58 protein-coding genes (2 of these 58 cut by a window edge) are annotated in these 54014 nt (G+C 67.5%); 27 read left to right on the top strand and 31 right to left on the bottom strand.

Annotated features, from left to right (window positions below):
• The 4 genes from ACZYRS_RS19745 to ACZYRS_RS19760 form a co-directional block, all read left to right on the top strand.
• Window positions 1–93, top strand: the 3' portion of a protein-coding gene (locus tag ACZYRS_RS19745) for a hypothetical protein (protein ID WP_463420605.1). 567 nt of this gene lie to the left of the window's left edge; the window shows 93 of its 660 coding nt (coding positions 568–660); its start codon lies beyond the left edge, outside the window; it ends in the stop codon at window positions 91–93.
• A 213-nt stretch (window positions 94–306) separates the two neighbouring features.
• Window positions 307–885, top strand: a complete 579-nt coding sequence (locus ACZYRS_RS19750; RefSeq protein ID WP_463420606.1) for a M23 family metallopeptidase — start codon at window positions 307–309, stop codon at window positions 883–885.
• 87 nt (window positions 886–972) lie between these two features.
• Window positions 973–1287 (top strand): polysaccharide deacetylase, encoded by a 315-nt coding sequence (locus ACZYRS_RS19755; RefSeq protein ID WP_463420607.1) that lies wholly within the window; start codon window positions 973–975, stop codon window positions 1285–1287.
• Window positions 1288–1544: 257 nt separating this feature from the next.
• Entirely contained in the window at window positions 1545–1946 is a 402-nt protein-coding gene (locus ACZYRS_RS19760) for a GreA/GreB family elongation factor (RefSeq protein ID WP_463420608.1), read from the top strand.
• Window positions 1947–1973: 27 nt separating this feature from the next.
• On the opposite strand, the gene ACZYRS_RS19765 is transcribed toward ACZYRS_RS19760, so the two are convergent.
• The gene (locus ACZYRS_RS19765) at window positions 1974–2192 is read right to left on the bottom strand and encodes a hypothetical protein (protein WP_463420609.1); all 219 of its coding nucleotides are present in this window, start codon (window positions 2190–2192) and stop codon (window positions 1974–1976) included.
• Between the two features lie 317 nt (window positions 2193–2509).
• Here ACZYRS_RS19765 and ACZYRS_RS19770 point away from each other — a divergent pair, with 317 nt between their 5' ends.
• On the top strand, window positions 2510–3397 hold the full coding sequence (locus ACZYRS_RS19770) for a CsgG/HfaB family protein (protein ID WP_463420610.1): 888 nt from the start codon (window positions 2510–2512) through the stop codon (window positions 3395–3397).
• A 95-nt stretch (window positions 3398–3492) separates the two neighbouring features.
• Window positions 3493–4563 carry an MBL fold metallo-hydrolase gene (locus tag ACZYRS_RS19775; RefSeq protein WP_463420611.1) on the top strand — a complete coding sequence of 357 codons (1071 nt, stop codon included), beginning with the start codon at window positions 3493–3495 and terminating at the stop codon, window positions 4561–4563.
• 4 nt (window positions 4564–4567) lie between these two features.
• Here ACZYRS_RS19775 and ACZYRS_RS19780 read toward each other — a convergent pair whose 3' ends face one another.
• Genes ACZYRS_RS19780 through ACZYRS_RS19805 form a run of 6 tightly spaced genes read right to left on the bottom strand, consistent with a single transcriptional unit; the run spans window position 4568 to window position 10031 of the window.
• Window positions 4568–5356 (bottom strand): SDR family oxidoreductase, encoded by a 789-nt coding sequence (locus tag ACZYRS_RS19780; protein ID WP_463420612.1) that lies wholly within the window; start codon window positions 5354–5356, stop codon window positions 4568–4570.
• Window positions 5353–5946, bottom strand: a complete 594-nt coding sequence (locus tag ACZYRS_RS19785; RefSeq protein ID WP_463420613.1) for a cysteine hydrolase family protein — start codon at window positions 5944–5946, stop codon at window positions 5353–5355. The genes ACZYRS_RS19780 and ACZYRS_RS19785 overlap by 4 nt, the downstream gene beginning before the upstream one ends.
• Window positions 5943–6440 (bottom strand): aromatic-ring-hydroxylating dioxygenase subunit beta, encoded by a 498-nt coding sequence (locus ACZYRS_RS19790; RefSeq protein WP_463420614.1) that lies wholly within the window; start codon window positions 6438–6440, stop codon window positions 5943–5945. Before ACZYRS_RS19790 ends, ACZYRS_RS19785 begins: the two co-directional genes overlap by 4 nt.
• Entirely contained in the window at window positions 6437–7789 is a 1353-nt protein-coding gene (locus ACZYRS_RS19795; RefSeq protein ID WP_463420615.1) for an aromatic ring-hydroxylating dioxygenase subunit alpha, read from the bottom strand. The genes ACZYRS_RS19790 and ACZYRS_RS19795 overlap by 4 nt, the downstream gene beginning before the upstream one ends.
• 23 nt (window positions 7790–7812) lie before the next feature.
• Window positions 7813–8775 carry a PDR/VanB family oxidoreductase gene (locus ACZYRS_RS19800; RefSeq protein WP_463420616.1) on the bottom strand — a complete coding sequence of 321 codons (963 nt, stop codon included), beginning with the start codon at window positions 8773–8775 and terminating at the stop codon, window positions 7813–7815.
• On the bottom strand, window positions 8772–10031 hold the full coding sequence (locus ACZYRS_RS19805; protein WP_463420617.1) for a dienelactone hydrolase family protein: 1260 nt from the start codon (window positions 10029–10031) through the stop codon (window positions 8772–8774). Before ACZYRS_RS19805 ends, ACZYRS_RS19800 begins: the two co-directional genes overlap by 4 nt.
• A 187-nt stretch (window positions 10032–10218) precedes the next feature.
• Between ACZYRS_RS19805 and ACZYRS_RS19810 the strand changes: the two genes are divergently transcribed.
• On the top strand, window positions 10219–11400 hold the full coding sequence (locus tag ACZYRS_RS19810) for an ABC transporter substrate-binding protein (protein ID WP_463420618.1): 1182 nt from the start codon (window positions 10219–10221) through the stop codon (window positions 11398–11400).
• Between the two features lie 12 nt (window positions 11401–11412).
• On the opposite strand, the gene ACZYRS_RS19815 is transcribed toward ACZYRS_RS19810, so the two are convergent.
• Complete coding sequence (locus ACZYRS_RS19815; RefSeq protein ID WP_463420619.1) at window positions 11413–12417, bottom strand: AraC family transcriptional regulator; 1005 nt, start codon at window positions 12415–12417, stop codon at window positions 11413–11415.
• 292 nt (window positions 12418–12709) lie between these two features.
• Entirely contained in the window at window positions 12710–13723 is a 1014-nt protein-coding gene (locus ACZYRS_RS19820; protein WP_463420620.1) for a zinc-dependent alcohol dehydrogenase family protein, read from the bottom strand.
• Between the two features lie 84 nt (window positions 13724–13807).
• On the opposite strand from ACZYRS_RS19820, the gene ACZYRS_RS19825 reads away from it, so the two are divergent.
• The 3 genes from ACZYRS_RS19825 to ACZYRS_RS19835 are packed head-to-tail and all read left to right on the top strand — an operon-like array spanning window position 13808 to window position 16411.
• Entirely contained in the window at window positions 13808–14740 is a 933-nt protein-coding gene (locus ACZYRS_RS19825; protein WP_463420621.1) for a LysR family transcriptional regulator, read from the top strand.
• 30 nt (window positions 14741–14770) lie between these two features.
• Window positions 14771–15646 (top strand): alpha/beta hydrolase, encoded by an 876-nt coding sequence (locus tag ACZYRS_RS19830; RefSeq protein ID WP_463420622.1) that lies wholly within the window; start codon window positions 14771–14773, stop codon window positions 15644–15646.
• 9 nt (window positions 15647–15655) lie between these two features.
• On the top strand, window positions 15656–16411 hold the full coding sequence (locus ACZYRS_RS19835) for a molybdate ABC transporter substrate-binding protein (protein WP_463420623.1): 756 nt from the start codon (window positions 15656–15658) through the stop codon (window positions 16409–16411).
• Window positions 16412–16444: 33 nt separating this feature from the next.
• On the opposite strand, the gene ACZYRS_RS19840 is transcribed toward ACZYRS_RS19835, so the two are convergent.
• Window positions 16445–16792, bottom strand: coding sequence for a GFA family protein (locus ACZYRS_RS19840; protein ID WP_198784250.1), 348 nt, complete (start codon window positions 16790–16792; stop codon window positions 16445–16447).
• A gap of 74 nt (window positions 16793–16866) precedes the next feature.
• Complete coding sequence (locus ACZYRS_RS19845) at window positions 16867–18144, bottom strand: LysR family transcriptional regulator (RefSeq protein ID WP_463420624.1); 1278 nt, start codon at window positions 18142–18144, stop codon at window positions 16867–16869.
• Between the two features lie 130 nt (window positions 18145–18274).
• Here ACZYRS_RS19845 and ACZYRS_RS19850 point away from each other — a divergent pair, with 130 nt between their 5' ends.
• The 5 genes from ACZYRS_RS19850 to ACZYRS_RS19870 are packed head-to-tail and all read left to right on the top strand — an operon-like array spanning window position 18275 to window position 23019.
• The gene (locus tag ACZYRS_RS19850) at window positions 18275–19303 is read left to right on the top strand and encodes an amidohydrolase family protein (RefSeq protein ID WP_463420625.1); all 1029 of its coding nucleotides are present in this window, start codon (window positions 18275–18277) and stop codon (window positions 19301–19303) included.
• 2 nt (window positions 19304–19305) lie between these two features.
• Complete coding sequence (gene ligK / locus ACZYRS_RS19855) at window positions 19306–20001, top strand: 4-carboxy-4-hydroxy-2-oxoadipate aldolase/oxaloacetate decarboxylase (RefSeq protein WP_198784253.1); 696 nt, start codon at window positions 19306–19308, stop codon at window positions 19999–20001.
• Between the two features lie 12 nt (window positions 20002–20013).
• Window positions 20014–21324 carry a gallate dioxygenase gene (locus ACZYRS_RS19860; protein ID WP_463420626.1) on the top strand — a complete coding sequence of 437 codons (1311 nt, stop codon included), beginning with the start codon at window positions 20014–20016 and terminating at the stop codon, window positions 21322–21324.
• Complete coding sequence (locus ACZYRS_RS19865) at window positions 21321–22316, top strand: Bug family tripartite tricarboxylate transporter substrate binding protein (RefSeq protein WP_463420627.1); 996 nt, start codon at window positions 21321–21323, stop codon at window positions 22314–22316. The genes ACZYRS_RS19860 and ACZYRS_RS19865 overlap by 4 nt, the downstream gene beginning before the upstream one ends.
• A 4-nt stretch (window positions 22317–22320) precedes the next feature.
• The gene (locus ACZYRS_RS19870) at window positions 22321–23019 is read left to right on the top strand and encodes a substrate-binding domain-containing protein (RefSeq protein ID WP_463420628.1); all 699 of its coding nucleotides are present in this window, start codon (window positions 22321–22323) and stop codon (window positions 23017–23019) included.
• Here the strand turns inward: ACZYRS_RS19870 and ACZYRS_RS19875 are convergent.
• Window positions 23010–23414 carry a GFA family protein gene (locus ACZYRS_RS19875; RefSeq protein WP_198784257.1) on the bottom strand — a complete coding sequence of 135 codons (405 nt, stop codon included), beginning with the start codon at window positions 23412–23414 and terminating at the stop codon, window positions 23010–23012. The genes ACZYRS_RS19870 and ACZYRS_RS19875 overlap by 10 nt on opposite strands.
• An 88-nt stretch (window positions 23415–23502) precedes the next feature.
• On the opposite strand from ACZYRS_RS19875, the gene ACZYRS_RS19880 reads away from it, so the two are divergent.
• Entirely contained in the window at window positions 23503–24495 is a 993-nt protein-coding gene (locus tag ACZYRS_RS19880) for a helix-turn-helix transcriptional regulator (RefSeq protein ID WP_463420629.1), read from the top strand.
• Here ACZYRS_RS19880 and ACZYRS_RS19885 read toward each other — a convergent pair.
• The 5 genes from ACZYRS_RS19885 to ACZYRS_RS19905 all read right to left on the bottom strand — a co-directional run bounded on the left by ACZYRS_RS19885 (window position 24470) and on the right by ACZYRS_RS19905 (window position 29348).
• Window positions 24470–24811, bottom strand: coding sequence for a hypothetical protein (locus ACZYRS_RS19885; RefSeq protein ID WP_463420630.1), 342 nt, complete (start codon window positions 24809–24811; stop codon window positions 24470–24472). The genes ACZYRS_RS19880 and ACZYRS_RS19885 overlap by 26 nt on opposite strands.
• Before the next feature lie 17 nt (window positions 24812–24828).
• Window positions 24829–26310 (bottom strand): DegQ family serine endoprotease, encoded by a 1482-nt coding sequence (locus ACZYRS_RS19890; RefSeq protein ID WP_463420631.1) that lies wholly within the window; start codon window positions 26308–26310, stop codon window positions 24829–24831.
• A 101-nt stretch (window positions 26311–26411) separates the two neighbouring features.
• Window positions 26412–27749 (bottom strand): ATP-binding protein, encoded by a 1338-nt coding sequence (locus ACZYRS_RS19895; protein WP_463420632.1) that lies wholly within the window; start codon window positions 27747–27749, stop codon window positions 26412–26414.
• Window positions 27750–27858: 109 nt separating this feature from the next.
• On the bottom strand, window positions 27859–28518 hold the full coding sequence (locus tag ACZYRS_RS19900) for a response regulator (protein ID WP_042579965.1): 660 nt from the start codon (window positions 28516–28518) through the stop codon (window positions 27859–27861).
• A gap of 59 nt (window positions 28519–28577) precedes the next feature.
• Window positions 28578–29348, bottom strand: coding sequence for an IclR family transcriptional regulator domain-containing protein (locus ACZYRS_RS19905; protein WP_463420633.1), 771 nt, complete (start codon window positions 29346–29348; stop codon window positions 28578–28580).
• Between the two features lie 132 nt (window positions 29349–29480).
• Here ACZYRS_RS19905 and pobA point away from each other — a divergent pair, with 132 nt between their 5' ends.
• Window positions 29481–30662 (top strand): 4-hydroxybenzoate 3-monooxygenase, encoded by a 1182-nt coding sequence (gene pobA / locus ACZYRS_RS19910; RefSeq protein WP_463420634.1) that lies wholly within the window; start codon window positions 29481–29483, stop codon window positions 30660–30662.
• On the opposite strand, the gene ACZYRS_RS19915 is transcribed toward pobA, so the two are convergent.
• Genes ACZYRS_RS19915 through ACZYRS_RS19930 form a run of 4 tightly spaced genes read right to left on the bottom strand, consistent with a single transcriptional unit; the run spans window position 30659 to window position 34700 of the window.
• On the bottom strand, window positions 30659–31063 hold the full coding sequence (locus tag ACZYRS_RS19915) for an SRPBCC family protein (protein WP_463420635.1): 405 nt from the start codon (window positions 31061–31063) through the stop codon (window positions 30659–30661). The two genes, pobA and ACZYRS_RS19915, sit on opposite strands and share 4 nt — an antisense overlap.
• Before the next feature lie 16 nt (window positions 31064–31079).
• The gene (locus tag ACZYRS_RS19920) at window positions 31080–31439 is read right to left on the bottom strand and encodes a VOC family protein (RefSeq protein ID WP_463420636.1); all 360 of its coding nucleotides are present in this window, start codon (window positions 31437–31439) and stop codon (window positions 31080–31082) included.
• Window positions 31418–32329 (bottom strand): helix-turn-helix domain-containing protein, encoded by a 912-nt coding sequence (locus ACZYRS_RS19925; protein WP_463420637.1) that lies wholly within the window; start codon window positions 32327–32329, stop codon window positions 31418–31420. Before ACZYRS_RS19925 ends, ACZYRS_RS19920 begins: the two co-directional genes overlap by 22 nt.
• Window positions 32330–32369: 40 nt before the next feature.
• Complete coding sequence (locus ACZYRS_RS19930) at window positions 32370–34700, bottom strand: xanthine dehydrogenase family protein molybdopterin-binding subunit (RefSeq protein ID WP_463420638.1); 2331 nt, start codon at window positions 34698–34700, stop codon at window positions 32370–32372.
• Window positions 34701–34921: 221 nt separating this feature from the next.
• Between ACZYRS_RS19930 and aat the strand changes: the two genes are divergently transcribed.
• The 3 genes from aat to ACZYRS_RS19945 are packed head-to-tail and all read left to right on the top strand — an operon-like array spanning window position 34922 to window position 37284.
• Entirely contained in the window at window positions 34922–35677 is a 756-nt protein-coding gene (aat, locus tag ACZYRS_RS19935; RefSeq protein WP_463420639.1) for a leucyl/phenylalanyl-tRNA--protein transferase, read from the top strand.
• Entirely contained in the window at window positions 35674–36423 is a 750-nt protein-coding gene (locus tag ACZYRS_RS19940; RefSeq protein WP_198784268.1) for an arginyltransferase, read from the top strand. The genes aat and ACZYRS_RS19940 overlap by 4 nt, the downstream gene beginning before the upstream one ends.
• 30 nt (window positions 36424–36453) lie before the next feature.
• Window positions 36454–37284 carry an IclR family transcriptional regulator gene (locus ACZYRS_RS19945; RefSeq protein WP_198784269.1) on the top strand — a complete coding sequence of 277 codons (831 nt, stop codon included), beginning with the start codon at window positions 36454–36456 and terminating at the stop codon, window positions 37282–37284.
• An 89-nt stretch (window positions 37285–37373) separates the two neighbouring features.
• Here ACZYRS_RS19945 and ACZYRS_RS19950 read toward each other — a convergent pair whose 3' ends face one another.
• The 8 genes from ACZYRS_RS19950 to ACZYRS_RS19985 form a co-directional block, all read right to left on the bottom strand.
• Window positions 37374–38588 carry a serine hydrolase gene (locus ACZYRS_RS19950; protein WP_463420640.1) on the bottom strand — a complete coding sequence of 405 codons (1215 nt, stop codon included), beginning with the start codon at window positions 38586–38588 and terminating at the stop codon, window positions 37374–37376.
• Window positions 38589–38705: 117 nt separating this feature from the next.
• Window positions 38706–40244, bottom strand: coding sequence for a 2-isopropylmalate synthase (locus tag ACZYRS_RS19955; RefSeq protein ID WP_463420641.1), 1539 nt, complete (start codon window positions 40242–40244; stop codon window positions 38706–38708).
• A gap of 123 nt (window positions 40245–40367) precedes the next feature.
• On the bottom strand, window positions 40368–42071 hold the full coding sequence (leuA, locus tag ACZYRS_RS19960; protein WP_463420642.1) for a 2-isopropylmalate synthase: 1704 nt from the start codon (window positions 42069–42071) through the stop codon (window positions 40368–40370).
• 198 nt (window positions 42072–42269) lie between these two features.
• Complete coding sequence (gene pssA / locus ACZYRS_RS19965; RefSeq protein ID WP_093432073.1) at window positions 42270–43094, bottom strand: CDP-diacylglycerol--serine O-phosphatidyltransferase; 825 nt, start codon at window positions 43092–43094, stop codon at window positions 42270–42272.
• 184 nt (window positions 43095–43278) lie between these two features.
• Window positions 43279–44295, bottom strand: a complete 1017-nt coding sequence (gene ilvC, locus ACZYRS_RS19970; protein ID WP_093122648.1) for a ketol-acid reductoisomerase — start codon at window positions 44293–44295, stop codon at window positions 43279–43281.
• A gap of 54 nt (window positions 44296–44349) precedes the next feature.
• Window positions 44350–44613 carry a DUF4282 domain-containing protein gene (locus tag ACZYRS_RS19975; protein WP_042579951.1) on the bottom strand — a complete coding sequence of 88 codons (264 nt, stop codon included), beginning with the start codon at window positions 44611–44613 and terminating at the stop codon, window positions 44350–44352.
• A 55-nt stretch (window positions 44614–44668) separates the two neighbouring features.
• Entirely contained in the window at window positions 44669–45160 is a 492-nt protein-coding gene (gene ilvN, locus ACZYRS_RS19980) for an acetolactate synthase small subunit (RefSeq protein ID WP_124458099.1), read from the bottom strand.
• A 105-nt stretch (window positions 45161–45265) separates the two neighbouring features.
• On the bottom strand, window positions 45266–47050 hold the full coding sequence (locus ACZYRS_RS19985) for an acetolactate synthase 3 catalytic subunit (protein WP_463420643.1): 1785 nt from the start codon (window positions 47048–47050) through the stop codon (window positions 45266–45268).
• A gap of 285 nt (window positions 47051–47335) precedes the next feature.
• Between ACZYRS_RS19985 and ACZYRS_RS19990 the strand changes: the two genes are divergently transcribed.
• The 6 genes from ACZYRS_RS19990 to ACZYRS_RS20015 are packed head-to-tail and all read left to right on the top strand — an operon-like array spanning window position 47336 to window position 50790.
• On the top strand, window positions 47336–47902 hold the full coding sequence (locus tag ACZYRS_RS19990) for an RNA polymerase sigma factor (protein ID WP_042579950.1): 567 nt from the start codon (window positions 47336–47338) through the stop codon (window positions 47900–47902).
• On the top strand, window positions 47899–48321 hold the full coding sequence (locus ACZYRS_RS19995) for a DUF3619 family protein (protein ID WP_463420644.1): 423 nt from the start codon (window positions 47899–47901) through the stop codon (window positions 48319–48321). Before ACZYRS_RS19990 ends, ACZYRS_RS19995 begins: the two co-directional genes overlap by 4 nt.
• A 56-nt stretch (window positions 48322–48377) precedes the next feature.
• Window positions 48378–49184: a DUF3106 domain-containing protein gene (locus ACZYRS_RS20000; protein WP_463420645.1), complete on the top strand. Its 807-nt coding sequence runs from the start codon at window positions 48378–48380 to the stop codon at window positions 49182–49184.
• Between the two features lie 13 nt (window positions 49185–49197).
• Window positions 49198–49764, top strand: a complete 567-nt coding sequence (locus ACZYRS_RS20005) for an RDD family protein (protein ID WP_463420646.1) — start codon at window positions 49198–49200, stop codon at window positions 49762–49764.
• The gene (locus tag ACZYRS_RS20010; RefSeq protein WP_463420647.1) at window positions 49761–50168 is read left to right on the top strand and encodes a diacylglycerol kinase; all 408 of its coding nucleotides are present in this window, start codon (window positions 49761–49763) and stop codon (window positions 50166–50168) included. The genes ACZYRS_RS20005 and ACZYRS_RS20010 overlap by 4 nt, the downstream gene beginning before the upstream one ends.
• Window positions 50169–50199: 31 nt before the next feature.
• Entirely contained in the window at window positions 50200–50790 is a 591-nt protein-coding gene (locus tag ACZYRS_RS20015) for an LOG family protein (protein WP_463420648.1), read from the top strand.
• Window positions 50791–50836: 46 nt separating this feature from the next.
• Here ACZYRS_RS20015 and ACZYRS_RS20020 read toward each other — a convergent pair whose 3' ends face one another.
• Together ACZYRS_RS20020 and ACZYRS_RS20025 are read right to left on the bottom strand one after the other, a co-directional pair.
• Complete coding sequence (locus ACZYRS_RS20020; RefSeq protein ID WP_013540975.1) at window positions 50837–51175, bottom strand: P-II family nitrogen regulator; 339 nt, start codon at window positions 51173–51175, stop codon at window positions 50837–50839.
• Window positions 51172–52869 (bottom strand): NAD+ synthase, encoded by a 1698-nt coding sequence (locus ACZYRS_RS20025; protein WP_463420649.1) that lies wholly within the window; start codon window positions 52867–52869, stop codon window positions 51172–51174. The genes ACZYRS_RS20020 and ACZYRS_RS20025 overlap by 4 nt, the downstream gene beginning before the upstream one ends.
• A 19-nt stretch (window positions 52870–52888) precedes the next feature.
• On the opposite strand from ACZYRS_RS20025, the gene ACZYRS_RS20030 reads away from it, so the two are divergent.
• Window positions 52889–54014 carry the 5' portion of a GNAT family N-acetyltransferase gene (locus ACZYRS_RS20030; RefSeq protein WP_463420650.1) on the top strand. It continues 74 nt past the right edge of the window, so 1126 of the gene's 1200 nt are visible here — the first part of the coding sequence; it begins with the start codon at window positions 52889–52891; the stop codon falls past the right edge of the window.

The raw sequence follows: 54014 nt of genomic DNA on the forward strand, positions 1-54014 counted from the left end.
GATGTGCAGGAGCAGCCGCTGAGCGACCTCGAATTCGAACACCTCAAGGCGATCGCGCAGGTCATCCGGCCGCTGCTGGACGACGCGCCGTAGGCCGATCGAGGAAGAACTCCTAGCCGCGCTTTCCGAATCGCGACCCGCGGCACCACTTCGCATCGGCAATCGAGGCACAACCGCACGCCCCGCAGACCGTGCGTCACCGGATGGTCGACGGATTCCCCTACAGTCCTGACCATGCATTTCAAGCCGCAAGTTGTCCCCGGATTTCCCGCCCCCTCGCCATCCCGATCGCTCATCCCTCCTCGGATGGCATTGGCTCTCGCTTCGGGCGCACTGAGCGTCCTGCTCATCGGTTGCGCCACCAAGCCGGCCCCGGCCCCCGCGCCGAAGAAAGCGGCAAGCGCCAAGCCGGCGCCCTCGGCCCGCAACGACGCCCGTCCCGCGCCCGAACGCCGCGCTCGGAGCAGTGAACCCGCAGCGTCGGCACCGGTCACCCCGTCCGCGCCCGTGGCCAAGGCGGAGCGCAATTTCCTTCGCCCGTCGAACGGCACCGTCATCCAGCGATTCGACGGCCGCAACAGCAAGGGCGTCGACTTCGCGGGATCGGAGGGCGACCCCGTCATTGCCGCGCGCGACGGCAAGGTCGTCTATGCGGCCGTGGGCCCGCGCGGCTACGGCCAGCTCGTGATGATCAAGCACGACGCGACCTTTGTGACTGCCTACGCGCACAACAGCAAGCTGCTGGTCAAGGAGGGGCAGTCCGTCAAGAAGGGCCAGGTGATCGCCCACATGGGCCGCACCGAAGCCGATCGCGTCAAGCTGCACTTCGAGCTGCGCCGCAACGGCAATGCGGTCGATCCCAATGCGTATTTCTCGGCTGACTAGCGCCTGATTTTCCGCGGCTTGCCGGCCGCTTCATCGTTCCGTGCAAATCAGTTGAATCCAGCGCGACGCCTCGTGCGTAGCTCCTGCATGGCAACAACGAACACCGAACTGAAGATGCCTCCGCGGCTGGGTTTCGAGGATATTTGCGCGCAATTCAATGTGCCGGCAAAAAAGGGCGCACGCGTCGTCTACCAGGGCCTGCCGGGAACGGTCACCACGGCCCGCGGCCTCATGGTGCGCGTGCGGCTCGACGGCATGACGTGGTCGCGCCCCTACATGCCCGACGAGCTCGAGTGGATCGACGAGGCTGGCGAGGTCGACGAGGCCGACGAGGCATCGAAGGCGAAAGACGACGACGCGCGCAACGACGACCGGTGCACGTCTTATCGGCAAGACGCGTGAGGCCTTTGCTTGACGGGCGTCCTCGCCTCCCTACACTCGAGCGGATGGTCCCCTCGCCCGCGTTCCGCCCACACCCTGCATGCGCAGCCCTGCCTTCGGCAGCCGGCGCGCGTCGCACGGATGTCGTTGCGGCGATCTCGGCGGTGTCCCGACGCACCTGCGCACTTTCCTGAGCCCGGTGGTCCGCTACTTTCCTTGATGCGCAAACCATAGACCGCCGGGCACCGCTCCCGCGCGTTCATTGGAGTGCTTCATTCATGCTTGCAACGATTCACGGAGAGCGCACGCTCACCGAACTGGACTTCGTCCGCCTTCAGAAACTGACGGGCAGTCACCCTCCCCCGGCGCTCGCCGATCTCCTGGACATGGCCGACGTTCTGCCGTCGCGCGAGGTGCCCGCGGACATCGTCACGATGTACGCGCAGGTCGAAATCGAAGACCTGCCCACGCGCGAGCGGCAGAAGCTGGTCGTCTGCTACCCGGACGATGCGGCGCCGAACGAAGGGTTCATCTCGGTGCTGTCACCTGTGGGCATCGGGCTGCTGGGCCTGAAGGCCGGCGCGACGGCGCGCTGGCGCACGCCGGGCGGCGAAGAGAGCGCCGCGCGCGTGCTCACGGTGCTCTTCCAGCCCGAGGCCAGCGGCGACTACACGACCTGACGGACCTGAGAGGTCTAACGGTCGAGGTCAGTGCTGGACGACGGGGGTGCGGCCCTTCGCGCTGTCGATGGTGGCGCTGACGGAGCTGGTGTTGATCGCCAAGGCCACCAAGATGGAACCAACGAAAGCTGGATCGGCGGGGCTGTTGAAATTCGACGCGCCGGCGATGGCCAGGGCCTGCGCGACTTGTTGACGGGTCAGTTCCGCTGCTGCTTCGCCAACGACATTCTTCTTGGTGGTTGCCATCTGAAAACTCCTCGTGTTGAAGGCCCGACTGTAACTGCGCCGCATCGGGCGCCGGGCCATCTCCCTGCGCCTTCCGGGGAGCCTTGCGGCCGCCTGCCCGCGAGTGCTCGCCGGGTCATAATCCCGCCCGCTTCGCCGCGCGCGGGACCATGACTTTCGGCACTGGCCTGCCGATGCGCCAGGTCGTATCGTCGCGCGGTCGCTGGCGGCGCGACGAATCGGGGAGGTCATACAGGCCATGCGGTCCCACTTCGGTACCCGATGAGTGGCGCTTCCCGGCGGGGGCGCTTCTTCATTCCTTACCTGTTGATCCGGACATGGCTTCTTCCAAACTTTCTTTCGCAAGCGCCAGCGTGCTTGCCGGCGCGCTGGTTCTCTCCGGCTGCGCAACCACCGACATGCAGATGGGCAGCCAGTCGGCCAAGACCGTGGCCACCGGCAGCGCCGCCGGCTCGGCGACCGCCGGCGAAAGCAGCGCGCTCGAGCGCTGCGATTCGCCGCTGGGTACCGTCTCCCTCATCGAGAACGTCAACGCCGGCTGGTACACCGTGCTCACCGGCGAATACAAGCTGCCGCCCACGGCCAACCTGCTGCGCCTCCTGGTGCAGCAATCGAACTGCTTCGTGGTGGTCGAGCGCGGCGCGGCCGGCATGAACGCCATGACGCGCGAGCGTGCGCTCATGCAGTCGGGCGAAATGCGCGGCGGCAGCAACTTCGGCCGCGGCCAGATGGTCGCGTCCGACTACGGCCTGTCGCCCGAAATCGTGTTCAGCAACAACGACGCCGGCGGTCTGGGTGGTGCGCTGGGCGGCCTCGTGGGCGGCGGCCGTGGCCGCGCCATCGCGAGCATCGGCGCAAGCCTGCAGACCAAGGAAGCCAGCGCGCTCCTGACCCTCATCGACAACCGCTCGGGCGTGCAGGTCGCAGCCGCCGAAGGCAGCGCCTCCAAGACCGATTTCGCGGGCTTCGCGGGCCTGGGCGGCCACTCGGGCGCGGGCGGCATCGGCGGCTACACGCGCACGCCGCAGGGCAAGGTGATTGCGGCGGCCTTCATGGACGCCTTCAATCAGATGGTCCGTTCGCTGCGCAACTACAAGGCGCAGACCGTGCGCGGCCAAGGGCTCGGCGGTGGCGGCCGACTGGGCGTGGATGGCGGCGCCGCGCCGTCGCAGACCTCGGCACCGGCCGCCCGTCGGCGCAAGTAGCCCCAAGTAGGCGAGCAAGTCCATCGCCTTTGCAGCCCGGACCCCGGCCTGAATTTCGCCCGGGTTCACAATTCACCCCTCTGGAGGTGAACACGATGGACGGTTTGGAAGAGACGGCGGAAGCGGCAAAAGGCAAGCTCGTCTACCCCTTTGCGGAGCTCCCGCCACGCGGCAAGTCGATCGAGGTCGCCGCGGGCGTGCACTGGATCCGCATGCCGCTGCCCTACTCGCTGGACCACATCAACCTGTGGGCGCTGGACGACGGCGCCGGCTGGGCCGTGGTGGACACGGGCGTGCGCACCGAGGAAACGGCGGCCGTCTGGCGCGAGCTCTTCGCCAATTCGCCCGACACGCGCGGCCTTACCCGCGTCTTCGTCACGCACATGCACCCCGACCACGTCGGCATGGCCGGCTGGCTCACGCGCAAGTTCGGCGTGCGGTTGTGGATGACACGCTCCGAATACCTCATGTGCCGCGTGATGGTGTCCGACACCGGCCGCGAGGCGCCCGACGACGCCATCGCCTTCTACCGCCGCGCCGGCTGGAGCGATGCGGCCATCGAGACTTACCGCACGCGGTTCGGCAACTTCGGCAAGCACATCCATCCGCTGCCCGACAGCTTCCGGCGGCTTCGCGACGGCGAGGTGCTGCGCATCGGCGCGCACGACTGGCGCATCGTCACGGGCAACGGCCATTCGCCCGAGCACGCGTGCCTGTACTGCCCCGACCTCAAGGTGCTGATCTCGGGCGACCAGATCCTGCCGCGCATCTCGTCCAACGTCTCGGTCTCGCCGATCGAGCCCGACGCCGACCCGATGGCCGACTGGCTCGCGTCGCTCGCCAAGCTCCGGCGCGAAGTGCCCGACGACGTGCTCGTGCTGCCCTCGCACAACGAATGTTTCCGCGGCCTGCATGCGCGCATCGACCGGCTCCGGCAGGGGCAGGAGCGTGCGCTCGACCGGTTGCGCAACACCTTGAAAACACCGAAGCGCGCGGTCGATGTGTTCGCGAGCCTGTTCGCGCGCAGCATCGCCGAGTCCGACGTGCAGCTGCTGGGCATGGCAACGGGCGAGAGCCTCGCGTGCCTGAACTACCTGCTGCACCGCGGCGAGGTCGCGTGCGACATCGCCGAGGACGGCATCGGCTGGTACCGGCTCGTCGGCTGATGCGCTAGGCGGCGAACCAGTCGCGCGCCGAGCGCCCCTGGTCAGGCCCCAGCATCGAGAAGCCGCCATCCACCGGAATGTCCGCGCCCGTCACGAAGCGTGCGGCGTCCGAGCACAGGAACAGCACCACCTGCGCCACGTCGTCGCCGTCACCCGCGCGGCCCAGCGGATGCAGCGGCGCCGCCATGCGGTCCGCGTGCGCGCGGTCGCCGCCCGCCATGCGCGAAAGCGCATCCGACCAGGTCCACCCGGGCGACACCGAGTTCACCCGCACGCGCCGCTGCGCGAGGCTCGCGGCCTGGTTGCGCGTGAGCTGCAGGATGGCCGCCTTGGCCGCCGGATAGAGCGCCCGCCCCGCCGTGCCGAACTTGCCGCCGACGCTCCCCATGTTCACCACCGCCCCGCCCTGCGCCGCCAGCGCATCGGCGGTCTTGTGCACCAGCAGCGCGCCGGAAACCAGGTTGACGTCGAGCGCCTGCAGCCATTCGCCGCGCGAAGACGCCATGCCGTTGTCGCCGTACACCACCGCGTTGTTGATGAGGAAGTCGATGCGACCCTCGCTCGCCAGCGCATCGGCCACCAGCGCATCGAGCGCCGCGTCCGAGGCGATGTCGCAGACGACGAAGCGGCAGCGCGGCCCCAGCTCGGCCGCCAGCGCCTCGCCGCGCGCGGCATCGATGTCCACCGCCAGCACCTGCGCGCCGGCCTGCACGAACGCGCGGACGATGGCCGCGCCGAGCATCGCGGCCGCGCCGGTGACGATGGCGACTTTTCCTTCGAAATTCCAGTTCATGGCAGGGCCTTCATCTGTGCAACCGCTTCGTCGACGAACACCACGTCCGCGAGCATCGCCAATGTTTCCAGGCTCGCCGCGTGCAGATGCGCCTGCGCAGTGTTGCAGGCATCGGCGACGACCGCCACCTCGTAGCCCAGGTCGCTCGCGTGGCGCGCGCCGTGCTCGACCACGTGATTGGTCGCAATGCCCGCCACGTAGAGCCGCGATGCGCCGGTGCGGCGCACCGCGTCTTCGAGCCCACTGGCCCAGAACGGGTTGTTGCGCTTGTGGGTGACGATGGCCTCGCCCGGCAGCGGCGCGAGCGCTTCGTAGAACTCCGCGCCCCATTCGCCGTCGAGCACCGCGCCGGTTTCGGCCACGCGCCGGAACAGCGCGCAGTTGCCGAGGCAATCGGTGTATCCCGGCGCGAAGGCGATGCGCACGAAGATCACCGGCACGCCGTTCGCCCGCGCACCGGCGATCAGGCGCGCGGCCGAGGCGATGAGCCGCGGGCGCGCCGGATCGTCGGCCGCCACGCCCACGCGCACCTTGCCATCGGCGTGCAGCACGTCGTTCTGGTAGTGCATGGCCAGCAGCGCGGCCTTCACATGAACACCTGCAGGGCTTCGTGCGGCGCGTCGCAATTGACGAGCTCGACGCGCTTCATGTGGATGCGGAATTCATCGCCCTCGCGCCGCAGCGTGTGCAGCACGCTGCCGCCGAAGGTGCGCTGCTCGGTCTTGCGCCATTCGAGGAGGAGGAAGGTCGAGCGCACCACGCAGCTTTCTCCACCTCGCTGCTCGTCGCGCGACTCGAGCCCGATGTTGCCCACCACATGCACCGTGCGCGTGGGCGGCTGCTGCGAATAGGCGCGCGCCTGCTCGAGCCGGCGCGCCCGCATCGAGCGCAGCAGCGCGTCTTCGCAAAAGAGCGAGGCGTGGTTGATGTGGTCCGTCTGCCCGTGCACCAGCGGCACCCAGTAGAGCCCGTCGGGCGTGAAGAGCCGCTGCCATTCGTCCCAGCGGTGCTCGTCCAGCAGGCGCGCCTCGTGGTGCAGGAACTGTGTGATCGCCTGCTGCTCGTGCCAGTCGTTGAAGTTCATTCGGCGCTCCCGGTCTGCGCGCCCATGTAGGAGGCCCACGCCGCGAACATGTTGCGGGACGGCATCTCGCTGTTGCCGTTGGAGGCGCGCCCGCCCGGCAGCGGCTGGTCGCGCCCGGCCGCGCGGTGCATGCTGACCCAGTCGCCGCCGTCGGAGGCCAGCCCCTCCTGCACGCGGTTGTAGGCCTCCAGGTCGTCGGGCATCACGTTCGACGAGGGCGAGTTGACGATGTTGGTGTACTTCAAGGTGCGCTGGAAGGTCGCCTCCGGCGCGCCCTTCAGCCGGAAGCTGAAGATCTCCACCAGCGTGCGATCGACCGACAGCGGCCGGATCACGCGGATCTGCTGGAACGAGGTGTGCGGCGAACAGCTCGGGTAGACGATGGTGTTGTGGCGGTTCACCCGCAGGATTTCGTCGGCGCGCTGCGCACCCTGGCTGGCTTCGAGCGCGGCCACATAGGCCAGGCTCACCGGGTCGGTGGGCGGCACGAAGATGCCCTCCATGAAGCCGTGGCCGTGGTCGTAGCCCTTGAGCTCCAGGTTTTCCCAGAACTCCAGCGGCTCGCCGTTGCCGTCGACGATCACCACCTCGAAGGGCTTGGGCGTGCCCGAGGGCATGGCCTCGAATTCTTCCTTGGCCGCGCGCCACGACGACTCGTGCGTGGCCACCGCGTGGATCGTGTCGTGCAGGTTCTCGAAGAAGATCTTCCAGTTGTTGCGCTGGATCACGCGCTGCACGCCGCCGGCCACTTCCACCTCACCGTCGGGGGCGCGGTCGCAGAAGTTGTCGAGCGACGTCGCCACGCCGCCGAGGAAGTCGGCCAGCTCGGGCCCCTCTTCCGACAGGCTCGCGAACACGAAGCCGCGGTGGCTCGCCACGCGCGCCACCTTGCGCACCGAATGCGAGCCGCTCTTGAGGTCGAGCGCGGTGTCCTCGTAGCCGCTGCGCAGCGGCACCGACAAGAGGCTGCCGTCGCACTTGAAGGTCCAGCCGTGGTACAGGCACCGCAAGAACTTGCCGGCGCTGCCGCTGCCGTCGGGAACGATCTTGGCGCCCTTGTGCGGGCAGCGGTTGTACAGCACGTTCACCGCGCCGTCGGTGTGGCGCACCATCACCACGGACTCGCGGCCCAGGCGCGTGGTGAAGTAGTCGCCGACGTTGGGCACCTGGCTCTCGTGGCCCACGTACAGCCAGGCCTGGCCGAAGACGCGGTCCATCTCCAGCTCGAAGATGGCGGGGTCGGTATAGACGCGCTTGTGCACGCGGTCGGGCTGCACGAGCGACTGGATGTCGATGGGAGCCTTGGCGGCCATGGGGATGATGGGGATGATGGGGATCACGGAATTCATCGTGTCGGTCTCCTGAAACTTCATCAGATGTCGAGCACCAGGTGCGGCGTCTTGGCGCGCGACACGCAGGTGCACAGGGTCTTGCCGCCCGCCTTCTCGCGCGGGCTCAGGTTGTGGTCGCGGTGGTCGGGCACGCCCTCCACCACGTCGACGGCGCACACGCCGCAGTCGCCCTGGCGGCAGTCGTACATCGGGTCGAGCCCGGCGGCGATCAGCACGTCGAGCAGGCTCTGGCCGGGCGCCACTGTCAGCGTCTTTCCCGAGCGCAACGTGCGCACCTCGAAGGCCGTGTCGCCGGCCTCTGCGAGCGCGCCGGCGAAGAGCTCGAAGTGCACATGGTCCTCGGGCCAGCCCTGTGCGCGGGCGGTGTCGACCACCGCCTGCACCATGCCGCGCGGGCCGCAAACATGCAAGTGGCGGCCGCTCTGCGGCGCCGCAAGCAGCGCGCGCAGGTCGAGGCCGCGCGCGGGGTCGCCGCCGTCGTGCACCACCGTGCCGCCGAGCGCGCGCACGTCGGCGAGGTACGCGGTCGCCTCCTCGCTGCGCGTCGCATAGAAGAAGTCGAAGGCCTGCCCCTCGGCGGCCAGCGTGCGTGCCATGCACAGCAGCGGCGTGATGCCGATGCCGCCCGCCACCAGCAGCGGCGGCAGCGCCCCCTCGTGCAAGGCGAAGTCGTTGCGCGGCGGGTGCGCGGCCAGCACCGCGCCGGGCGCGAGGCCGTGCATCCAGGCCGAGCCGCCCGAGCCCTCGGGCTCGTGCAGCACCGCGATCTCATAGCTGCCGGAGCCGTCGTGCGGGCGCACCAGCGAATACGCGCGCTGCCCGCTCGACGGCGCGACCTGCACGCTCACGCTCAGATGTGCGCCCGGTGCGAACGGCGGCAGGTCGCCGCCACTCGCCGCCCGCAGCACGAAGGCCTTGATGGCCGGCGTGAGCGGCGTGACCGAAGCCACCACCAGCGCCAGCATGTCAGCGCCCTGCGTCATCCGAGCGGCAGCGCGGGGTCGGCGATCGTGAGGCCGCTGGACTTCGACCAGCGCGGCATCAGCGTGTTCGACGGCAGCGTTTCATCGACCAGCTTGCGCGCGGTCTCCACGCCCGCCACGGGCAGGCCCTTGGCATCGAGCAGGCCGATCTGCACCAGCACGCTGGCCTGGTCCCAGTAGATGTGCTCGTGGTAGAGCTTGTCGCCGCGGAACTTGACGATGGCGACCAGCGGAATCTCCACCGGCTTGCCGGTTGGCGCGATGCCCGGCAGCATCCAGTCGACTTCCACCGTGTGGGTGAAAGAGAAGAGCATCTCGTCCACGATCTGCGTCGCGCCCACGGTGCGCGAGATCGGTGTGAGCCGCGTGTCCGGCGGCGTCGTCGGAATGAAGTGGTGCTTGTAGAAGCGCGAGAGCTCCCTGGCGCCCACGCCGCCGGTCATCGTCGGGATGTGGTTGACGTAGGGCTCGCTCACCATCGTGCCCATGGTCGCCACAACGTCGCGCGTGCCGAACTCGTATTCGCAGTGCTTGTCCCAGAGCGCCGACAGGTCGTAGACCGGCCCGATGGCCTCCTTGAACAGCGCCATCGAGCGCTGGTGCGCCATGAGCGTGGAAGGCTTGTCGAAATGGTCCCCGCCGGTGCGCGCGAACGCGTGGTCCACGCCGGGGTAGACGTACATCTGCGCGCCCGGCTTGCCGGCAAAGGCCTCGAGCACCTGGGCGCGCGCCTCGGGCGGGCAGAACTGGTCGAGCTCGGCGAAGTGCAGCGCGATCGGGCATTCGATCTTCGGCACGAGGTCGAGCGCGGCCTCGATGCCCACGCCGTAGTAACCCACCGCCGCATCCACACCCGAGTGCGCGGCCGCCAGATACGCCAGCTTGCCGCCGAGGCAATAGCCCAGCGCGCCGACCTTGCCGTTGCAGGCCGGGTGCGCGCGCAGCGCCTTCACGCTCGCGGTGACGTCGGCGATGCCGGCGTCGATGTCGAACTTCTGGAAGAAGCCGAATGCGCGTTGCCAGTCTTGCGGCGAATAGCCCAGGTCGACGTCGGGCTCCATGCGCCAGAAGAGATCGGGTGCGAGCACCACGTAGCCCTCTTCGGCATAGAGGTCGGCCACCTCGCGCACGTAGTCGTTGATGCCGAAGATCTCCTGGCACAGCACGATGCCGGGGCCGCTGCCCGAAGCCGGCAGTGCGAGGTAACCGCGAAAGCTGCGGCCGTCGCTGGCCGGGATGTCGATGTACTGACTCATCGTGGATGTCTCCAAAGTGGTGGGGCTTTTCGGAATTCTGGGCAGCGCCCTCTCCACTGTCTGTCCATTTTTTGCAAGCGATGCCGCTGCAAGAAACGGATAGCCCGCCGCGGCGGCGGCACGCAGACTGCGACGCGCATTGCATTCACCCCCCACGTCAACCGAATCCCTCAAGAGGAGATCTCTCATGTCGCAGACAAGCATCCGAACGGCCTTGTTGGCCCTCGCCGCCGTCACTGGCGCATCGCTGTCACAGGCCCAGCCCGTCAAGGTCGGCCTCGCGATGGACCTCTCGGGCCCCTTCGCCGTCGGCGGCGCCGAGTCCAAGGCCGGCTTCGCCGTGGCGATCAAGCAGCTCAACGGCAAGCTGGGCGGCGTGCCGGTCGAGTTCGTCGAGGCCGACACCGCGGGCAATCCCGACCTGGCCCGTCAGGTGGTCGAGCGCATGCTGCTGCGCGACAAGATCGACCTCTTCACCGGCCCCGTGGGCTCGTCGGTCGCGCTGGCCGTCGGCCCGCCGCTCTTCGCCGCCAAGGTGCCTTACCTCTCGAGCAACACCGGCCCGAGCGACTACTCGGGCGCCAAGTGCAACCCCTACTTCTTCGGCGCGTCGTACCCCAACGATGCGTACCACGAAGCCGCGGGCAAGTTCGCCTCCGACAAGGGCTTCAAAAAAGTCGCGCTCATCGCCCCCAGCTACCCCGGCGGCAAGGACGCGGTCAACGGCTTCAAGCGCAACTTCAAGGGCGGCGTGGGCGACGAGCTCTACACCAAGCTCGGCCAGCTGGACTACTCGGCCGAGCTCGCGCAGATCCGCGCGAGCAAGCCCGATGCGCTCTACTTCTTCCTGCCCGGCGCGATGGGCGTGAGCTTCATCAAGCAGTTCGTCGGCGCGGGCCTGTCGAAAGACGTGGCGCTGATCTCGACCGCCTTCTCCGCCGACGAAGACATGATCCCCGCCGTCGGCGAGCCGATGCTCGGGCTCTTCAACACCGCGCACTGGTCCTACGACCTGGACAACCCCGCCAACCAGCGCTTCGTGGCCGAGTTCCGCCAGCAGAACAACGGGCGCAATCCGTCCTTCTATGCCGGCCAGGCCTACGACGTGCTCATGGCGATGGATGCGGCCGTGCGCGATGCCGGCGGCAAGGTGGCCGACCGGCCCGCGCTGCTCAAGGCGATCAAGGCCGCGAAGTACAAGTCGGTGCGCGGCGATTTCAGCTACGGCGCCAACAACTTCCCGATCCAGAACTACTACCTGCGCGTGATCGGCAAGGACGCGAGCGGCCGCATCACCAACAAGGTGATCGGCACCGTGCTGCAGAACTACCAGGACAGCTCGGCCGCCAAGTGCGCGATGAAGTCCTAGTGCAGTCCTGACCTAGTGCCTTGAAGTGTCGCGCGGGAGCTGCCCGAAGCGCTCCCGGTAGCAGGCGGCGAAGCGGCTCAGGTGCGAGAAGCCGCAGTCCAGCGCGATCTGCGTCACGCTCGCGCCGTCGTGCCGCGCGAGCTGCGCATGCGCGGCATCGAGCCGCATGTTGCGCAGCACCTCCATCGGCGACAGGTCGCGGTGACGTCGGAACAGCAACGCGAGCATGCGACGCGTCACGCCCGCGGCATCTGCCACCTCTTCGAGCGACAGGGCCGTATCGAGCCGGCTGCGCATGAATTCTTCGGCGCGCCGCAACTGCCCGAGGCTCGCAGTCTCCGAGCCGAGGCGCAGCGCATCGTGCCGCTGTCGCACCGAGTTGGGCCGGTGGCACAGCAAATAGAGCATGAGGTTGTCTTCGCAGTGGGCCAGCCAGCGCGGGTCGTACGGGGTGCCGCCGTCGCCCGCCGCAGGCAGCAGCGACGCGAGGTTGGCCACCATGCGGCACCACTGCGTGCCGGCGGCGTCGTCCAGCCGCAGCGGCATCTCGAAATCGATCTCGCCCACCTCATCCGCATGGCGCACGGCGAAGGCGCGGCGCGCCACGTCCTGCAGGCGGCCCAGTTCGATCTTGAGCATCAGCTGCTCGCAGTCGGCATGCCAGCGCAGCCGCACCGGCTTGTGCGCGGACACCACCGCGCCCTGGCCCGGATGGATCTGCAGCGTCTGGCCGCCCGTGCGGATTTCGGCATGGCCGCGCAGCGGCATCTGCACCAGCACGAAGTTGCCGAGCGCATCGGGCTCGATGTCCACGTCGCAGCCGTAGCGCAGGATGCACAGCGACAGTGCGCTCATCTCGGCGCGGCAGAACACCGCATCGACCTTGCCGCGCCCCCAGACGCTGCGATGGTCCTTCAGCTCATGGGCGACCAGCGCGTGGGTTTCGTCCGCTTCGCGCGAGCGGAACACCTCGCGTCCGTACAAGGGAGAAAGCTGCTGGCTCGACCATGCGTCCACGGGCACTCCTGGGGTCAGGGGGTTGGAAACCATTGTTTGTCACCCGTACGCCGCCCCTGAGATTTCGAAACATAACGAAAGCGATGGATTCGCGCCGAGGGCAAGGCGCAAACCACAGCGATACCTGTAGGTATCGCGAGGATTTGCAACGCCGCCATCGGGGCGAAGACGCGCTTTCGTGTTTCGAAATCTCAGGGGCGGCGTACCAGGGGCGTGCCCGCAATCTACCGCCGGGTCGCGCTTGCCGCCATGGGGCTTGCCCCGACGTGCAAGAAGCTTGCCCGGGCGCCGCTCAGACCGTGAGCACAACTTTGCCGATGTGCCCCGCACGCTCCAGGTATTCGTGCGCCTGCACCACGTCGCCGAATGCGAACTCGCGATCGATGCGCACCTGCAGCGTGCCGTTTCCGAGGCCCGCATCGACGAAGGCCAGCGCGCGGCCGAGCGCGGCCTCGTCGCGCGGCAATCCCATCGTGGCCGCGCCGGTGTGCTCGAGCACCTTGTAGACATGGAAGCGCCAGCTCTTTCTGAACTGCGCGATCACCGGGTACCTGAATTCGGCCCCGCCCGAGAGGCCATACAGCACGTACAACCCGCGATGCGCGACCACGTCGCCGAGCCGCTCGACCTGCGCGCCGCCCACGCCGTCGTACACCAGGTCGACGCCGCGGCCTTCGGTGAGCTGCAGCACGCGCTCGACCGCGTCTTCACCGTCCGTCACGACCACATGCGTCGCGCCCGCTTCACGCAACGCCTCGCGCTTGGCGGCGGTGCGCGTGACGGCGATGGCGACGATGCCCGCCGCACGCGCCATCTGCAGCGCCGCGATGCCGGTGCCCGATGAAGCGCCGGTCACGAGCATCACCTGCCCGCGCTGCAACTGCGCCATCTCGAACATCGGGAAGTAGCCCGTGAGGTAGGCCATGTACGCGCCCGAAGCCTGCGCGGGCGAAAGGTTGCCGGGGTACCGCACCACGTGCGACGCCGGCAGGAGGATGTGCTCGCCATAGGTGGGATAGCGGCCCTGGCCGGCGCCCGGCAGCACCGCGACCTTGTCGCCTGCCTTCAGCCCTTCGACGCCCTCGCCCACCGCCTCGACGACGCCCGCGGCCTCGTTGCCCAGCCCGGCTGGCAGCGTCGCGTCCTCGATGTAGAGGTTCTCGCGCCACAGCGCATCGGCCCGGTTCAGGCCGATGGCCTCGACCGCGACGCGCACCTCGCCGGCGCCGGGCGCTGGCGTCTCGACCTCCTCGATCTTCAGCACCTCGGCACCGCCGAACGCGTGGAAGCGAACCATCTTGCCCATGAAAAATCTCCTTCTTGAATGATCGATGGCTTAAATTTAGAAGCCTGAGGACCATCAAGGAAATCGATTCGCGGGATATTCGCTATGCGCGCAATCGATAACGCCAGGACGCTGATGAAACCCATCGAACTCAACCGCATCGACCTGAACCTGCTCACGGTGCTCGCCGCGCTCATGCGCGAGCGCCACGTCAGCCGCGCCGCGGAGCGGTTGAACCTGGGCCAGCCCGCGGTGAGCCATGCGCTCGCGCGGCTGCGCGAGCTCACCGGCGATCCGCTGCTGGTGCGCCAGGGCCGCGTGATGGAGCCGACCGAGCGCGCGCTGGCGCTGATGCAGGGCCTGGGCCCCGCGCTCGCGCAGATCGAGGCCACGTTCCGCGCGCAGGCCGACTTCGAGCCCGAGCGCGCCGCGCCGGTGTTTCGCATCGGCCTGACCGACGACCTGCAGATCGCGATGCTGCCCCGGCTGCTGCGCGCGCTCAGCGCCGAAGTGCCCGGCGCCAAGCTGGTGACGCTCACGGTCTGCTACCGCAACGCCATGCGCTACCTGGAGCAAGGGCGCGTGAGTGCGGTGATGTCGTTCCTGAAGGACCTCCCCGCCGATGCGAAGGTGCGCAAGGTCCGCACGGCGCGTTTCGCCATGCTGCGTGCGGACGGCGTTCCCGGAAAACTCTCGCTCGACGACTACTGCCGGCGCCGCCACGTGCTCGTGACCTATGCGGGCGACCTGTGCGGCACGGTCGATGAAACGCTGGGCGAGTTCGGGCGGCAGCGCGATGTGGCGTTCTCGGTGCCGCAGTTCGGCAGCCTCCCCGCCGTGCTGGCCGGCACCGATCTGGTGGCCACGGTGCCCGAGCACGTGGCGCTGGCGCTGTCGGCGCAAGGCGGCCTTCGCTACGAGGCCTTGCCGTTCGAGAGCCCGGACTACCAGATCAGGATGGCCTGGCGCGCGGTGACCGACAAGGACTCGGCGGAGGCGTGGCTGCGCAAGGCCATGCTGCGCGCCTTCAACGATTAGGATGGCAACCCTCTTCCACGGGGACACCGCATGTCAAATATCGAAACCAACTTCGAGCTGACCGCCAACGACGGCTATGCGGTGGAAGCCCACCGCTGGCAAGGCGCCGCACCGCGGGCCATCGTCCAGTTGGCGCATGGCATGGGCGAGCATTCGCTGCGCTACCGGCCGCTCGCCGATGCGCTCACGCAGGCCGGCTACGTGGTCTACGCGAACGAGCACCGCGGCCATGGCCAGGGCGCCTCGACACGCGGCGAGCTCGGCGAATTCGGTCCGCGCGCCTTTGCCGGCCTCGTGGACGACATGGCACTGCTGAGCCGCCACGCGCGCGCCGCGCACCCCGGCCTGCCGCTCATCCTCATCGGCCACAGCATGGGCTCGTTCGCCACGCAGTACTACCTGGCGCGGCACAGCGAGTTGCTGTCCGGCGCGGTGCTCTCGGGCACCGCGGCGCTCGACCTGCTGGGCGCCGCGTTGCAAAGCGGCTTTCGCCTCGAAGACATGAACGCCGCGCTGCCCGATGTGCGCACCCCGTTCGACTGGCTCAGCCGCGACCCGGCGCAGGTCGATGCGTACATCGCCGATCCGCTGTGCGGGTTCACGGTCTCGGCCGAGGGCCTGGGCTCCATGTTCGCGGACCTCGCGGAACTCACGCCCGCGGCGATGCAATCGCGCATCCGGCCCGAACTGCCGCTCTACCTCTTCATCGGCGACCAGGACCCGGTCAGCAACAAGGCCGAGTGGTTCTATCCCCTGGTGCAGCGCTACCGCGAAGCGGGCCTGCGCGATGTGTCGTGCCACGTGTTCGGCGGTGCGCGCCACGAGACGCTGAACGAGACCAACCGCGATGAGGTCGTGGCGGTGTTGCTGGCGTGGATTGCGCGCGTTGTTTCATCCACTCGTTGAGCCAAGAAAATGCGCAACCTGAAAACGATCATCGCCCTCGCGCTCCTGGCCCTGTGCGGCAGCGCGTCGGCAGCGGACCTCAAGGTGCTGACGGCCGGCGCGTTCAAGCCGGTGGTCGCGGCATTGGCGCCGGCCTTCGCGCAGCGCACGGGCCATCGGCTGGTCATCGACAACGACACGGCCGGCGCGCTGCAACGCCGCATCGGCGACGGCGAGGCTTTCGACGTGGTGGTGCTGACGCCGGCCGCGCTCGACCAGCTGGCCAAGGCCGGCAAGGTGGATGCCGGCACATCGGCGCGGCTCGCGCGCGTCGGCATCGGCGTCGCGGTCAGGCAGGGTGCGCCGGCGCCCGACATCGGCAGCGTGGCCGCATTCCGTCAGACGTTGCTGGCCGCACGCGCCGTGGCCTACATCGATCCGGCAGCGGGCGGCTCCAGCGGCGTGTACCTGTCGCAGTTGTTCACCACGATGGGCATCGCGCCACAGATCGAGGCCAAGGCGGTGCTGGTGCCCGGCGGGCTGGTGGCGCAGCGCGTGGTCGACGGCAACGCGGACATCGCCATCCACCAGATCAGCGAGATCCTCGCCGTGCCGGGCGCCGCGCTGGTGGGCCCGATCCCGGCCGAGATCCAGAACTACACCGTGTATGCCGGGGCCGTGGCAGTCGCCGCGCGCGATCCGGCGGCCGCGAAAGCTTTTCTCGCGCTGCTCGGCAGTGCCGAGGCTCGCGAGGTTCTCACGAAGAAGGGCATGGAAGGGCCCTGACGCCGAGGCCGCCGAAGCGAGCCTTCGTGCGCCTCACCGCGACCGCCCATCGAAGTGCGTGACCGGCACGGCCGCGAGGTCGATGCCCTCGATGCAGCGCACGTTGATGGCCGCCATCGGCTCGCCCTTCGGACCGGTCGCCTCGCTGTAGGGCTGGATGCCGCAGTTCGGGCAGAAGCGGTGCCTGATCGCGTGCTTGTTGAAGAGGTAGGTGTTCGCGTTCTCCTCGGGCGTGAGCAGGCGCATCGCGTCGCGCGGCACGAACCACAGGAGCGAGCCCCTGCGCTGGCACATGGAGCAGTTGCAGGCCATGGCCGAGGCGATCTCGCCCTCGGCTTCGAACTTCACGCGGCCGCAGTGGCAGCTTCCTTCGTACTTCATGGTGTGTGTCTCCGGCATGTGGGGCGACAAGAATGGCAGCCGGCCGCGCCCATGGCAAGTGCCGCCTGTGCGGCTCAGCGCACCGTCACGCGGAAATCGGGCGATCGCGCCACCACCGCCGCGATCTCCGCCATCAACGCCCTCGCCCCCGGCGACGGGAAGGCGCCCTGCCGCTGCGTCAATCCGATCTCGCGCCGCGTCTCGTCCAGCGGAAAGTCCAGCACCACGAGGCTGCCGTCGCGGATCTCGTAGCGCAGCTGGTGCGGCGAGATCGCGGTCAGCATGTCGCTCTCCAGCAGCAGGCCGCGCAGCACGGCGAGGTCGCCGGTTTCCACCGCGGGAATCGGCGGCGCCTCGCGCGCGGACGAGAAGAACCGCTCGAGCAGTTCGCGCGACGGCGTGTTGTGCCGCGAGAGCGCCCAGCTCGCCTGGCGCAGCGCATCGAAGTCGATGCGCTTCGCATGCACCAGCGGATGGCCCGCGCGCGCGATCACCGCGATGCGGTCCTCGAACAGCGCCTCCTGCTGCAACTCCTTGGCTTCGGCGGGGCCGCGCAGCGCGCCGAGGATGAAGTCGATGTCGCCGCTGCGAAGCGACGCGGCCAGCGCGTCGTACGGGCTCTCGACGGTGGCGACGTGCAGCCCCGGATGCCGCGCGAGCAGCGCGGCGATCGCGAGCGGCAGCACCTGCGTGCGCCCGAGCGGGAGCGCGCCGACGGTCACGCTCCCCTGCAGCGTGCCTTCGCTGGCGGCGATGTCCGGCCCGATATGGCGCAGCTCCGCGAGCACGCGCTTGAAGTGAAAGGCCACGATCTCGCCGGCCGGTGTCGGCGCGAGGCCGCGCGCCTTGCGTTCGAGCAGCGCGGCGCCGAGCCCTGCCTCCAGGTCCTTCAGCGCGCTGCTGATGGCCGGCTGCGTGATGCCGAATTCGCGCGCGACGGCGGGCATGTTGCGCTTCTCCACCAGGCTCGCGATGACCGCGAGCCTCCGGCCGTTGAGGATCGACGCGAAGAGCGAGGGCACGTCGGCGGTCGCGCCGATGCCGCCGCGCGCGACGAGCTGCAGCCGCGCGTCCTCGAACTCGCGCTCGATGCGAAGCGCGCGCACCAACACCAGCTCGCCGTAAGAGTTGAGCGCCATGCCGCGCGCGCGGCGATCGAACAGCGGCCGGCCCAGCACGCCTTCGAGCGCCGAGATGGAGCGCGTGACGCCCGAGGCGACGCGGTACAGGCGCTCGTCCGCGGCCCGGGCGATGCTGCCGGCGGCGGCCACGGCCGAGAACGCGCGCAGGTGCCGCAGGTTGATGGCGAGCGCGCTGCCGATCACTTTGTCTTGCTGGTTCGCCGGGTTCATTTCAGTCCTCGGGGTAAACCCTATCGATAAGAAAGTCTGATGGTAGGGCAACCCGAACTCACCCCACGCGAAGACGCGCGCGACCACACTCGAAGGCATCCGAGCCAACAACTGATTGGGTGAGAAAAAAATGATCATCGACTGCCACGGCCACTACACCACCGCGCCCAAGGCGCTGGAGAACTGGCGCAACCAGCAGATCGCGGGCCTCAAAGACCCCGCGCTGAAACCCCGCGTCGCAGACCTGAAGATCAGCGACGATGAGCTGCGCGAATCGATCGAGGGCAACCAGCTGCGCCTCATGAAGGAGCGCGGCAGCGACTTGACAATCTTCAGCCCGCGCGCGAGCTTCATGGCGCATCACATCGGCGATTTCGAAACCTCGTCGACCTGGGCCGCGATCTGCAACGAGCTGTGCTTCCGCGTGAGCGAGCTCTTTCCCGATCACTTCATCGGCGCGGCGATGCTGCCGCAATCGCCCGGCGTGGACCCGCGCAGCTGCATCCCCGAGCTGGAGCGCTGCGTGCGCGAGTACGGCTTCGTGGGGATCAACCTCAACCCCGATCCCTCGGGCGGGCACTGGACTTCGCCGCCGCTGTCGGACCGCCACTGGTACCCGCTCTACGAGAAGATGGTCGAGCACGACATCCCGGCGATGGTGCATGTCAGCACGAGCTGCAACGCGTGCTTCCACACCACCGGCGCGCACTACCTGAACGCGGACACCACCGCGTTCATGCAGTGCCTCACGTCCGACCTCTTCACCGACTTTCCGACGCTGCGCTTCGTGATCCCGCACGGCGGCGGCGCGGTGCCCTACCACTGGGGGCGTTTTCGCGGGCTCGCGCAGGAGATGAAGAAGCCGCTGCTCAAGGACCACCTGCTCAACAACATCTTCTTCGACACCTGCGTCTACCACCAGCCGGGCATCGACCTGCTCACGCGCGTGATTCCGGTGGACAACATCCTCTTCGCGAGCGAGATGATCGGCGCGGTGCGCGGCATCGATCCGGAGACCGGCTTCTTCTACGACGACACGCGCCGCTACATCGACGCGACGCCGATGCTCGATGCCGCAACGCGCCACAAGGTGTTCGAAGGCAACGCACGCCGCGTCTATCCGCGCCTCGATCGCGCACTCATCGCCAAAGGCCTCTGACCATGTCCAGCACCCTCCAGCAACTCGGCGTCGTCCATCGCAACATCGTGCGCGCCGATCCGGCCGCCGTCGAAAAGCTGTCGCGCTTCGGCGTCTCGACCGTGCATGAGGCCCTGGGCCGGCTCGGGCTGATGCAGCCGCGCATCCGCCCCATCCACCCCGATGCGCGCTTCTGCGGCACGGCCGTCACGGTGCTGCTGCAGCCGGGCGACAACTGGATGCTGCATGTCGCAGCCGAACAGATCCAGCCGGGCGACGTCGTGGTGGCCGCCTGCACCAGCGACAGCACCGACGGCTTCTTCGGCGACCTGTTGGCCACCTCGTTCAAGGCGCGCGGCTGCAAGGGCCTGGTGATCGACGGCGGCGTGCGGGACGTGCGCGACCTCAACGCGATGAACTTCCCCGTGTTCAGCCGCGCGATCCATTCCAAGGGCACCATCAAGGCGACGCTCGGCTCGGTCAACGTGCCGGTGGTGTGCGCGGGCGCGCTGGTGAACCCGGGCGACGTGGTGGTTGCCGACATCGACGGCGTGGTGGTCGTGCCGGCCGCACGCGCGCAGCAGGTGGCCGATGCGGCCGAGGCGCGCGAAGCCAACGAGACCGCCAAGCGCGAGCGTTTCGCCGCGGGCGAGCTGGGCCTGGACATGTACGCGATGCGCGAGCCGCTGGCCAAGGCGGGCCTGCGCTACATCGACTGAGGAAGAACGGCCATGGCTCGCATCATCGGCGCCGTCGCATGCTCGCACACGCCCACCATCGGCTTCGCCTTCGACAAGAAGAAGCAGCAGGACCCGGTGTGGGCGCCGATCTTCGAGGCCTTCGCGCCCGTGCAGCGCTGGCTCGCCGAGCGCAAACCCGACGTGCTCTTCTTCATCTACAACGACCACGTCAGTTCGTTCTTCTTCGACCACTATTCGGCCTTCTCGCTCGGCGTGGGGGATCGGCATGCGGTGGCCGACGAAGGCGGCGGCGCGCGCGACCTGCCCGCGCTCGCGGGCCATCCGGCGCTTGCCCAGCACATCGGGCGCTCGCTGGTGGCGGACGAGTTCGATATGTCCTTCTTCCAGGACCGCGCGCTCGACCACGGCGTGTTCTCGCCGATGTCGCTGCTGTGCCCGCACGAGCCCGAATGGCCCGTGCCGGTGATCCCGCTGCAGGTCGGCGTGCTGCAGTCGCCGGTGCCCTCGGCGCGGCGCTGCTACCGGCTCGGGCAGGCGCTGCGCCGCGCGATCGAGAGCTATCCCGAGGACCTGAAGGTGGCCATCGTCGCCACCGGCGGGCTCTCGCATCAGGTGCATGGCGAGCGCGCGGGCTTCAACAACACCGCATGGGACGCGCAATTTCTCGACCTCATCGAGAACGACCCGGTGCGCCTCACCGAAATGACGCAGGCCGAGCTCGCCACGCTGGGCGGCATGGAAGGCGCCGAGGTCATCATGTGGCTCGTGATGCGCGGCGCGCTCTCCGCCAACATCCGCAAGACGCACCAGAGCTACTACCTGCCGTCGATGACGGGCATCGCGACCGCTGTCTACGAGAACCTCGCGAGCCAGCCGGTCGCCGGCGAGATGGAACGCCATCGCCGCCACATGCACGAGCAACTGGCCGGCATCGAATCGCTCGAAGGCACGCATCCGTTCACGCTCGCGACCAGCGTGCGCGCGTACCGCCTCAACAAGTTCCTGCACGGCATGACGCGGCCCGAGCATCGCGCCGGCTTCCTCGCCGATGAAGAAGCGGCCTTCGACGCCGCGGCGCTGACGCCAGAGGAGCGCACGCTGGTGCGCGCGCGCGACTGGCGCGGGCTCATCCACTACGGCGTGATCTTCTTCATGCTGGAGAAGCTGGGCGCGGTGGTCGGCGTGTCGAACCTGCACATCTATGCCGCCATGCGCGGCCAGACGCTGGACGCTTTCCAGCAGACACGCAACGCGCCCGGCGCGCTGTATTCGGTGGCCGGCAAGGATGCCGCGCCGCAGACCTGGGACGCGCAGCCGTCCCACCCTCCCGTGAAACCATGAAGACCTCTTCCCTCCGCCGTCCGTTCCTCGCTCTCTCCCTCACCCTCGCCGGAGCGCTTGCGCTCGGCGCGTCGTTCCACGCGAGCGCGGCCGACGCCTATCCCTCCAAGCCCTTGAAGATCCTCGTCGGCTACAGCGCCGGCGGCGCGGTCGATGCCATCGCGCGGTCGGTCGGCCAGCGCATGGCGGCCGTGCTCGGCCAGCCCGTGGTCGTGGAGAACAAGCCCGGCGCCGGCACCAACATCGCGATCAAGTCGCTGACCACGAGCGCGCCCGACGGCTACACGCTGCTGCTCGCGGCCAATGCGCTGGCGGTGAATCCGTCGATGTACCAGCCCGCGCCCTACGACCTGGACCGCGACTTCACGCCCATCTCGATGGTCGGCCGCGTGCCCGTGGTGTTCGCGGTGCGCGAAGGCTCGCCGATCAAGACGCTGCCCGAGTTCGTGGCCGCCGCCAAGGCCAAGCCCGGCGGCGTGACCGTCGCGACGCCGGGCAATGGCGCGACGCCGCACCTGGCGATGGAGCTCTTCCAGCACACCGCCGGCCTCAAGCTGAGCCACGTGCCCTACAAGGGCGGCGCGCAGGCGATCACCGACGTGCTCGGCGGCCATGTCGACGTGGTGGCGGTCAACGCGCTCGAAGTGCTGCCGCTCGTGAAGGGCGGCAAGCTGAAGGTGCTCGCGGTGATGAGCACCGAGCGCTCGGCCGTGCTGCCGGGCGTGCCGACGGTGGCGGAGTCGGGCTATCCCGGATTCGAGGCCAGCGTCTGGTATGGCTTCGTGGCGCCGGCGGGGCTGCCCGCGCCGGTGCTGGCCAAGCTGCACGACGCGGTGCAGAAGGCGATCGATTCGAAGGAAGTGCGCGAGCAACTCGCGGCAGCCGGCGGCGTGCCGCTGCCGGGGCCGACGGCGCAGTTCGAGAAGCTGCTCAAGAGCGACGCGGCGCGCTACGGCAAGCTGATTCGCGACGCCAACATCAAGCCGGATTGATCCCATGACGACGCCCCTTCGCGGAATCTGCTCGATGGCGACGCGCGGGTTGCTGGACGAGCTCGCGGCCGCGTATGCGCAGCGCACCGGTGTGCCGGTTTCGTTCCTCGCAGTGGGCGGTGTCGATGCCGCGCGGCGCGTGTCCGACGGCGAGCATTTCGACGTGGTGGCGCTGGCCTCGGATGCGATCGACAAGCTCATTGCCGCAGGCAGGCTCGATGCGGCGGGCAAGGTGGACATCGTTCTTTCGGAGGTCGGCGTCGCAGTGCATGCGAATGCCCAGCCGGTCGACATCGCGACGGAAGATGCGGTGCGCCACGCCGTGCAAGCGGCAACCCGCATCGCTTATTCGACCGGCCCGAGCGGCGTTGCGCTGATCGCGCTGTTCGAGCGCTGGGGCATCGCCGATGAAATCCGCGGGCGACTGGTGCAGGCGCCACCGGGCGTGCCCGTCGGCTCGCTGGTCGCGCGCGGCGAAGCTGCGCTGGGGTTCCAGCAGATGAGCGAACTGATCGGCCTCCAAGGCATCCGTCTGCTCGGTCCGCTGCCACAAGAAATCCAGATCGTCACGACCTTCTCGGCCGCACCAATCATCGGATCCACGCAGCCGGCCGCCGTGCGCTCCCTGCTCGACTTCATGGCTTCTTCAGACAGCGCCGAAACCAAGCGCCGCCACGGCATGGCGCCCGCCCGTCAGAGGTAGCGCACCTCGGCCGGCACCTCGAACCAGTTGTTGTTGCGCCCGTCCATGTGGCGCACCGGGGCCGTCGAGAGTTCTTCGAGCGTCGCGTCGTCGAGGCACGTCACGTTCACGCTGACGTAGGCGCCGCCGATCTGCGGCACGTCGCCGCGTCCGAACGACTTGATGCCGCAGGTCTTGCAGAACAGGTGCTCGGCGCTGCGCGAGGCGAATTGGTAGCTCGTGAGGTCCTGCTCGCCCGAGAGCAGCGTGAAGTCTTCGGGCTTGACGATGGCGCCCCAGCCGCGGGACTTCATGCAGATCGAACAATTGCATTTGCCGGTGCCCGCGGCGAGGTCGATCAGGGCCTGGAAGCGAACCTTGCCGCAGTGGCAGCTGCCGTTGTATGTCTTCTTCATGGGTGATTCCTTGAGTGGCTGAGGGAAACCCGAGGCTACGATCCATTGCGGACAGATTCTGTCCTCGATCCGGAGCATCATGCGGCCCATGCTGTCCGCCTCCGCACGCCTCATCCGGCTCCTTTCCCTGTTCCAGGCCCAACGCGCGTGGACCGGCGCAGGGCTCGCCGAACGCCTCGAAATCACCGAGCGCACGCTGCGCCGCGACGTCGATCGCCTGCGCACGCTCGGCTACACGGTCGACTCGACCTCGGGCGTGGCCGGCGGCTACCGGCTCGGCGCGGGCACCGCCCTGCCCCCGCTGCTGCTCGAAGACGAAGAGGCCATCGCGGTGGCGCTGGGCCTGGGCAACCCGAGCGACGGCAAGGGCGACATCGAGAACGCCTCGATGCGCGCGCTCGCCAAGCTCGAACAACTGATGCCGCCGCGGCTGCGCAAGCGCCTCGACCGCGTGCGCGCCTCGGTGGTGCCGCTCGCGCGCGGCAAGTCGGAAGTGCGGCTGAAGGCGGTCACGCTGTTCGCCGAGGCCTGCACCGACCGGGCCGCGTTGCGCTTCGACTACCGCGACCACCACGCGAAGGCGACCGCGCGCACGGTGGAGCCGCACCGCGTGGTGCAGACGGGCCAGCGCTGGTACCTGCTGGCCTGGGACACGGCGCGCGAGGACTGGCGCACCTTTCGCCTCGACCGCATCGTGGCGCCGGTGCCGACGGGCACGCGCTTCACGCCGCGCCGGCTGCCGCATGGCGATGTCGCGGCGTACATGGAACAGGCGCTGCGGATTTCGCCCTACCTGCACCACGCGCGCATCGTGGTGCATGCACCGGTCAAGGCGCTCGAAGCGCATCTGGGTTGGGTGGGCGGCGTGCCGGAGGCGATCGACGAAGGCACGACGCGGATCGCGACGGCCGCCAACTCGCTCGATGCACTGGCCGTGTGGCTCGGTTGCCTCGGGCATGACTTCGAGGTCGAGTCGCCCGCGGAATTGGTGGACCACATCGCGCGCGTGGCCGCGCGGCTCGGCAAGGCCGCGCGCAGGCGGCCCGCGGCGAAAGTCAGCGCAACGCGAACGCCAGCGTGACCGCGCCGAGCGCGAGCAGCCCGAGGCCGGCGATGAAGACCATCTCGCCCCAGGCCTCCAGCCGCGCACCCGAGCGGCGCGAGCGCATCGAGATGAACGACAGCAGCGCGCTGGCCAGGAAGACCAGCGCGTCGACGGCAAGGAGCCGGTCGATCAGCAGCCGCATGTCGTCGCGCGGCCCTAGGTGGCCGATCGACATGACGGTCATGCACACGCCGATCATCGTGGCCGACGTGGGCAGGATGTGCGCTGAGAGGCCGCTGGCCGCCGCGCGCTCCTGAACCACGACGAGGGGCAGTTGGCCGGGCAGCTTCATCCGCTTGCGCCCTGCGGTCAGCCGATGCGGACGGGCACGAAGATCTTGTCTTCGCCGCGCTGGATCAGGAGCGCCACCGACTTGTTGGTCGCCTTCGCCACCACCTCGCGCACCTGCTCCAGGCTCTGGGCCGGGGTGCCGTTGATGGCCAGCAGCACGTCGCCGGGCTGCACGCCGGCCTGCGCCGAGGGGCCCGCCGCATCTTCGATCAGGAGGCCGGTGTCGATGCCGGCCTCGCGCTTCTCCTGCGGTTGCAGGGGGCGCAGCGCCAGCCCCAGCTTGCCCTGGCCCGCACCGGTGTCGGCCTTGGCGACCTGCGCCGGCTTGTCGCTGGCATCGCCGAGCTTGGCCTGCAGTTCCTGGCGTTCGCCCTGGCGCCACACTTCGAGCGTGACCTTCTTGCCCGGCGCCTGCTGGCCGATCACCGCGGGCAGGTCGCCCGAGGAGACGATGGCCTGGCCGTCGACCTTGCGGATCACGTCGCCGGCCTTCAGGCCCGCCTTGTCGCCGGGGCCGCCCTTCTCGATGTTGGAGACCAGCGCGCCTTCGGGCTTGTCGAGCTTGAACGAATCGGCGAAGGCCTGGTTCACCTCCTGCACTGCCACGCCCAGGCGCGCATGCGAGGCCTTGCCGGTCGCGACGATCTGGTCCTTCACCTGCACTGCCACGTCGATCGGGATCGCGAACGACACGCCCTGGTAACCGCCGCTGCGGCTGTAGATCTGCGAGTTGATGCCCACCACCTCGCCACGCGTGTTGAGCAGCGGGCCGCCGGAGTTGCCGGGGTTCACCGCCACGTCGGTCTGGATGAAGGGGACGTAGCTGTCGTCGGGCAGCGACCGGCCCTTGGCGCTCACGACGCCGGCCGTCACGGTGTTCTCGAAGCCGAAGGGCGAGCCGATGGCCAGCACCCATTCGCCGACCTTCAGGTCCTTGGTGTTGCCAAGGGCGAGCACGGGCAGGTTCTTCGCATCGATCTTCAGCACGGCGATGTCGGTCTTGGCATCGGCGCCGAGCACCTTGGCGCGGTATTCGCGGCGGTCGGTGAGCTTGACGGAGACTTCCTTGGCGTCCTTCACGACGTGGGCGTTGGTGATGATGATGCCGCTGGGGTCCACGATGAAGCCCGAGCCCTGCGCGCGCACGGGCACGTCGCGCTGTTGCTGCTTCTGACCGCGCGGGCCCATCTGGCCCTGGAAGCGGCGGAAGAACTGGAACATCGGATCGTCGGGATCAATGCCCTGGATCTCGGCTGCGGCTTCGTCGTCCGACGCCTTCATGGTGCCGGTCACGCTGATGTTGACCACGGCGGGGCCGTCGCGCGAGGTGATGGTGGAGAAGTCGGGCAGCGTCACCATCGCGGGGGCTGCGGCGATGGGGGTGGCGTTGGTCGGAGCGCTCACGGCGCTGGTGTAGGCGCCGGCACCGACGGCGCCGATCACACCGGCGCTTGCCAGGGCGATCGCCAGGGCGCGGGGGGAAGTCAGGCGGGTGTTCATGGAGCGGTTCCTTTCAATTGCGTATGACGCAAAACACGATGAAAGGAATGTCGTTGCGCTGACTTAAGCGCGGCTTAAACCGCGCAAGCCGCACGGACGGCTCAGGCCGCCGCAGGAAAACGGACCACCGCCCGCAGGCCGCCCAATGTCGGGGATTGGGCGAGCGCGATGGTGGCACCGTGCAGGTCCGCGATCGACTTGACGATCGCCAGCCCCAGGCCGCTGCCCGGCGCCTGTGGTTCGCCCGAGCGGTAGAAGCGGTCGAGCACGCGCTCGCGCTCCAGCTCGGGCAGGCCCGGGCCGCTGTCGTCCACGCTGAGCTCGACCGCATCGCCGAGCTTGGCGATGCCGATGTCCACGCGCCCTTCCTCGGGCGTGTACTTGACGGCGTTGTCCAGCAGGTTGCGCAGCAGCATGCGCAGCGCCTCGGGCTGGCCCTCGACCACCGCCGCATCGGCATGCGCAACGCCGATGTCGATGCGCCGCGCCTGCGCGGCCGCGACAGCATCCGAGATCGCAAGACGCGCCACCTCGCCCAGGTCGACCGGCTCCGGCTTCGCGCCCGCCGCCATGCTGGCCTCGTGCCGGGCCAGCGCGAGCATCTGCTCGACCAGCCGCGTCGAGCGGTCGATGCCGGCGACCAGCCGGCTCACGGCGAGCTCGCGCGCCGCATCGTCGGGCGCGCGCTGCAGGCCCTGCACCTGCAGCTTCAATGCCGCGAGCGGCGAGCGCAGCTCGTGCGCGGCGTCGGCGACGAAGTGCTTCTGCGCGTCGAAGGCATGGCGCACGCGGCCGAAGAGGAGGTTGAGCTCCTGCACCAGCGGGCGCACCTCTTCGGGCAGGCCCTCTTCGCTCACCGGCGACAGATCGTCGGCCTGCCGCGAGGCCACCTGCTTTCTCACGCGCGCCACCGGCGCGAGCGAGCGGCTCACGACCCACCACACGACCAGCATCAGGAGCGGCGCCATCAACGCCACCGGCGCGATGGTGCGCAGCGCCAGCGTGCCGGCCATGCTGCGCCGCGCCGCCATGTCCTGCGCCACCTGGATCACCAGGCCGCGCGTCTGCATCGAGAACACGCGGTAGGTGGTGCCGCGCGCGCGCACGTCGGCGAAGCCCAGCACCGCGAGCTGCGGCAGTGCCGCCTGGTCGGCCGATTCGAAGACGCGCACGCCATCGGCGGTCCACACCTGCACCACGAAATCGAAGTTCTGCTCGCCGCCGCCGATGCCGCCCACGGCCGCGCTCGGCGGCAGGCCCGAGCGCAGCGACATCGCCATCTGCTGCATGTGGTAGTCGAAGATGTCGTCGGCCTCGTGCAGCACCGTGCGGTAGGCCACCAGCGCCTGCGCACCCGCGGCCAGCACGATGGCCGCGAGCAGGAACCACAGGAGGCGCGCGCGCAGCGATCCGGTGAGCGAGCCCATGATCCTGCTCATGCGCACTCCCTTCGTGGGACGACACGGAACCGGCTTTGCCGGGCCGTAGGCGTCGCCCCCGGTAGGGGGTGGGCGAAGCGACACGAAGTGCGCGAAGCCTGGGGGCGAGTCATATTTTCGGCACCATGTAGCCGACGCCTCGCACGTTGCGGATGAATTCGGCGCCGAGCTTCTTGCGCAGCCCGTGCACGTAGACCTCGACCGCGTTGCTGCTGATCTCGTCCTTCCAGCTGTAGAGCTTTTCCTCGAGCTGGGCGCGCGAGAGCACCATGCCCGGGCGCGCCAGCAGCGGCTCGAGCACCGCCCATTCGCGCGCCGACAGCACCACCGGCTGGCCCGCCACCGTGACCTCGCGCGTGGCGGGGTTGATGCTCACGCCCATGTGCTCGTACACCGGCTCGGCGCGCCCCGCCGCGCGGCGCAGCAAGGCGCGGATGCGGGCCAGCAGCTCATCGAGGTCGTAGGGCTTGAGCACGTAGTCGTCGGCGCCGGCATCGAGCCCTTCGATGCGCTGCTGCACCGAATCGCGCGCGGTGGCGATCAGCACCGGCATGCGCTGCTTGCGGGCGCGCAGGCTGCGCAGCACCTCCAGGCCGTCGCGGCGCGGCACGCCCAAATCGAGCAGCACCAGGTCGTATTGCTGGGTGCGAAGGGCCGACTCGGCGGCCTCGCCGTCTTTCACCCAGTCCACCGCGTATTGCTCGGCGCGCAGCAGGTCGAGCACGGCCTCGCCGATCATCACGTCGTCTTCGAGAAGCAGGAGTCGCATGGTTGTGTCCCGTTGTCCGGTCTGTGGGATTCGAGGCGGCGGTCGTGGTGAAGTTCAGTTCAGAGCAGCGAGCGGACTTCGCGCGCGGCCTCGAACAGCAGCGGCAGCATCTCGCGCTGCAAGGCTTCTTCCTGGTAGCGCGTGCCCGACAGCACCACGTTGAGCGCGGCCACCGTGTGGCCCTGCATGTCGCGCAGCGGCACCGCGAGCGCCTGCACGCCGAGCTCGTGTTCCTCACTGGCAAAACAATAGTCGTCCTTGCGCGTGCGGGCGATCAGCTGGCGCAGGCCCCGCGCCTGCGTGACGGTGTGCGGCGTCAGCCGCGCGAAGTGCCGGCCCTTGAGCCACTGCGTGAGCTGGGTGGAGGCCATGGCCGCGAGCAGCACGCGCCCCGTGGAGGTCGCATGCGCCGGCAACCGCGCGCCCAGGTGCAGGCCGTAGGCCAGCACGCGCGTGGGCGTGCCGTAGCTGCCGCTGCGCGCGACGATGACGACCTCTTCGCCATCGAGCACCACGGCGGAGAACGATTCGCCGGTCTGCGCCGCGAGGCGGTTGAGCGTGGGCTGCAGCGCGCGCGGCAGGCGCGACGAGGCGAGGTAGCTCCCCGAGAAGCGCAGCACCTTGGGCGCCATCCAGAAATAGCTGCCGTCGGTCTCCAGGTACCCGAGGTGGGTGAGCGTGAGCAGGTGGCGCCGGGCGGCGGCGCGCGTGAGGCCGGCGCGCTCGGCGGCCAGCGTGGCATTGAGGCGCTGGCGCTCGGTGTCGAAGCTTTCGAGCACCGCCATTCCCTTGGCGATGCCCTCGATGAAATCGGCCTTGGCGATGGTCATTCGGGGTATGGATGGAAGTGTTGCGCGATCATCGCGCACGCGTTCGCATGATCGCACAGAGCCTCGGAATGCCGTGAACCAAGCGGCCGGCCGCGCCCTACGCTCGGCGAAACACCTCTCGGAGACACGAACATGCGCACCCAGGTCGCGATCATCGGCGCGGGCCCCGCCGGCCTTCTGCTCGGTCAACTGCTTTTCAAGGCGGGCATCGACAACGTCATCGTCGAGCGCCAGAGCGGCGACTACGTGCTCGGCCGCATTCGCGCCGGCGTGCTCGAGCAGGTGACGATGGACCTGCTGGCACGCGCCGGCGTCGATGCGCGCGCCCGCACTGAAGGCCTGCCGCACGAAGGCATCGAGTTGCTCTTCAAGGGCGCGCGGCATCGCATCGACATGCACGGCCTCACCGGCGGCAAGCAGGTCACGGTGTACGGCCAAACCGAAGTGACGCGCGACCTCATGCAAGCGCGCACCGCCGAAGGCCTCACGACGATCTACAGCGCCGCGAACGTGAGCCTGCACGACTTCGATTCGGCCCACCCGCGCGTGCGCTACGAGAAGGACGGCCAGACGCACGAGATCGAATGCGACTTCATCGCCGGCTGCGACGGCTACCACGGCGTGAGCCGCGCGAGCGTGCCGGCCGATGCGATCCAGACCTACGAGAAGGTCTACCCCTTCGGCTGGCTCGGCGTGCTGGCCGACGTGCCGCCGGTGTCGCACGAACTCATCTATGCGAACACCGAACGCGGCTTCGCGCTGTGCAGCATGCGCAGCGCCACGCGCTCGCGCTACTACGTGCAGGTGCCGACCGAGGAGCGTGTGGAGAACTGGAGCGACGAGGCTTTCTGGAACGAGCTGCGCGCGCGCCTGGACCCCGAGGCCGGCGAACGGCTGGTGACCGGCCCGTCGCTGGAGAAAAGCATCGCGCCGCTGCGCAGCTTCGTGGCCGAACCGATGCGCTTCGGCGCGCTCTTTCTCGCGGGCGATGCGGCGCACATCGTGCCGCCGACCGGCGCGAAGGGGCTGAACCTCGCGACGGCCGACGTAGGCTATCTCTCGCGTGCGTTCGAGATCTTCTACAGCGAGAAGTCGGCATCGGCGCTCGATCGTTATTCGGACCTGTGCCTGCGCCGCGTGTGGAAGGCCGAGCGCTTCTCGTGGTGGTTCACCTCGCTGATGCACCGCTTTCCCGAGACCGGCGCCTTCGGCCAGAAGATCCAGGAGGCCGAGCTCGACTACCTCGTGCATTCGCACGCAGCCTCCACCGCGCTGGCGGAGAACTATGTGGGGCTGCCGCTCGAAGACTTCTAGGCGCCCTGCCGCTCCAGCGTGGCCTTCATCGCCTCGCCGCCCTTCTCCATCATCGGCCCGACGTAGGCCGCGAATTCGTCGGGCAGCACGTCGGTGATCCACACGAAGCGGGAGCGCCCTTCGCCGTCGGCGAACACCTGCGCGGAGGCATGGTGGTGGCTCGCCTTGCCATCGGTGATGGTGTAGGCCAGGCGGCGGTTCGCCTCGTCGATGCCCATCAGCAGTTCGCGCGCGACGAGCCCGTTGGCGAAGCTCACGATGCGGGCGCCCTGCCCGTCCAGCGTGCAGCCGGTGAGGAAGCCGGGCGCGAGGCGCGTGTGCACGGCGCCGAAGTCGCGCAGCGCCTCCCAGACCTGCGCCGCATCGGCCTCGACGGTGAATTCCTTGTAGATGGTTGCCATGGTGTGTCTCCGTGCCTCAGGGGCAGACCGCCTCGACGTTGTTGCCGTCGGGATCGATCAGGAAGGCCGCGTAGTAGGTCGGGCTGTAGTCGGCGCGCGGACCGGCGCCGCCGTTGTCGGTGCCGCCGGCCTTCAGGCCCGCCTTGTGGAAGGCCGCGACGGCCTTGTGATCGGGTGCGCGGAACGCGAGGTGCGTGCCTGGTCCGTTGGCGTCCTTGGCCGCGTAGAGCCAGAGGGCCGGCGCGTCGGCCGGGCCGATGCCTGCATAGCTGTCGTCGTGGGGGCCCGGCACATGGCCGAGCGGTGCGAGTGCGGCTTCGTAGAAGCGCCGGCTCGCGGCGAGGTCTCTGACTTTCAGTCCGATGTGGTCGTACATGGCGATGGCTTTCTGCTTGATGAATGAACCAGGCGTTCATCATTGAGCAGGGCCGCCATGCGATCTTGGAGAATCTTGCGATCGCCCTTGGCGGCCTGGCGAAAGCCGCGCGGCGACACGCCGGCCGCACGGTGGAAGGTGCGAACGAAATTGCTCAGGTCGGCAAAGCCCACATCGAGGGCCACGTCGGTCACGGGCCGGTCGTCGTCCGCCAGCAGGCGGGCCGCGTGGCGCAGGCGCGAACGGACCAGGTACTGGTGCGGCGTCACGCCGAGCACCTGCGAGAACAGGCGCAGGAAATGGAAGGAGCTGAGGCCCGCTTCGGCGGCCGCGCCTTCGAGGCCGATGTCGTCGTGCGAGTTGGCGTCGATCCACATCGCGGCATCGACGGCGCGGCGCCTGTCGCGCGGCGCGGCGGACTGCGGCGACGGCTTGCCGCGGCCGCCCACCACTTCGACAAAGCGGCTCGCGAACCACATGCCCAGTTCGTCGAGGCCGACGTCGCTCTCGCCCTCGGCCGCGACCTGGGCGAGCTCGCCGAGCACCATCAGTTCGGGCAATGGCGGAAGTCCCGCGGTGCGCCAGGTCTGCCGGTCGCCGCCGACCAGGTCGACGAAGCCGGGCGAGAGGTGGAACGCCAGGCACTCGTCGCCGCAGAGGTGGTGGTCGTGGGTGCAGACATATTCGTCGCCGGGGCAGCCCACGAGCACCGAGCCGGCGACCAATTCATACGCATGGCCGCGCGTGCGATAGCCGAAGCTGCCCTTGCGCACGTAGGACACCGAATAGCCCTCGTGCATTTCGGTGAACGAGGGCGCACCCGGACCCGCGTCGCAGCGGTAGCTGGACACGCGGATCGGGTCGGTCTGCAGTTCGGTGGTGATGCGCATGGTGCTGTGCCCTTCGAACACCCTGTCGCGTGAAAGGCGCTCAGTCCACAGTGTGCATGGCCGCCCATACCCGCGACGGGCTCAGCGGCATGTGCAGGCGCGGCGCGGTCGCCGCGAGCCCGTTGCGCGCGAAGGCATCGGCCACCGCGTTCACGATGGCCGGCGTGGCGCCGATGGTGCCCAGCTCGCCCACGCCCTTCACGCCCAGCGGGTTGTTGGTGCAGGGCGTGGATTCGTCCATCTCCATGTGGAACATGGTGTCCACGATGTCGGCGCGCGGCGCGGCGTAGTCCATGAGGCTGCCGGTCACGGGCTGGCCGGTTTCGTGGTCGTACACCACCTGCTCGTACAGCGCCTGGCCGATGCCCTGCACGGCGCCGCCTTCGAGCTGGCCGCGCACGATCATCGGGTTGATCACGCGGCCCACGTCGTTGACCGAGCTGTAGGCCACCACGCTGATTTCGCCCGTGGGCGGATCGAGTTCGATCTCGCAGATGTGGCAGCCGTTGGGCCAGGTCGGGCCGGCCACGGTGCTGGTGGAGTCCACGAAGATCTCGCGATCGGGCTGCTTGCCCGCGAGCGTGAAGAGGTCGAGTTCGAGGTCGGTGCCGGCCACCGAGAAGCTGCCGCGGCTGTAGATGATGTCGTCGATGGCCGCCTCGAACTCCTGCGCCGCGAGCTCGCGCGCCTTGTCGATGGTGCGCTCCGCGCCGATGCGCACGGCCGAGCCGCCGGTGAAGAGCGAGCGGGAACCGGCGCTGCCGAAGCCGTCGCCGCGGTCGGTGTCGCCCAGCACGACGCGCACCTTCTCGATGGGCACGCCGAAGGCATCGACCGCCAGCTGCGCAAGCGACGTGGCAATGCCCTGCCCCATGGCGTTGACGGCCGAGAACACCTCGATCACGCCATCGGCCTGCACCGACACGGTGACGCGTTCTTCGAACACGTTGCCGCCGGTCCATTCGAGGAAGGTCGCGATGCCCAGGCCCCGGTGTTTGCCGTTCTTCGCGGACTCGGCGGCGCGGGCCTCGAAGCCCTGCCAGTCGGCCAGCGTGAGCGCCTGGTCCATCACCGACTCGAAATTGCCGGTGTCGTAGACCTGCGCCATCGGGTTCTTGTAGGGCATCTGGTCGGGCTGGATGAAGTTCATCCGGCGCAGGATGATGCGGTCGATGCCGGTCTGGCGCGCGGCCTCGTCCATCAGGCGTTCGATGGTGAAGATGGCCTCGGGCCGGCCCGCGCCGCGGTAGGCGCCCGTCGGCGCGGTGTTGGTGAGCACCGCCTTGAAATGGAAGTCGATGGTCTGGATGTCGTAGACGCTGGTCTGCACCCAGGGGCCGATGAGCAGCTGGATCGCGACGCCCGTGCCGGTGGCGTAGGCGCCCACGTTGGCCAGCGTCTTGATGCGCAGCGCGAGGATCTTGCCTTCGGCATCGAGCGCAAGTTCGGCCCGCGCCTCGATGTCGCGGCCGTGCGCGCTGGAGAGGAATTCCTCGCTGCGGTCGGCCACCCACTTCACGGGGCGCTGGACCTGCAGCGCGGCGAAGGCGACCGCGATGTCTTCGGGATAGGCGCCGGTCTTCATGCCGAAGCCGCCGCCCACGTCGCCCACCACCACGCGCACCTTTTCTTTCGCAAGGCCGATGGCGGCGCACACGGAATCGCGCACGCCCGAGGGCATCTGCGTGCTCATGCGGATCGTGAGGCGGTCTGTCTTGGCGTCGTGCGCGGCGAGCACCGAGCGCGGCTCGATGGTGAGCGCGACCACGCGCTGGTTGATGACGTCGAGGGCCACCACATGGGCGGCCTTGGCGAAGGCGGCGGTCGCGGCCTCGCTGCTGCCGTGGCGCATTTCGGCGGCGATGTTGCCGGAGGCCTCCTCGCACAGCTGCGGCGCGCCTTCAGCGGTGGCGCTGGCGAGGTCGACCACCATGGGCAGGTCTTCGTAGTCGACCATCACGGCCTCGGCGGCGTCGCGCGCCTGCTGCACCGTCTCCGCGATCACGGCGGCCACCGCCTCGCCCACGAAGCGCGTGCGTTCGCTCGCCATGGCGTAGCGCGGCGGGCTGGCGCTGTCGCCGCCGTCGGCACGCTTGAACCCGGCGGCGCCCGGCATCGGCTTGACGCCCGCGGCCGCCATTTCGGCGCCGGTGACGACGCGCAGCACGCCCGGCATGGCGGCGGCGGTGCTGGTGTCGATGGACACGATGCGTGCGTGCGGGTAGGGAGAGCGAAGGAAAACGAGATGCGCCTGCTCGGGGAGCGTCACGTCGTCCGTGTAGCGGCCTGCGCCTGCCAGCAGGCTTTCGTCCTCGAGGCGGCGCACCGCCTGGCCGCTGCCAAAGCGGGTGGGGTTGGGTTCAGTGGTCAACGTGGTCCTCTTGTGCTGATCCCCGGCGGGCAACGCTGGCCTGCTGGATCCGCTTATGGGGGGCAAATGGAAGCAGCACTATATGGGCTTCGGGGGTTCTTGTCCGCTTCGGAGAAAGGCTTGTGGCGCTTGGGCCGCAATCGTTTGCGAGACTGGCGGGCGGCGGCGCATTTTCCCCCATCCCGCAAGGGGTGCCGGCGAAGCCGTGTATACCTACGCCCATGCGACAACTGCCCTGGCTCGAACCCGGAGATACCCTGCCCGACCCGTCATCGGCATGGGGCGTGGCCGACCCCGTTCCCGGCCTTCTGGCGGCGGGGGGCGCACTGGATGTCGATACGCTGGTGCAGGCCTACAGCCACTGCGTCTTCCCGTGGTTCAGCGACGACCAGCCGATCCTGTGGTGGAGCCCCGATCCGCGCATGGTGCTGCAGGTGGCCGATTTCAGGCTGCACCGGTCGCTTCGCAAGACGCTGGTGCGATTCGCGGAAACGCCCGGCTGCGAAGTGCGCATCGACCATGATTTCGCGGCGGTCATCAAGGCCTGCTCGCTTTCGCCGCGCGTGGGCCAGTCGGGCACATGGATCGTGCCGGACATGGTGGAGGCCTACACGCAACTGCACGCAGCAGGCCATGCGCACAGCGTGGAAACCTGGATCGACGGCAAGCTCGCGGGCGGCCTCTACTGCGTGGCGCTGGGCCGCGCGGTGTTCGGCGAGTCGATGTTCACCCGCCGCCCGGACGCCTCGAAGATCGCCCTCGCCGCGCTGGTGAGCCTGTGCCGGCACGCCGGCGTGCAGATGATCGACTGCCAGCAGAACACCGCCCACCTCGCCAGCCTGGGCGCCCACGAAATGCCGCGCAAGCGCTTCGTCGCCCATGTGGCCAAGGCCCGGGAACAGGAGGGGCCACAGTGGCAATTCGAGCCCGTATACTGGGCTGAACTCCTTTCCGCGCGACCTCTTTCACCGACGTGACGCACCTCAAGGATCTTCCGCTTCACACGTTGCAGTTCTATGCGACGGCGCCCTATCCCTGCAGCTATCTGCCGGATCGTCAGGCCCGGTCGCAGGTGGCCACGCCCAGCCACCTGATCCACAACGACGCCTATTCCGACCTCGTGCTCAGCGGCTTCCGGCGCAGCGGCATGTTCACCTACCGGCCCTACTGCGACGGCTGCCGCGCCTGCATTCCGCTGCGGGTGCTGGCCAACAGTTTCCAGCCCACGCGCAGCCAGCGGCGCGCCGCCAAACAGCATGCCGACCTGCAGGCGCGCGTGCTCAAGCTGTGCTTCGTGCCCGAGCACTACCAGCTCTACCTGCGCTACCAGAACGGCCGCCACGCGGGTGGCGGCATGGATCACGACAGCATCGACCAGTACACCCAGTTCCTGCTGCAGAGTCGGGTCAATTCGCGGCTGGTCGAATTCCGCGAGACGCTGGCCGACGGCAGCGCGGGCGCGCTCAAGATGGTGTCGATCCTGGATGTGCTGAACGACGGCATCTCGGCCGTCTACACGTTCTACGAGCCCGACACAAGCGCCGGCTATGGCACCTACAGCGTGCTCTGGCAGATCGAGCAGGCGCGCAAGCTCGGCCTGCCGCACGTCTACCTCGGCTACTGGATCGAGCGCAGTCCCAAGATGCACTACAAGGCGCGCTTTTCGCCGCACGAAGTGCTGGTCGATGGACATTGGCAGCCATCGGGTGATTTCACAAGGTAAAATGGCGCTCGGTCATCACCGCACAGCGCCATGAGAAAAAACCAATCCGACGTTCCTGCCGTTCCCGTGATCCAGGTGATCGAGCGCATGTTTTCGCTCATCGATGTCCTGGCGTCCCGCGAGGAGGCCATCTCGCTGAAGGAAATCAGCGAGAAGACCGGGCTCCACCCTTCGACCACGCACCGCATCCTGAACGACCTGGCCGTCGGCCGTTTCGTCGACCGGCCCGAGGCGGGCAGCTACAGGCTGGGCATGCGCCTCCTGGAACTGGGCAACTTGGTGAAGGGCCGACTCAACGTGCGCGACGCCGCGCTGGGCCCGATGCGCGAGCTGCACAAGCTCACGCAGCAGCCGGTGAACCTGAGCATGCGGCAGGGCGACGAGATCGTCTACATCGAGCGCTCGTACAGCGAACGCTCGGGCATGCAGGTGGTGCGCGCCATCGGCGGACGCGCAGCGTTGCACCTCACGTCCACCGGCAAGCTTTTCCTCGCGGCCGATGACCCGGCGCGGGTGCGCAGCTACGCCACTCGCACCGGCTTGGCGGGCCACACCCGCAACAGCATCACGCAGCTGCCCGCGCTGGAGCGCGAACTGTCGAAGGCGCGCCAGTACGGCATCGCGCGCGACAACGAAGAGCTCGAACTGGGCGTGCGCTGCATGGCCGCCGGCATCTACGACGATCAGGGCAAGCTGGTGGCCGGGTTGTCGATCTCGGCGCCGGCCGATCGGCTGGACGAAGGCTGGCTGCCCAAGCTGCAGGCAACGGCCAACGAAATCTCGGGCGCGCTGGGGTTCAAGGACGGCGTGGCCGTGACGACGCCCTCCCCGGCAGGCAACGCGCCCTCAGCGGGCGCCTGAGCCTCTTTGCGGGGGCTCCGAACGACAAAGCGGGCCCATGAGGCCCGCTTTCTTTTTGTCGGCCGCTATCGCGGCGCTGCTGCTGTTGCTCAGCCCGCGACCTGGTAGCTCACATTGCGCGAAGCGGCTGGCGAGCCCGGCATGGCATGGGTCGCTTCGACCCAGCGGCGAACGCGCTCTGCATCGGCGATGCGGCTGAACTTGCCGGCCGAATCCAGGAACACCATGATCAGCTTGCGACCAGCGACCTTGGCCTGCATCACGAGGCACTGGCCCGCTTCATTGATGAAGCCCGTCTTCTGCACGCCGATTTCCCAGTCAGGACTCTTCACGAGGCGGTTGGTGGTGTTGAACTGCAGCACGCGGTTGCCGACTTCGACCTGGTATTCAGGCGAGGTGGAAAGCGAGCGCACCGTGGCATCGGAATAGGCGGCGTTGACCAGCAGCGCCAGGTCTTGCGCACTCGACTGGTTGCGGCTCGAGAGGCCCGTGGGCTCCACGTAGCGCGTGTCCTTCATGCCGAGCATCTTGGCCTTGGCATTCATGATGCTTACGAAGGTCGTGAGGCCGCCCGGGTAGGTGCGGCCCAGCGCGTGCGCCGCGCGGTTTTCGCTCGACATCAGCGCCAGGTGCAGCAGTTCGCCGCGCGAGAGCATCGTGCCGACGGTCAGGCGGGAGCGGCTGCCCTTTTCGGTGTCCACGTCGTCCTGGGTGATGGTGATGAGTTCGTCGTTCGGCAGGTGCGCTTCGCTGATGAGCAGGCCCGTCATCAGCTTGGTGAGCGAGGCGATCGGCAGCACGGCATGGTCGTTCTTGCTGAACAGCACTTCGTGGGTGTCCTGGTCGATCACGAGGGCGACGCTGGACTTCAGGTCGAGCGCGTCGTCGGTGCCGTGCAGGCCGGCCATCTGGCCGAAGGACTGGCGCGGAGGCGCCTCGACGCGCACCACCGAGCGGCGCTGGACGGCCACCACGGTCTTGCCGTTCTTCTTGCGGATGGTGGCCACCACGTTGCGGCCGCCGCGGACGATTTTTTCGGCTTTTTCGCCTCGCTCGGCACGACCGCCGCGCTGGGCGACGGTGGCGACGCGCGGCCCCTTGGCGGAGGCGCTGCGCTTGACTTCGACCGGCACCGGGCCCTTCGCCTTCTTGGCGACAGAGGTCTTGGCGGCGGCGGGCTTTTCTTTCTTGGCAGCCTGGGCGCCAGGCAGCAAAAACGCCGTGGCGCAGAGCGCGACGGCGATGAATTTGAATGCGGGTAGGAACCGCTGGCTGGAAACTCGGCGGAGACGGGCTTCAGGCATTAATAAATCTCCAGCGGCGACAAACGAGGACCGCAGTGTATCGAATTCAAAAAAGACACGCAATATCAGTTACTTGCATCCTCTTCTTCATTCGAATACCAAGGAACGCCTGAAAACCTAACCTTGCGCTGCAACTCTCTCAGCTTGGCTCTGTAACTTATTGAGAGCACTCAAATAAGCTTTTGCCGAAGCGACCACGATGTCTGGGTCTGCACCCACACCGTTGACCACCCGCCCTGCGTTTTGTAACCGAACTGTAACTTCACCTTGGCTCTCTGTCGAGCCGCTGATCGCATTCACCGAGTAAAGAACCATCTCGGCGCCGCTCTTGACGTGCGACTCGATGGCTTTCAGCGAAGCATCAACTGGGCCATTGCCGTCGGATTCTCCGGTCACTTCCTTGCCCTGGACGGTGAAGACGACTTTCGCCTGGGGGCGCTCGCCGGTTTCGCTGTGCTGGGAGAGAGAGACAAATGCAAACTGTTCGTCAACGTTCGAGAGCTCCTCCGCGCTGACGAGCGCGAGGATGTCCTCGTCGAAAATTTCGGACTTGCGGTCGGCCAACTCTTTGAAGCGCAGGAAGGCGGCGTTGATGTCGGCCTCGCTGCCCATCGTCACGCCCAGTTCCAGGAGCCGCTGCTTGAACGCGTTGCGGCCGCTGAGCTTGCCCAGCACGATCTTGTTGGCGGCCCAGCCCACGTCCTCGGCCCGCATGATCTCGTAGGTGTCGCGGGCCTTGAGCACGCCGTCCTGGTGGATGCCCGAGGCGTGCGCGAAGGCGTTGGCGCCCACCACGGCCTTGTTGGGCTGCACCACGAAACCGGTCGTCTGGCTCACCATGCGACTCGCGGCCACGATGTGCTGGGTGTCGATGTTCAGGTCGAGCCCGAAGTAGTCGCGGCGGGTCTTCACGGCCATCACCACTTCCTCGAGCGAACAGTTGCCCGCGCGTTCGCCCAGACCGTTGATCGTGCATTCGACCTGGCGTGCGCCGCCGATCTTCACGCCGGCCAGCGAGTTGGCCACGGCCATGCCCAGGTCGTTGTGGCAGTGCACGGACCAGATCGCCTTGTCGCTGTTGGGAACGCGCTCGCGCAGCATCTTGATGAAGTTGCCGTAGAGCTCGGGGATGGCGTAGCCGACGGTGTCGGGCACGTTGATGGTGGTGGCGCCTTCGGCGATCACGGTTTCGAGCACGCGGCACAGAAAGTCCGGGTCGCTGCGGTAGCCGTCCTCGGGGCTGAACTCCACGTCGCTCACGAGGTTGCGCGCAAAACGCACGGAGAGCTTCGCCTGCTCGTACACCTCGTCGGGCGACATGCGCAGCTTCTTTTCCATGTGCAGCGGCGACGTCGCGATGAACGTGTGGATGCGGCCTCGCGCGGCGCCCTTGAGGGCTTCCGCGGCACGCGAGATGTCGCGATCGTTGGCGCGCGAGAGGCCGCACACCGTCGAATCCTTGATCGCATTGGCGATCGCCTTGACCGCCTCGAAGTCGCCGTTCGAACTGGCCGGAAAGCCCGCCTCGATGACATCGACCTTCAGCCGCTCGAGCTGCTTGGCGATGCGCATCTTCTCGTCGCGCGTCATGGAGGCGCCGGGCGATTGCTCGCCGTCGCGCAAGGTGGTGTCGAAAATAATGAGTTGGTCAGCCATCGTGAATCTCCTTGGGTTTATTCAGCCATCGATCAGGCCGACGCCGGGCCGCTCCCAAAGCGGCCAGCGGCCCCCTCGGGGGGCAGCGACGACACGCAGTGCGAGAGCGTGGGGGTCATGCCTTCAGGCGACTTCAACCGCCGATTGTGCGCTGTGCGCGCCCCGGCTCCGCGCCCGCTGCACGCCCGAGACGATGGCCTTGAGCGACGCCGTGATCACGTTCGCGTCGATGCCCACGCCGAACAGCGTCTGGCTCTCGTCCACGCGCAGTTCGAGATAAGCCACCGACTTCGCATCGGCGCCGGCACCGATCGCGTGCTGGTGATAGTCCATCACGCGCACGGTGTGGCCGGTGGCCTTGCTCAGCGCTTGCGTGAAGGCGTCGATCGGGCCGTTGCCGCGGCCTTCGATGGCGCGGGTTTCACCGTCCCACGGCAGGTCGCCGCGCAGCACGACAGAGGCGCTGGCGCCCTCGCCTTCTTCCTCGATCACGCGGTGCTGCAGCGATTGCGCGGTCTCGATGCCGTACTCGGTCACGAAGATCTGCCAGAGGTCGGCCGCGGTGAGCTCCTTGCCGGCGATGTCCATCACGCGCTGCACGCTCTGCATGAATTCCATCTGCAGGCGGCGCGGCATTTCGAGGCCGTATTCGCTCTCGAGCAGGTAGGCCATGCCGCCCTTGCCCGACTGGCTGTTCACGCGGATCACGGCTTCGTAGCTGCGGCCCACGTCCTTCGGGTCGATGGGCAGGTAGGGCATGTCCCAGATGTCGCCTTCCTTGCGCGCGGCAAAGGCCTTCTTGATCGCGTCCTGGTGCGAGCCGGAGAACGAGGTGTAGACGAGGTCGCCGACGTACGGATGGCGCGGATGCACGGGGATCTGGTTGCAGTGCTCGACCGTTGCGCGGATCTCGTCGATGTTCGAGAAGTCCAGCTCGGGCGAAACGCCCTGCGTGTAGAGGTTGAGCGCGACGTTCACGAGGTCGAGATTGCCGGTGCGCTCGCCGTTGCCGAAGAGGCAGCCTTCGATGCGCTCTGCGCCAGCCATCAGCGCGAGCTCGCCGGCGGCGGTGCCGGTGCCGCGGTCGTTATGCGGGTGCACGCACAGCACGATGGCATCACGACGCGCGAGGTTGCGATGCATCCACTCGATCATGTCCGCGAAGATGTTCGGCGTGGAGTGCTCGACCGTCGTGGGCAGGTTGACGATGCACTTGTGCGCGGGCGTCGGCGCCCAGACTTCGGTGACCGCATCGACCACGCGCTTGGAGAAGACCACGTCGGTGCCCGAGAACATCTCGGGCGAGTACTGGAAGGTCCACTTCGTGGCCGGCTGCTTCGCGGCGAAGTCGTTGAACATGCGCGCATGGCTGCTGGCGAGCTCGACGATCTGGTCTTCGTCCATGCCGAGCACCACGCGGCGCATCACCGGGGCGACGGCGTTGTAGAGGTGAACGATGGCGCGCGGGGCGCCTTGCAGCGATTCGAAGGTGCGGGCGATGAGATGGTCGCGCGCCTGCGTCAGCACCTGGATCGTCACGTCGTCGGGAATGCGGTCTTCCTCTATGAGCTTGCGCACGAAGTCGAATTCGACCTGCGACGCGGAGGGAAAGCCGACTTCGATTTCCTTGAAGCCGATCGCCACGAGGGTCTCGAACATGCGCATCTTGCGGGCGATGTCCATGGGCTCGACCAGGGCCTGGTTGCCATCGCGCAGATCGGTCGACAGCCAGATCGGGGCCTTGGTCAGCACCGCATCGGGCCAGGTGCGGTCCTTGAGGCCGATCGGTGCGAATGCGCGGTATTTGGCTTGAGGTTGCTTGAGCATGTCGATTTCTCTGTGATGGTTGGTAATCAACCAGCAACCCCAAAAACAAACGGCCCGTTGCTGGTGCGAACGGGCCGTGGTGAGGGATTTGCGCGTGCGCTACCGTCTCCGCCCGTGAGGGAGGGCTAGTAGGGCCAGCAGCGAAATCTTGGTCATGAGGGTTGCGAATATAGCACAAGCGACATTCAGCCATACAACTCAGTTATGCAAGCCCCGCTCATCGGGCTCTTCGGTCGAGGTGCTGATCACGCTCACCGGCTGGCCCTTGGCCCTGCGCCATGCGTAGACCACGTAGCCGCTCAACCCGTAGGCCACGAAGAGACCGAACAGAACCGTCGGCGGATGGATGTTGATGACAGCGATGCCCAGCGCGATGAGCACGATCACGACGAAGGGCACGCTCTTTTTCATCTGCACGTCCTTGAAGCTGTAGAACGGCGCATTGGTGACCATGCTCAGCCCCGCATAGAGCGTGAACGCGAAGGTGACCCAGGTGATCTGCGTCCACGAGAGATACAACACCTCGCCGCCGCGCTTGCCCCATTCGTTCACGAGCCAGATGAAGCCCGCCACGAGCGCCGCCGCAGCGGGCGACGGCAGTCCCTGGAACCAGCGCTTGTCGACCACGCCGGTGTTCACGTTGAAGCGCGCAAGCCGCAAAGCCGCACAGGCGCAATACACGAAGGCCGCGATCCAGCCCCAGCGGCCCAGGCCCTTGAGGGACCATTCGTAGGCGATGAGCGCCGGCGCGGCGCCGAACGACACCATGTCGGACAGCGAATCCATCTGCTCGCCGAACGCGCTCTGCGTGTTGGTCATGCGTGCGACGCGCCCGTCCAGGCTGTCGAGGATCATCGCGGCGAACACGCCGAGCGCCGCGAGGTCGAAACGCGCGTTCATGGCCATCACGACCGAGTAGAAGCCGCCGAACAACGCCGCCAGCGTGAACAGGTTCGGCAGGATGTAGATGCCCTTGCGACGCTTGCGCGGCTGCACATCGTCGGGGAGCGTGTCGTCATGCATTGAAATTGCCTCCGTCCCTCATGGGCACTGCGCGAGCAGCTATCCATTCGATAGCATTTTGATCTGTGAGTCGCATGGTTCGCAGTGTAGTTCAGGGGCGCTTCTCGCCCCGACAAACAAAAGGGCCACCGCAACGGGTGGCCCTTGGGAAAAGAGTGCCGGAGCACCCTTTCTGGCTCGCAGATCAGTTGCGGGTCTGGTCGACCAGCTTGTTCTTCTTGATCCAGGGCATCATCGCGCGCAGCTTTTCGCCGACGACTTCGATCTGATGCTCCGAATTCAGGCGGCGGCGGCTGATCAGCGCAGGCTGGCCGGCAGCGGCTTCGAGCACGAAGCTCTTGGCGTATTCGCCGGTCTGGATGTCCTTGAGCACTTGCTTCATGACCTTCTTGGTCTCGTCGGTCACGATGCGCGGGCCCGTGACGTACTCGCCGTACTCGGCGTTGTTCGAGATCGAGTAGTTCATGTTGGCGATGCCGCCTTCATAGATCAGGTCGACGATCAGCTTGAGCTCGTGCAGGCATTCGAAGTACGCCATTTCGGGCGCGTAGCCGGCTTCCACCAGCGTTTCGAAACCAGCCTTGATCAGCTCGACCGTGCCGCCGCACAGAACCGCTTGTTCGCCGAACAGGTCGGTCTCGGTTTCTTCGCGGAAGTTGGTCTCGATGATGCCGGCCTTGCCGCCGCCGTTGGCGGTGGCGTAGCTCAGCGCGAGGTCACGCGCCTTGCCGGTCTTGTCCTGGTGCACGGCCACGAGGTGGGGCACGCCGCCGCCTTGCGTGTAGGTGCTGCGCACGGTGTGGCCCGGGGCCTTGGGGGCGACCATCCACACGTCCAGGTCGGCGCGCGGCTGCACGAAGCCGTAGTGCACGTTGAAGCCGTGCGCGAAGACGAGCGAGGCGCCTTCCTTGATGTGCGGGGCCACGTCGTTCTTGTAGACGTTGGCGATCTGCTCGTCGGGCAGCAGGATCATGACCACGTCGGCCGATTTCACGGCGTCGGCGACTTCGGCGACCTGCAGGCCGGCCTTGCCGACCTTGTCCCACGAAGCGCCGCCCTTGCGCAGGCCGACCACGACCTTGACGCCGCTGTCGTTCAGGTTCTGCGCGTGCGCATGACCTTGCGACCCGTAACCGATGATTGCGACCGTCTTGCCCTTGATGAGGCTGAGGTCGGCGTCCTTGTCGTAGTAAACCTTCATGATGCGTCTTTCCTATTTAATCTCGAGCACCCCCTCAAGCGGGGGTGCGTTCACTCACAGTTGGCCGGAGGGATTCCGGTCCTTCATTTGCTGGTTGATGGACACGAGGTTGTCGTGAATGCGGAACAGCAGGATCAGCAATTCGCTATAGACGCGAACCATGATCGCGCCGAAAACAAGAATACCGATGGCAGCCAGGATGCGGCCCTGGAACAACGAGATGACCGTTGCAGCCAGCACGCCCAGCAGTCCGAGGAAGTACAGAATCCGAATGATGATCGGGGTCACCATCTTCTCGAAACCCAGCAAGTCTTGCATTACCTTCTCCTCATGTGTTGATTTAAAACATTGAAACTGAGGGGATCTTCACCCCCTACACGCGCAGAATGCGCTCGCCGCGCCCGATGCCGCTGGCACCGGTGCGGACAGTCTCGAGGATAGCGCTACGGTCGATCGCTTCCAAAAAAGCGTCGTTCTTGCCGTGATCGCCGGTGAGTTCGATGGTGTAGCTCTTGTCGGTGACGTCGATGATGCGGCCGCGGAAGATCTCGGCCATGCGCATCATTTCTTCGCGCTCCTTGCCCACCGCGCGCACCTTCACCATCATGAGCTCGCGCTCGGTGTAGGCGCCCTCGGTCAGGTCGACGACCTTCACGACCTCGATCAGGCGGTTCAGGTGCTTGGTGATCTGCTCGATCACGTCGTCCGAACCGGTGGTCACGATGGTCATGCGCGAGAGGCTGGGATCCTCGGTCGGCGCGACGGTCAGCGATTCGATGTTGTAGCCACGGGCCGAGAACAGGCCCACCACGCGGGAAAGAGCACCCGGCTCGTTTTCCAGCAGCACTGCAATGATGTGTTTCATGTTTGCGTGACTCCTCTTTTCGCCGCCCTCCCCCGCGCACGGTAATGCGCGGGCTCGGCGGGCAATAGATTCGTCAGTAAGAGAGTTAAGCGAATGCGCCGCAGATCACAGATCTTCGGAGCCCAACAGCATTTCGGTGATGCCCATGCCGGCCTTCACCATCGGGAACACGTTCTCGGTGGGGTCGGTGCGGAAGTCCATGAACACCGTGCGGTCCTTGAGCTTGCGCGCCTCACGCAGCGCGGGCTCCACGTCTTGTGGACGCTCGATCAGCATGCCGACGTGGCCATAGGCCTCGGCGAGCTTCACGAAGTTGGGCAGCGCGTCCATGTAGCTGTGGCTGTAGCGGCCGGAGTATTCGATCTCCTGCCACTGGCGCACCATGCCCAGGTAACGGTTGTTGAGCGAGCAGATCTTGATCGGCGTGTTGTATTGCAGGCAGGTGGAGAGCTCCTGGATGCACATCTGCACCGAGCCTTCGCCGGTGATGGTGAACACCTCCGAATCGGGCTTGGCGAGCTTGATGCCCATGGCGTAGGGAATGCCCACGCCCATGGTGCCCAGGCCGCCCGAATTGATCCAGCGGCGCGGCTCGTCGAAGCGGTAGTACTGCGCGGCCCACATCTGGTGCTGGCCCACGTCCGACGTGATGTACGCGTCGGCGTCCTTGGTCATGTTCCAGAGGGTCTCGACCACGTACTGGGGCTTGATCACGTCCTTGTTGCCGCGGTCGTACTTGAGGCAATCGCGCGAGCGCCAGGCCTCGATGGTCTTCCACCAGTCCGCCAACGCGCCGGCATCGGGCTTAGTGGTGCTCTCGCGGATCATCGAGATCAGCTCGGTGAGCACGTCCTTCACGTCGCCGACGATCGGGATGTCGACCTTCACGCGCTTGGAGATGCTCGACGGGTCGATGTCGACGTGGATGATCTTGCGTTCGTTCGTGGCGAAGTGCTTGGGGTTGCCGATCACGCGGTCGTCGAAGCGCGCGCCCACGGCCAGCAGCACATCGCAGTTCTGCATCGCGTTGTTGGCTTCGATGGTGCCGTGCATGCCCAGCATGCCGAGGAACTTGCGGTCGCTCGCCGGGTAGGCGCCCAGGCCCATCAGCGTGTTGGTGACCGGGTAGCCGAGCATGTCGACCAGCGTGCGCAGTTCGTTGCAGGCATTGCCCAGGAGCACGCCGCCGCCGGTATAGATGTAGGGACGCTTGGCCGCCAGCAGCAGTTGCAGCGCCTTGCGGATCTGGCCGCCGTGGCCCTTGCGCACCGGGTTGTACGAGCGCATCTCGACCTTGTCGGGATAGCCGGCGTAGGGCGTCTTCTTGAAGGAAACGTCCTTGGGCACGTCCACCACCACAGGGCCGGGTCGGCCGCTGCGCGCGATGTGGAAGGCCTTCTTCATCGTCATGGCCAGATCCTTGGGATCCTTGACCAGGAAGTTGTGCTTGACGATGGGGCGGGTGATGCCGACCGTGTCGCACTCCTGGAAGGCGTCGAGGCCGATAGCAGCGGTGGGTACCTGGCCGGAGATGATCACCATCGGAATGGAGTCCATGTACGCCGTGGCGATGCCGGTGACCGCATTGGTCAGGCCGGGGCCCGAGGTGACAAGTGCCACGCCCACTTCGCCGGTGGCGCGCGCATAGCCGTCGGCTGCGTGCACGGCGGCCTGCTCGTGGCGCACCAGAACGTGCTGGATGGTGTCCTGCTTGTAGAACGCGTCGTAGATGTACAGAACCGCGCCGCCGGGGTAGCCCCAGATGTACTGGACGCCTTCGGCCTGCAGTGCCTTGACCAGCACTTCAGCGCCCATGAGTTCTTGCGTGGAGTTGCCGGCGCCAGAGGACGCGGCTGCTGCGGAGATGATCTCCGCCTTCGAGATTTCCATGATCAACCTTTGTGTTTTTTCGGGAACGAAAAACCTTGGGTGCCCCTTGCCAACCCTTGTGAGGTCGCGCCAGGACTTGAGGCCATGGCCATGAGCGGACTGATGTTCCGCCGGACCTTGACCCGTTTGCCTTTTGACTTGCAGCGCGGATTATGACATTACCGGCCGTTCAGATTCGCTTCAGGTCGTCTGTAAAGGCGCCGGGGCATAATCCGCGGCGGAAAACCATAAGCGTTCGCTAGACATCCCTTCCCACGTGGCGCGCCCTTGCGCGCCCCCTCTCGCTTGGCCACTGAACAAGAACTCTCCGACTTCCTGAAAAGCGTCGAACGACGCGCTTTCAAGCGCTCGGTCTATCACGTGCGGGACGAAGAAGCGGCGCTCGACATCGTGCAGGACAGCATGATGAAGCTGGCGCAGCACTATGGCGACAAGCCGGCCAACGAGTTGCCGATGCTGTTCCAGCGCATCCTGTCGAACTGCACGCTCGACTGGTTCCGCCGCCAGAAAACCCGCCGCGCGTTGTTCTCGAACCTGAGCGACTTCGAATCGGTCGACGACGACGGCGATTTCGACCTTCTGGAGAACTTCGTCTCGCCAACCGACTCCAGAGAGACGGAAAGCGCCGAAGACACCACCCGCCGCGCCCAGGTCTTCCACGAGATCGAGGAGCAGATCGCCGCATTGCCAGGCCGTCAACGCGAGGCTTTCCTGATGCGTTACTGGGAGGAAATGGACGTCGCAGAGACGGCCGCCGCAATGGGCTGCTCCGAGGGCAGCGTCAAAACCCATTGTTCGCGAGCCGTTCACGCTCTGAGCAAGGCGCTCAAGGCCAAGGGAATATCGCTATGAACACTAAGGTTCCAACCTCTTCTATCGCCGCCGAAGACCAGTTCGGTCAGCGTCTGGCTGCCCGGCTGTCTGCCGGCAACCAGGAGCTATCGCACGATATCGGCGAGCGGCTGCGCGTTGCGCGCGCCCAGGCCGTGGCCGCGCGCAAGCAGGCTCCGCAATTGCGGACCGCGCCCGAGGTGGTGCAGTCCGGCAGCACGCTCACGCTGGGCGGTGGCTGGTGGACCCGCATCGGATCCGTAGTGCCTCTGATCGCCCTCGTGGCCGGCCTCGTCACCATCAGCGTGATGCAGGACGACGATCGCGCCAGCGAGCTGGCCGAAGTCGACTCCGCCCTCCTCACCGGCGACCTGCCCCCCGCCGCCTACACCGACCCGGGCTTCGCCCAATTCCTGAAGGCCGACGGCGCCTCCGACTGACCCTTACCGACCGAATGCGACGCCCGTCCAACCCCAGCGCGAACACCCCCCGTCCCTTGCGCCCGCTCACGGCGGGCGCATTCGTTTGGGCGGGCGCGCTTGCCGTCGCAGCCTTCGGCCTGACGCTTGCCTGCGCCCAGCCGCCCTCCGAGGCCAACAAGTCCGGGCAGACGGGCGTCGCGAATTCCGCGGCAGCCGGTACCGTCAAGGCCGTTCCCGCAACCAAGCCGCTCTGGCACGAGCTCACCGCCGAACAGCAACAGGCCCTCAAGCCCCTGGTCCCGCACTGGACCACGATGAACACCGGGCAAAAGCGCAAGTGGCTGGCACTGTCACGAAACTTCGCGAACATGTCGGCAGATGACCAAGTCACCTTGCACAGCCGAATGATCGAGTGGGCCGCCTTGAGCAACCAGCAGCGCGCCCAGGCGCGCCTGAATTTCGCCGAGGTCAAGCGCCTGCCGGCCGACGAGCGCAAGGCCAAGTGGGAGCAATACCAGGCCCTGAGCGAGGAAGAAAAGCGCAAGCTCGCCGAGCGCGCCCCGGCCAAGCCCCGCGGTGCAGCCATTCCGGTGCGCCCGGTCTCGTCGCAGAAGCTCGTGCCGGTGCCGGCCGTCACGCCGCCCGGCCAGCACACGCCCAGGATCGTGCTGGCGCCGTCGCCGGCAGCGCCCTCCGCAACTGCCGCCGTCCTGGTGACGACGCCGCTGGAGCGGGCGCCTGCCGCGGCCGGCATCACCCCCGCCGTGGCGCCCGCGCCCGTCACCGTCACATCGCCGCCCGTTCCCGCCGAGGCCCAGGTCCCGCCGCCGACGCCCACGCCGGCACCCACGGCGACCGAGCAGCTTCCCTCCGCCCCCTGACACCAAGGCTTCGATGGTTTCCAGTTCTCCCGAGGCTTCGGGGCCCGATCAGCCCGCCTCGCCTGCTTCCCCGGCAACCAGCGGCTCTCCCTCGACAGTGCCCGGCCTCTGGCCCCGGATGGCCTGCTGGCTCTACGAAGGCATGCTGCTGTTCGCGGTTGTGTTCGTCTCGGGCTGGCTGTTCAGCACGCTGGGACAGATGCGCGACGCCATGGACTCGCGCCGGCACCTGTTCCAGGCCTTTCTGTTCGTGGTGTTCGGCGTGTACTTCGTCTGGTTCTGGACCAAGGGCCAGACGCTCGCGATGAAGACCTGGAACATCCGCATCGTCGATGTCCACGGTCAGCCCGTCAGCCAGCGCCGCGCCTTGGCGCGCTACTTGCTGAGTTGGATCTGGTTCCTGCCGCCGCTCGCCGCCATCGCGCCCTTCAAGCTGTCGGGCGGCGAATCGACCGTCCTGATCTTCGGCTGGGTCGCCATCTGGGCGCTTCTGGCACGTTTTCACCCCGATCGCCAGTTCTGGCATGACGCCTGGGCCGGTACGCGGCTCATCACCTCCAAGCCCATGAGCCGCCGATGAGTGCCCTGCCCGAGCTTCCCGACCCCGTCGTCAATCCGCAGAAGGCCCGCAAGGGTTTCGAGCGCGTCTTTCATGCCACGCTGATCTCGCTGCACGGCCTGCGCGCCGGCTGGAGCGAACCCGCCTTCCGGCAGGAAGCGATCCTCTCGATCGTGATGATCCCGGCCGCCTTCTGGCTCGGCCGCAGCTGGGTCGAGGTGGCGCTGCTGGCCGGCAGCGCGATCCTGGTGATGATCGTGGAGCTGCTCAACACGGCCGTGGAGGCCGCCATCGACCGCATCGGCCCCGAATGGCACGACCTCTCCAAGCGCGCCAAGGACATGGGCAGCGCCGCAGTGCTGCTCTCGCTCACGCTGTGCGGGGGCATCTGGGCGGCGGCTTTGTGGGCGCGCTTCGTGTCATGAGCGGGCCGGCATCCCGAGGCATGATGGCGGGATGAATCCTGAATTTTCGATCTGTGTGTATTGCGGCTCGCGCCCCGGCGAGCGCCCCGAGTTTTCCGAGGCCGCCACGGCTGCCGGCCAGTGGATCGGCCAGCACGGCGGCCAGCTGGTCTACGGGGGCGGCCGCACCGGCCTGATGGGCACGGTGGCCGAAGCCACGCGCCTGGCCGGCGGCCGCGTCGTCGGCATCATTCCCAAGGCGTTAGTCGACAAGGAGTTGGCCAATCCGCTGTGCGACGAACTGCACATCGTGGACACCATGCACGAGCGCAAGGCCATGATGGGCGAGCGCGCCGACGCCTTCATCGCCTTGCCCGGGGGCATCGGCACCTTCGAGGAGCTGTTCGAGATCTGGACCTGGCGCCAGCTCGGCTACCACGACAAGCCGACCGGCATCCTCAACACCGCCGGCTACTACGACAAGCTGCTCGACTTTCTGGCGCACAGCGTGCGCGAGGGCTTCATGGGCGACTGGCAGATGCAACTGATCCGCACCGGCACCGACGCCACCGAACTGCTCACCACGCTGCGCGCCGAAGTGCCGCTCCATCCGCGCGAAGACAGGCTGTCGGAAAACCTCTGACGCCCGACTCGAAAGAAAAAGCCCCGGTCAACGGGGCTTTTTTGCTTCAAACGGCGTTTTCGTTTTCCTCGCCGGTCCGGATGCGCACGATGCGTTCGACGGCGGTGACGAAGATCTTGCCGTCGCCGATCTTCCCGGTGCGTGCCGAATTGACGATGGCCTCGATGCAGCGCTCCACGTCGCCCTCGTTGACGACCACTTCGACCTTCATCTTGGGCAGGAAGTCGACCACGTATTCGGCGCCCCGGTAGAGCTCGGTGTGGCCCTTCTGGCGGCCGAAGCCCTTGACCTCGGTCACGGTCAGGCCGGTGACGCCCACTTCGGCCAAGGCCTCGCGCACGTCCTCGAGCTTGAAGGGTTTGACGATTGCGGTGATCTGCTTCATGGTTTTCGTGCTCCGGCGGTTTCGTTGAATTTGCTGGTGATAGGGTAACGCCAATCCTTGCCGAAGCTGCGGTGGGTCACCCGGATTCCTACCGGCGCCTGGCGCCGCTTGTATTCATTGATCTTGATGAGCCGCGCAACCCGCTCGACCACCGCGCGGTCGTAGCCCGCGGCGATGATCTCGTCGATGCCCTGGTCGTCCTGCATGTAGCGTGCCAGGATGCCGTCCAGGATGTCGTAGGGCGGCAGGCTGTCCTGGTCGGTCTGGTCGGCCCGAAGCTCTGCACTCGGAGGGCGCGTGATGATCCGCTCCGGAATCGGCGCAGCGCCGGTGCCGTACGGATCATGCGCGTTGCGCCAGCGCGCCAGCGCGAACACCGTCGTCTTGAGCAGGTCCTTGATGACCGCGAAACCGCCCGCCATGTCGCCGTAGAGCGTGCAATAGCCGGTGGCCATTTCGCTCTTGTTGCCGGTGGTGAGCACGATGGCGCCGAACTTGTTCGACAGGGCCATCAGCAGCGTGCCGCGGATGCGGGCCTGGATGTTTTCTTCGGCCGTGTCCTCGGGGCGGCCCTTGAACTCCGCGGCCAGGGCGCCCTCGAAGGATTCGAAGGTGTGGGCGATCGAAATCTCGTCGTAGCGCACGCCCAGGCGCATCGCCATCTCTCGCGCATCGATCCAGCTGATGTCGGCCGTGTAAGGCGAAGGCATCATCACCGCGCGCACCTTGTCCTTGCCGAGTGCATCGACCGCGATGGCGAGCACCAATGCGGAGTCGATGCCGCCCGAGAGCCCCAGGATGGCGCCCGGAAAACCGTTCTTGCCGATGTAGTCGCGCACGCCAAGAACCAGGGCATCCCACAACTGCGCTTCGGCGTCGCGCGGCCCGGCCACAGCACCGGGCTCGACCGCGAAGCCGATGCCGCCTTGCGGTGCGCGCTCCAACTGCGCGAAGACCAATTTCTCCTGAAAGCTCTCGGCCTGCATGGCGAGCGCGCCGTCGGCCTGCAGCGCGAAGGAGGCACCGTCGAACACCACTTCATCCTGCCCGCCGACCAGGTGCGCGTAGACCAGCGGCAGCCCCACGGCACGCGCACGATCAGCCATGCGCGCGACGCGCTCGCCTTCCTTGCCCACGTGATAGGGCGATGCGTTGATCACGGCCAGCACCTCGGCGCCGGCCTCGCGGGCCAGCTCGGCCGGCTGGTCGAACCACGCGTCTTCGCAGATCAGCAGCCCGACGGACACTCCGCCCGCCTCGAACACGCAGGTGCCCTGCCCCGGCGTGAAATAGCGGCGCTCGTCGAACACCTGGTAGTTCGGCAGCTCGCGCTTGGCGTAGGTCTGAAGGATGCGGCCTTCCTTGATGACGCTGGCCGCGTTGTGGCGCAACTGCACTGCCACGGAGCGGCTGCGAAGGCTCCCGCCGGTCGGATGCCCCACCACCACGACCATGTCTTTGAGGTCGGCCAGCGCGGCGGCGATGCCTTTCACGGCATCATCACAGGCTTCGGTGAAGGCGGGACGGAGGAACAGGTCCTCCGCTGCGTAGCCGGCAATCGAGAGTTCGGGCGTCAGCAGCAGGCGCGCGCCTTGCGCATGGGCGTCGCGTGCGGCATCGACGATCTTTCTTGCGTTGCCGGCGAGGTCGCCCACCACAAAATTGAGTTGCGCGATGGCGAGCTTGAGCGTCATACAGAAGGAAGAAAAAGGCTTGAACGATTATGTCATTCGGGTTCTGGCGTCACCGTCGGACGTGAGCCCGAAAGCCTGGAACGCGCTGCTCGCCGCGCAGGCCGAGCCCTCGCCTTTCATGCGCCACGAATACCTCGCGGCGCTGCACGAAAGCGGCAGCGCCTCGCCCGCGAGCGGATGGACGGCGCAGTTCGTCACGCTCTGGCGCGGCAAGGCGCTCCAGGCCGCCTGCCCGATCTACATCAAGGACCATTCGTACGGCGAATACGTCTTCGACTGGGCCTGGGCCAACGCCTACGAACAGCACGGGCTCGCCTACTACCCCAAGGCCGTGGTCGCGGTGCCCTTCACGCCGGTGCCGGGCACGCGGCTCCTGGCGCGCGATGCGCAAAGCCGCACGCTGCTGGTGCAGGCGCTGGTCGCTTGGTGCAAGCAGGAAGAACTTTCTTCTCTGCACCTGCTGTTCGGTGCCGACGAGGACATTGCCGCGTGCACCGAAGCCGGGCTGATGCTGCGCAACACGGTGCAGTTCCATTGGACGAACGTGGCCCCCACGCCCGCCGAGGGGGAGCTCTCCATCCCGGGGCAGCCCGGCTATTCCGACTTCGACGCGTTCCTCGCCAGCCTCGCCCACGACAAGCGCAAGAAGATCCGCCAGGAGCGCCGCAAGGTCGCCGACGCGGGCGTGAGCTTCCGCTGGTCGCGCGGCAAGGACATCTCCAAGGCCGACTGGGATTTCTTCTACCGCTGCTACGAGCGCACCTACCGCGAGCACGGCAACCCGCCCTACCTTGCGCGCGATTTCTTCCAGCGTATGGCCGATACGTTGCCCGAGGCCTGGCTGCTGTTCGTCGCCGAGCGCAACGGCAAGCCCATGGCCACGAGCCTGATCGCGCTTTCCACGCAGCCGGACGAACCGCTCGTCGCCTACGGCCGCTACTGGGGCGCGCTGGAGCGCGTCGACTGCCTGCACTTCGAGGCCTGCTACTACCAGCCCCTTGCCTGGTGCATCGAACACGGCGCAAGGCGCTTCGAGGGCGGCGCGCAGGGCGAGCACAAGATGGCGCGCGCGCTGATGCCGGTGAAGACCACCAGCGCCCACTGGCTGGCGCACCCCGCGTTCTCCGATGCGGTCGAGCGCTTTC

It is taken from the genome of Variovorax sp. AC194, assembly GCF_979257995.1.

Bases quoted from the DNA above. Each gene is read 5' to 3' on its own strand.
- ACZYRS_RS19750 (WP_463420606.1), top strand. From the start codon at position 307: ATGGCATTGGCTCTCGCTTCGGGCGCACTGAGCGTCCTGCTCATCGGT.
- ACZYRS_RS19755 (WP_463420607.1), top strand. From the start codon at position 973: ATGGCAACAACGAACACCGAACTGAAGATGCCTCCGCGGCTGGGTTTC.
- ACZYRS_RS19760 (WP_463420608.1), top strand. From the start codon at position 1,545: ATGCTTGCAACGATTCACGGAGAGCGCACGCTCACCGAACTGGACTTC.
- ACZYRS_RS19765 (WP_463420609.1), bottom strand. From the start codon at position 2,192: ATGGCAACCACCAAGAAGAATGTCGTTGGCGAAGCAGCAGCGGAACTG.
- ACZYRS_RS19770 (WP_463420610.1), top strand. From the start codon at position 2,510: ATGGCTTCTTCCAAACTTTCTTTCGCAAGCGCCAGCGTGCTTGCCGGC.
- ACZYRS_RS19775 (WP_463420611.1), top strand. From the start codon at position 3,493: ATGGACGGTTTGGAAGAGACGGCGGAAGCGGCAAAAGGCAAGCTCGTC.
- ACZYRS_RS19780 (WP_463420612.1), bottom strand. From the start codon at position 5,356: ATGAACTGGAATTTCGAAGGAAAAGTCGCCATCGTCACCGGCGCGGCC.
- ACZYRS_RS19790 (WP_463420614.1), bottom strand. From the start codon at position 6,440: ATGAACTTCAACGACTGGCACGAGCAGCAGGCGATCACACAGTTCCTG.
- ACZYRS_RS19795 (WP_463420615.1), bottom strand. From the start codon at position 7,789: ATGAATTCCGTGATCCCCATCATCCCCATCATCCCCATGGCCGCCAAG.
- ACZYRS_RS19800 (WP_463420616.1), bottom strand. From the start codon at position 8,775: ATGACGCAGGGCGCTGACATGCTGGCGCTGGTGGTGGCTTCGGTCACG.
- ACZYRS_RS19805 (WP_463420617.1), bottom strand. From the start codon at position 10,031: ATGAGTCAGTACATCGACATCCCGGCCAGCGACGGCCGCAGCTTTCGC.
- ACZYRS_RS19810 (WP_463420618.1), top strand. From the start codon at position 10,219: ATGTCGCAGACAAGCATCCGAACGGCCTTGTTGGCCCTCGCCGCCGTC.
- ACZYRS_RS19820 (WP_463420620.1), bottom strand. From the start codon at position 13,723: ATGGGCAAGATGGTTCGCTTCCACGCGTTCGGCGGTGCCGAGGTGCTG.
- ACZYRS_RS19825 (WP_463420621.1), top strand. From the start codon at position 13,808: ATGCGCGCAATCGATAACGCCAGGACGCTGATGAAACCCATCGAACTC.
- ACZYRS_RS19830 (WP_463420622.1), top strand. From the start codon at position 14,771: ATGTCAAATATCGAAACCAACTTCGAGCTGACCGCCAACGACGGCTAT.
- ACZYRS_RS19835 (WP_463420623.1), top strand. From the start codon at position 15,656: ATGCGCAACCTGAAAACGATCATCGCCCTCGCGCTCCTGGCCCTGTGC.
- ACZYRS_RS19840 (WP_198784250.1), bottom strand. From the start codon at position 16,792: ATGAAGTACGAAGGAAGCTGCCACTGCGGCCGCGTGAAGTTCGAAGCC.
- ACZYRS_RS19845 (WP_463420624.1), bottom strand. From the start codon at position 18,144: ATGAACCCGGCGAACCAGCAAGACAAAGTGATCGGCAGCGCGCTCGCC.
- ACZYRS_RS19850 (WP_463420625.1), top strand. From the start codon at position 18,275: ATGATCATCGACTGCCACGGCCACTACACCACCGCGCCCAAGGCGCTG.
- ligK (WP_198784253.1), top strand. From the start codon at position 19,306: ATGTCCAGCACCCTCCAGCAACTCGGCGTCGTCCATCGCAACATCGTG.
- ACZYRS_RS19860 (WP_463420626.1), top strand. From the start codon at position 20,014: ATGGCTCGCATCATCGGCGCCGTCGCATGCTCGCACACGCCCACCATC.
- ACZYRS_RS19865 (WP_463420627.1), top strand. From the start codon at position 21,321: ATGAAGACCTCTTCCCTCCGCCGTCCGTTCCTCGCTCTCTCCCTCACC.
- ACZYRS_RS19870 (WP_463420628.1), top strand. From the start codon at position 22,321: ATGACGACGCCCCTTCGCGGAATCTGCTCGATGGCGACGCGCGGGTTG.
- ACZYRS_RS19875 (WP_198784257.1), bottom strand. From the start codon at position 23,414: ATGAAGAAGACATACAACGGCAGCTGCCACTGCGGCAAGGTTCGCTTC.
- ACZYRS_RS19880 (WP_463420629.1), top strand. From the start codon at position 23,503: ATGCTGTCCGCCTCCGCACGCCTCATCCGGCTCCTTTCCCTGTTCCAG.
- ACZYRS_RS19885 (WP_463420630.1), bottom strand. From the start codon at position 24,811: ATGAAGCTGCCCGGCCAACTGCCCCTCGTCGTGGTTCAGGAGCGCGCG.
- ACZYRS_RS19890 (WP_463420631.1), bottom strand. From the start codon at position 26,310: ATGAACACCCGCCTGACTTCCCCCCGCGCCCTGGCGATCGCCCTGGCA.
- ACZYRS_RS19895 (WP_463420632.1), bottom strand. From the start codon at position 27,749: ATGAGCAGGATCATGGGCTCGCTCACCGGATCGCTGCGCGCGCGCCTC.
- ACZYRS_RS19900 (WP_042579965.1), bottom strand. From the start codon at position 28,518: ATGCGACTCCTGCTTCTCGAAGACGACGTGATGATCGGCGAGGCCGTG.
- ACZYRS_RS19905 (WP_463420633.1), bottom strand. From the start codon at position 29,348: ATGACCATCGCCAAGGCCGATTTCATCGAGGGCATCGCCAAGGGAATG.
- pobA (WP_463420634.1), top strand. From the start codon at position 29,481: ATGCGCACCCAGGTCGCGATCATCGGCGCGGGCCCCGCCGGCCTTCTG.
- ACZYRS_RS19915 (WP_463420635.1), bottom strand. From the start codon at position 31,063: ATGGCAACCATCTACAAGGAATTCACCGTCGAGGCCGATGCGGCGCAG.
- ACZYRS_RS19920 (WP_463420636.1), bottom strand. From the start codon at position 31,439: ATGTACGACCACATCGGACTGAAAGTCAGAGACCTCGCCGCGAGCCGG.
- ACZYRS_RS19925 (WP_463420637.1), bottom strand. From the start codon at position 32,329: ATGCGCATCACCACCGAACTGCAGACCGACCCGATCCGCGTGTCCAGC.
- aat (WP_463420639.1), top strand. From the start codon at position 34,922: ATGCGACAACTGCCCTGGCTCGAACCCGGAGATACCCTGCCCGACCCG.
- ACZYRS_RS19945 (WP_198784269.1), top strand. From the start codon at position 36,454: ATGAGAAAAAACCAATCCGACGTTCCTGCCGTTCCCGTGATCCAGGTG.
- ACZYRS_RS19950 (WP_463420640.1), bottom strand. From the start codon at position 38,588: ATGCCTGAAGCCCGTCTCCGCCGAGTTTCCAGCCAGCGGTTCCTACCC.
- ACZYRS_RS19955 (WP_463420641.1), bottom strand. From the start codon at position 40,244: ATGGCTGACCAACTCATTATTTTCGACACCACCTTGCGCGACGGCGAG.
- leuA (WP_463420642.1), bottom strand. From the start codon at position 42,071: ATGCTCAAGCAACCTCAAGCCAAATACCGCGCATTCGCACCGATCGGC.
- pssA (WP_093432073.1), bottom strand. From the start codon at position 43,094: ATGCATGACGACACGCTCCCCGACGATGTGCAGCCGCGCAAGCGTCGC.
- ilvC (WP_093122648.1), bottom strand. From the start codon at position 44,295: ATGAAGGTTTACTACGACAAGGACGCCGACCTCAGCCTCATCAAGGGC.
- ACZYRS_RS19975 (WP_042579951.1), bottom strand. From the start codon at position 44,613: ATGCAAGACTTGCTGGGTTTCGAGAAGATGGTGACCCCGATCATCATT.
- ilvN (WP_124458099.1), bottom strand. From the start codon at position 45,160: ATGAAACACATCATTGCAGTGCTGCTGGAAAACGAGCCGGGTGCTCTT.
- ACZYRS_RS19985 (WP_463420643.1), bottom strand. From the start codon at position 47,050: ATGGAAATCTCGAAGGCGGAGATCATCTCCGCAGCAGCCGCGTCCTCT.
- ACZYRS_RS19995 (WP_463420644.1), top strand. From the start codon at position 47,899: ATGAACACTAAGGTTCCAACCTCTTCTATCGCCGCCGAAGACCAGTTC.
- ACZYRS_RS20005 (WP_463420646.1), top strand. From the start codon at position 49,198: ATGGTTTCCAGTTCTCCCGAGGCTTCGGGGCCCGATCAGCCCGCCTCG.
- ACZYRS_RS20010 (WP_463420647.1), top strand. From the start codon at position 49,761: ATGAGTGCCCTGCCCGAGCTTCCCGACCCCGTCGTCAATCCGCAGAAG.
- ACZYRS_RS20015 (WP_463420648.1), top strand. From the start codon at position 50,200: ATGAATCCTGAATTTTCGATCTGTGTGTATTGCGGCTCGCGCCCCGGC.
- ACZYRS_RS20020 (WP_013540975.1), bottom strand. From the start codon at position 51,175: ATGAAGCAGATCACCGCAATCGTCAAACCCTTCAAGCTCGAGGACGTG.
- ACZYRS_RS20025 (WP_463420649.1), bottom strand. From the start codon at position 52,869: ATGACGCTCAAGCTCGCCATCGCGCAACTCAATTTTGTGGTGGGCGAC.